General features: G+C 72.7%; 47 protein-coding genes (1 of these 47 running past the window's edge). 26 read left to right on the top strand and 21 right to left on the bottom strand.

Translation table 11 applies throughout. The annotated features are described in order from the left end of the window. On the top strand, nucleotides 1-966 hold the 3' portion of the coding sequence (locus EST92_RS06640; protein WP_129280006.1) for a pyridoxal phosphate-dependent aminotransferase. Its footprint begins 168 nt before the window's first position; the window shows 966 of its 1134 coding nt (coding positions 169-1134); its start codon lies beyond the left edge, outside the window; it ends in the stop codon at nucleotides 964-966. Further along, complete coding sequence (locus EST92_RS06635; RefSeq protein ID WP_129280005.1) at nucleotides 963-1904, top strand: ornithine cyclodeaminase family protein; 942 nt, start codon at nucleotides 963-965, stop codon at nucleotides 1902-1904. Before EST92_RS06640 ends, EST92_RS06635 begins: the two co-directional genes overlap by 4 nt. 8 nt (nucleotides 1905-1912) lie before the next feature. On the opposite strand, the gene EST92_RS06630 is transcribed toward EST92_RS06635, so the two are convergent. Further along, nucleotides 1913-3118, bottom strand: a complete 1206-nt coding sequence (locus EST92_RS06630; protein WP_129280004.1) for a lactonase family protein — start codon at nucleotides 3116-3118, stop codon at nucleotides 1913-1915. Nucleotides 3119-3413: 295 nt separating this feature from the next. Here EST92_RS06630 and EST92_RS06625 point away from each other — a divergent pair, with 295 nt between their 5' ends. Continuing rightward, a complete protein-coding gene (locus EST92_RS06625; protein WP_129280003.1) occupies nucleotides 3414-4502 on the top strand; it encodes a tetratricopeptide repeat protein in 1089 nt (362 codons plus the stop codon). Here EST92_RS06625 and EST92_RS06620 read toward each other — a convergent pair. Next, nucleotides 4396-5820 carry a lipase maturation factor family protein gene (locus tag EST92_RS06620; RefSeq protein WP_129280002.1) on the bottom strand — a complete coding sequence of 475 codons (1425 nt, stop codon included), beginning with the start codon at nucleotides 5818-5820 and terminating at the stop codon, nucleotides 4396-4398. The genes EST92_RS06625 and EST92_RS06620 overlap by 107 nt on opposite strands. A 414-nt stretch (nucleotides 5821-6234) precedes the next feature. Between EST92_RS06620 and EST92_RS31550 the strand changes: the two genes are divergently transcribed. Further along, complete coding sequence (locus tag EST92_RS31550; RefSeq protein ID WP_154073961.1) at nucleotides 6235-6405, top strand: hypothetical protein; 171 nt, start codon at nucleotides 6235-6237, stop codon at nucleotides 6403-6405. Between the two features lie 336 nt (nucleotides 6406-6741). Here EST92_RS31550 and EST92_RS06615 read toward each other — a convergent pair whose 3' ends face one another. Further along, complete coding sequence (locus EST92_RS06615; RefSeq protein WP_129280001.1) at nucleotides 6742-8571, bottom strand: alpha-L-fucosidase; 1830 nt, start codon at nucleotides 8569-8571, stop codon at nucleotides 6742-6744. A 332-nt stretch (nucleotides 8572-8903) separates the two neighbouring features. On the opposite strand from EST92_RS06615, the gene EST92_RS06610 reads away from it, so the two are divergent. Then, entirely contained in the window at nucleotides 8904-10466 is a 1563-nt protein-coding gene (locus tag EST92_RS06610) for an AMP-binding protein (RefSeq protein ID WP_129280000.1), read from the top strand. A 30-nt stretch (nucleotides 10467-10496) separates the two neighbouring features. On the opposite strand, the gene EST92_RS06605 is transcribed toward EST92_RS06610, so the two are convergent. Then, complete coding sequence (locus EST92_RS06605) at nucleotides 10497-11339, bottom strand: nitroreductase/quinone reductase family protein (protein ID WP_129279999.1); 843 nt, start codon at nucleotides 11337-11339, stop codon at nucleotides 10497-10499. Between the two features lie 799 nt (nucleotides 11340-12138). On the opposite strand from EST92_RS06605, the gene EST92_RS06600 reads away from it, so the two are divergent. The 7 genes from EST92_RS06600 to EST92_RS06570 all read left to right on the top strand — a co-directional run bounded on the left by EST92_RS06600 (nucleotide 12139) and on the right by EST92_RS06570 (nucleotide 21067). Beyond that, on the top strand, nucleotides 12139-12483 hold the full coding sequence (locus EST92_RS06600; protein WP_129279998.1) for a DUF1330 domain-containing protein: 345 nt from the start codon (nucleotides 12139-12141) through the stop codon (nucleotides 12481-12483). A 203-nt stretch (nucleotides 12484-12686) separates the two neighbouring features. After that, nucleotides 12687-14747 (top strand): restriction endonuclease, encoded by a 2061-nt coding sequence (locus EST92_RS06595; protein ID WP_254068572.1) that lies wholly within the window; start codon nucleotides 12687-12689, stop codon nucleotides 14745-14747. A gap of 84 nt (nucleotides 14748-14831) precedes the next feature. Then, a complete protein-coding gene (locus EST92_RS06590; protein WP_129279996.1) occupies nucleotides 14832-15266 on the top strand; it encodes a hypothetical protein in 435 nt (144 codons plus the stop codon). Between the two features lie 119 nt (nucleotides 15267-15385). Beyond that, on the top strand, nucleotides 15386-16573 hold the full coding sequence (locus EST92_RS06585; RefSeq protein WP_129279995.1) for a CapA family protein: 1188 nt from the start codon (nucleotides 15386-15388) through the stop codon (nucleotides 16571-16573). A 245-nt stretch (nucleotides 16574-16818) separates the two neighbouring features. Next, nucleotides 16819-18282, top strand: a complete 1464-nt coding sequence (locus tag EST92_RS06580; RefSeq protein WP_129279994.1) for an FAD-dependent oxidoreductase — start codon at nucleotides 16819-16821, stop codon at nucleotides 18280-18282. A gap of 20 nt (nucleotides 18283-18302) precedes the next feature. Next, complete coding sequence (locus EST92_RS06575; protein ID WP_129279993.1) at nucleotides 18303-20771, top strand: excinuclease ABC subunit UvrA; 2469 nt, start codon at nucleotides 18303-18305, stop codon at nucleotides 20769-20771. Nucleotides 20772-20854: 83 nt separating this feature from the next. After that, a complete protein-coding gene (locus EST92_RS06570; RefSeq protein WP_096212030.1) occupies nucleotides 20855-21067 on the top strand; it encodes an EF-hand domain-containing protein in 213 nt (70 codons plus the stop codon). Between the two features lie 18 nt (nucleotides 21068-21085). On the opposite strand, the gene EST92_RS06565 is transcribed toward EST92_RS06570, so the two are convergent. Continuing rightward, the gene (locus tag EST92_RS06565) at nucleotides 21086-22009 is read right to left on the bottom strand and encodes a LysR family transcriptional regulator (protein ID WP_129279992.1); all 924 of its coding nucleotides are present in this window, start codon (nucleotides 22007-22009) and stop codon (nucleotides 21086-21088) included. Between the two features lie 99 nt (nucleotides 22010-22108). On the opposite strand from EST92_RS06565, the gene EST92_RS06560 reads away from it, so the two are divergent. After that, a complete protein-coding gene (locus EST92_RS06560; RefSeq protein ID WP_129279991.1) occupies nucleotides 22109-22747 on the top strand; it encodes a LysE family transporter in 639 nt (212 codons plus the stop codon). On the opposite strand, the gene EST92_RS06555 is transcribed toward EST92_RS06560, so the two are convergent. Next, nucleotides 22712-25093 carry a GH92 family glycosyl hydrolase gene (locus tag EST92_RS06555; RefSeq protein ID WP_129279990.1) on the bottom strand — a complete coding sequence of 794 codons (2382 nt, stop codon included), beginning with the start codon at nucleotides 25091-25093 and terminating at the stop codon, nucleotides 22712-22714. The two genes, EST92_RS06560 and EST92_RS06555, sit on opposite strands and share 36 nt — an antisense overlap. A 462-nt stretch (nucleotides 25094-25555) precedes the next feature. On the opposite strand from EST92_RS06555, the gene EST92_RS06550 reads away from it, so the two are divergent. Next, entirely contained in the window at nucleotides 25556-26032 is a 477-nt protein-coding gene (locus tag EST92_RS06550) for a hypothetical protein (RefSeq protein WP_129279989.1), read from the top strand. 71 nt (nucleotides 26033-26103) lie between these two features. Here the strand turns inward: EST92_RS06550 and EST92_RS06545 are convergent, their stop codons facing one another. The 4 genes from EST92_RS06545 to EST92_RS06530 all read right to left on the bottom strand — a co-directional run bounded on the left by EST92_RS06545 (nucleotide 26104) and on the right by EST92_RS06530 (nucleotide 29263). Continuing rightward, complete coding sequence (locus tag EST92_RS06545) at nucleotides 26104-27558, bottom strand: amino acid permease (RefSeq protein ID WP_129279988.1); 1455 nt, start codon at nucleotides 27556-27558, stop codon at nucleotides 26104-26106. Between the two features lie 135 nt (nucleotides 27559-27693). After that, entirely contained in the window at nucleotides 27694-27909 is a 216-nt protein-coding gene (locus tag EST92_RS06540) for a dodecin (RefSeq protein ID WP_129247736.1), read from the bottom strand. 110 nt (nucleotides 27910-28019) lie between these two features. Next, nucleotides 28020-28481: a universal stress protein gene (locus tag EST92_RS06535; RefSeq protein WP_129279987.1), complete on the bottom strand. Its 462-nt coding sequence runs from the start codon at nucleotides 28479-28481 to the stop codon at nucleotides 28020-28022. A gap of 80 nt (nucleotides 28482-28561) precedes the next feature. Then, complete coding sequence (locus tag EST92_RS06530; protein ID WP_129279986.1) at nucleotides 28562-29263, bottom strand: PAS domain-containing protein; 702 nt, start codon at nucleotides 29261-29263, stop codon at nucleotides 28562-28564. Between the two features lie 105 nt (nucleotides 29264-29368). On the opposite strand from EST92_RS06530, the gene EST92_RS06525 reads away from it, so the two are divergent. From EST92_RS06525 to EST92_RS06515, 3 genes are all read left to right on the top strand, one after another. Further along, nucleotides 29369-32557 (top strand): cytochrome P450, encoded by a 3189-nt coding sequence (locus tag EST92_RS06525; protein WP_129279985.1) that lies wholly within the window; start codon nucleotides 29369-29371, stop codon nucleotides 32555-32557. Between the two features lie 129 nt (nucleotides 32558-32686). Then, entirely contained in the window at nucleotides 32687-33874 is a 1188-nt protein-coding gene (locus tag EST92_RS06520; RefSeq protein ID WP_129279984.1) for an FAD-dependent monooxygenase, read from the top strand. 230 nt (nucleotides 33875-34104) lie between these two features. Then, complete coding sequence (locus EST92_RS06515; protein WP_129279983.1) at nucleotides 34105-35139, top strand: phosphatidylinositol-specific phospholipase C domain-containing protein; 1035 nt, start codon at nucleotides 34105-34107, stop codon at nucleotides 35137-35139. Here EST92_RS06515 and EST92_RS06510 read toward each other — a convergent pair. The 8 genes from EST92_RS06510 to EST92_RS06475 form a co-directional block, all read right to left on the bottom strand. Then, complete coding sequence (locus tag EST92_RS06510) at nucleotides 35111-36235, bottom strand: trypsin-like peptidase domain-containing protein (RefSeq protein WP_129279982.1); 1125 nt, start codon at nucleotides 36233-36235, stop codon at nucleotides 35111-35113. The two genes, EST92_RS06515 and EST92_RS06510, sit on opposite strands and share 29 nt — an antisense overlap. 358 nt (nucleotides 36236-36593) lie before the next feature. Continuing rightward, the gene (locus EST92_RS06505; RefSeq protein ID WP_129279981.1) at nucleotides 36594-37523 is read right to left on the bottom strand and encodes a phosphatidylinositol-specific phospholipase C; all 930 of its coding nucleotides are present in this window, start codon (nucleotides 37521-37523) and stop codon (nucleotides 36594-36596) included. 147 nt (nucleotides 37524-37670) lie between these two features. Beyond that, nucleotides 37671-38633, bottom strand: coding sequence for an L-histidine N(alpha)-methyltransferase (egtD, locus tag EST92_RS06500; protein WP_129279980.1), 963 nt, complete (start codon nucleotides 38631-38633; stop codon nucleotides 37671-37673). Next, on the bottom strand, nucleotides 38630-39385 hold the full coding sequence (gene egtC, locus EST92_RS06495) for an ergothioneine biosynthesis protein EgtC (RefSeq protein ID WP_129279979.1): 756 nt from the start codon (nucleotides 39383-39385) through the stop codon (nucleotides 38630-38632). The genes egtD and egtC overlap by 4 nt, the downstream gene beginning before the upstream one ends. Nucleotides 39386-39422: 37 nt before the next feature. Next, complete coding sequence (egtB, locus tag EST92_RS06490; RefSeq protein ID WP_129279978.1) at nucleotides 39423-40742, bottom strand: ergothioneine biosynthesis protein EgtB; 1320 nt, start codon at nucleotides 40740-40742, stop codon at nucleotides 39423-39425. Next, complete coding sequence (gene egtA / locus EST92_RS06485; RefSeq protein ID WP_129279977.1) at nucleotides 40739-42016, bottom strand: ergothioneine biosynthesis glutamate--cysteine ligase EgtA; 1278 nt, start codon at nucleotides 42014-42016, stop codon at nucleotides 40739-40741. The genes egtB and egtA overlap by 4 nt, the downstream gene beginning before the upstream one ends. Before the next feature lie 319 nt (nucleotides 42017-42335). Further along, nucleotides 42336-42596 carry a hypothetical protein gene (locus EST92_RS06480; RefSeq protein WP_129247725.1) on the bottom strand — a complete coding sequence of 87 codons (261 nt, stop codon included), beginning with the start codon at nucleotides 42594-42596 and terminating at the stop codon, nucleotides 42336-42338. Nucleotides 42597-42641: 45 nt separating this feature from the next. Then, complete coding sequence (locus EST92_RS06475; RefSeq protein ID WP_129279976.1) at nucleotides 42642-42962, bottom strand: hypothetical protein; 321 nt, start codon at nucleotides 42960-42962, stop codon at nucleotides 42642-42644. Between the two features lie 479 nt (nucleotides 42963-43441). Here EST92_RS06475 and EST92_RS06470 point away from each other — a divergent pair, with 479 nt between their 5' ends. After that, the gene (locus EST92_RS06470) at nucleotides 43442-43924 is read left to right on the top strand and encodes a hypothetical protein (protein WP_129280018.1); all 483 of its coding nucleotides are present in this window, start codon (nucleotides 43442-43444) and stop codon (nucleotides 43922-43924) included. Nucleotides 43925-44104: 180 nt separating this feature from the next. Here the strand turns inward: EST92_RS06470 and EST92_RS06465 are convergent, their stop codons facing one another. After that, on the bottom strand, nucleotides 44105-45550 hold the full coding sequence (locus EST92_RS06465) for a glyceraldehyde-3-phosphate dehydrogenase (protein ID WP_129279975.1): 1446 nt from the start codon (nucleotides 45548-45550) through the stop codon (nucleotides 44105-44107). A 264-nt stretch (nucleotides 45551-45814) separates the two neighbouring features. Here EST92_RS06465 and EST92_RS06460 point away from each other — a divergent pair, with 264 nt between their 5' ends. The 3 genes from EST92_RS06460 to EST92_RS06450 are packed head-to-tail and all read left to right on the top strand — an operon-like array spanning nucleotide 45815 to nucleotide 49160. Beyond that, complete coding sequence (locus EST92_RS06460; protein WP_129279974.1) at nucleotides 45815-46813, top strand: NADPH:quinone oxidoreductase family protein; 999 nt, start codon at nucleotides 45815-45817, stop codon at nucleotides 46811-46813. Continuing rightward, a complete protein-coding gene (locus tag EST92_RS06455) occupies nucleotides 46810-47994 on the top strand; it encodes an acyl-CoA dehydrogenase family protein (protein WP_129279973.1) in 1185 nt (394 codons plus the stop codon). The genes EST92_RS06460 and EST92_RS06455 overlap by 4 nt, the downstream gene beginning before the upstream one ends. After that, nucleotides 47991-49160 carry an acyl-CoA dehydrogenase family protein gene (locus tag EST92_RS06450; protein WP_129279972.1) on the top strand — a complete coding sequence of 390 codons (1170 nt, stop codon included), beginning with the start codon at nucleotides 47991-47993 and terminating at the stop codon, nucleotides 49158-49160. The genes EST92_RS06455 and EST92_RS06450 overlap by 4 nt, the downstream gene beginning before the upstream one ends. Nucleotides 49161-49188: 28 nt before the next feature. On the opposite strand, the gene EST92_RS06445 is transcribed toward EST92_RS06450, so the two are convergent. Then, nucleotides 49189-49731 (bottom strand): GPI anchored serine-threonine rich family protein, encoded by a 543-nt coding sequence (locus EST92_RS06445; RefSeq protein ID WP_254068570.1) that lies wholly within the window; start codon nucleotides 49729-49731, stop codon nucleotides 49189-49191. 203 nt (nucleotides 49732-49934) lie between these two features. On the opposite strand from EST92_RS06445, the gene EST92_RS06440 reads away from it, so the two are divergent. Further along, entirely contained in the window at nucleotides 49935-51284 is a 1350-nt protein-coding gene (locus EST92_RS06440; RefSeq protein ID WP_129279971.1) for a hypothetical protein, read from the top strand. A gap of 4 nt (nucleotides 51285-51288) precedes the next feature. On the opposite strand, the gene EST92_RS06435 is transcribed toward EST92_RS06440, so the two are convergent. Further along, entirely contained in the window at nucleotides 51289-51828 is a 540-nt protein-coding gene (locus EST92_RS06435) for a cell wall hydrolase (protein ID WP_129279970.1), read from the bottom strand. A gap of 102 nt (nucleotides 51829-51930) precedes the next feature. Here EST92_RS06435 and EST92_RS06430 point away from each other — a divergent pair, with 102 nt between their 5' ends. From EST92_RS06430 to EST92_RS06415, 4 genes are all read left to right on the top strand, one after another. Next, a complete protein-coding gene (locus EST92_RS06430; protein ID WP_129279969.1) occupies nucleotides 51931-53160 on the top strand; it encodes a S1 family peptidase in 1230 nt (409 codons plus the stop codon). Between the two features lie 172 nt (nucleotides 53161-53332). Beyond that, nucleotides 53333-53803, top strand: coding sequence for an acyl-CoA thioesterase (locus EST92_RS06425; protein WP_254068568.1), 471 nt, complete (start codon nucleotides 53333-53335; stop codon nucleotides 53801-53803). Between the two features lie 246 nt (nucleotides 53804-54049). Then, entirely contained in the window at nucleotides 54050-56071 is a 2022-nt protein-coding gene (locus EST92_RS06420; protein ID WP_129279968.1) for a LodA/GoxA family CTQ-dependent oxidase, read from the top strand. Next, complete coding sequence (locus tag EST92_RS06415) at nucleotides 56068-57237, top strand: FAD-dependent monooxygenase (protein WP_129279967.1); 1170 nt, start codon at nucleotides 56068-56070, stop codon at nucleotides 57235-57237. The genes EST92_RS06420 and EST92_RS06415 overlap by 4 nt, the downstream gene beginning before the upstream one ends. Nucleotides 57238-57671 lie beyond the last annotated feature (434 nt).

Below are 57671 nucleotides of genomic sequence, written 5' to 3'. Positions count from 1 at the left end.
ACCGAGACCTATGGCGATCCGGAGCTGCGCGAGGTGATAGCGCAGACGTATGAGCGGGCGGACGCCGCTGACGTCATCTGCTTCGCGGGCGCCGAGGAGGCCCTGTACCTGGCGATGAACGTCCTGCTGGACGCCGGGGACCACGCGGTGGTGGTGACCCCGAACTACCAGGCGGCCGAGACCGTGCCGATGGCCCTGTGCGAGGTCACCGGCGTCGCTCTCGACCCGGACCGGGACTGGGCCCTGGACCTCGACCGGGTGAAGGCGGCGATCCGGCCGCACACGCGGGTGGTGTCGGTGAACTTCCCCAACAACCCCACCGGCAAGGTCATCAGCGCAGCAGACTTCACCGAGCTGGCGCGGCTGTGCGACGAGCGCGGCATCCACCTGTTCAGCGACGAGGTCTACCGCGGCCTGGAACGCGATCCGGCCCGCACCCTTCCGCAGGCCGCGGACCTGTCCGAGCGCGCCCTGTCGCTGAACGTGACCTCGAAGTCGCTGGGCCTGCCCGGCCTGCGGATCGGCTGGATCACCTGCCGTGACCGGGACCTGCTCACCCGGCTGGAGCGGGCCAAGCACTACACCACCATCTGCAACTCCGCCCCCGGCGAGGTGCTGGCCCGCATCGCGCTCAAGGTCCGGCAGACGATCCTGGACCGCAACCGGGCCCTGATCGAGCGGAATCTGCCGGTCTTCGAAGCGTTCTTCGCCGAGTTCGCGGACGTCTTCGAGTGGCAGGCGCCGGACGGCGGCTGCGTCGCCTACCCCCGCTACCTCGGCTCGGAGGGCGTGGAGGAGTTCTGCACCCGCCTGGTGGCGGAAGCCGGCGTCCTGCTGCTGCCCGCGAGCATCTACCGCTCCGAACTCACCCCCACGCCGGCCGACCGGTTCCGCATCGGCATCGGCCGCCGCAACCCGGAGCAGGGCCTGGCCGCCTTCGCGCAGTGGATGCGGGCACACCGATGACACCGCCCGTCTTCGACGCCGCCGCCATCGAACGGGTTGCCACCACGGACCTGGTCCTCGACGCCGTCCGCGGTGCGCTGATCGCCCACGCCAAGGGCCAGACCACGGTGCCGCCCCCGCTGCACCTGCAGTTCCCCGACGCGGACGGGGACTGCCATGTCAAGGCGGGCCTGGTCACCGGTGCCCACGACTTCACCGTCAAGATCGCCACCGGCTTCTACCGCAACCCCGCAGCCGGACTGTCGTGCCAGCACGGTCTGGTGTGCGTGGTCAGCGCCCGTACGGGCCAGGTGCGCGCGATCCTTGACGACAAGGGTCTGCTGACCTCGTGGCGCACCGCGGCCGCGGGCGCACTGATCACTCATGCCATGGCCCGTCCGAACGCCGCCACCCTGGCCGTCTTCGGCACCGGAGAACAGGCTCGCCTCCAGGTCGAATGGCTGGCCGGACTCCGTCCGATCAGCACGGTGCTCGTCCACGGGCGCCACCCCGGCAGGACCCGGGCGCTGTGCGAGGGGTTCACTGCGCAGGGCCACCGTGCCCGGCCCGCGTCCGCCGAGGAAGCCGCGGGTGCCGACATGGTCCTCACCACGACGCCGGCCACCTCCCCGGTCCTGCGAGCCGTCCATGTCCCACCGGGGACGCACGTGACGGGGATCGGCACCGACATGCCGCACAAGAACGAACTGCCCCCGGACCTCTTCGCCCGCGCGGCACTGATCGCGACGGACGACCACGAACAGTGCCTGGACCACGGCGACTTCGGCCATGCGGTCCGTGCCGGAGCCACGACCGCCACCGGTGACCTCGCCGCCGGTCTCCTGCTCGACGGGCCCTTCGCGCGTCCGGACGAGGCGGTCACGATCGCCGACCTGACCGGCGTCGGCGCACTCGATGCAGCCGTCGCCTCAGCCGTCCTGCGGGAACTGGCCCGGTAGACCCGGCCTCACAGCGGCACCACACACACCGGGACGGGTGCCACGAACGGCGCGCCGGTGCTGCTCAGGGCCCCGGTCCGGGCGTCCACCGAGAACACCGTCACCGACCCGGACTTCTGGTTCGCCGCGAACAGCCACCGCTGATCGGGCGAGAAGGCGAGCTGCCGGGGGAAGTCCCCGCCCACCGGCACGGTGTCCAGCAGCCGCAGCCGTGCCCCGGCCGCCTCCACGGCGTAGCGGGTGAGGCTGTTGTGACCGCGATTGGCGAGATAGGCGAAGCGGCCGTCCCGGGTGACCAGGAACTGCGCCGGAAAGCTGGTGCCCGGGCCGGTCCCCGTGGACTGCGGTGCACCGGGCGTCAGCCGCCCCGTCCGGCAGTCGTAGCGGCAGACCACGACCGTGTTGTCGACCTCGTTCGCCAGATAGGCGAAGGCCCCCGAGGGATGAAAGGTCAGATGCCGGGGGCCGGCGCCGGGCCGCAGCGCCGCCGCCGACACCTGGAGGAGCCGTCCGGCCGGCTCCTCCAGCCGGTAGGTGTAGACGGTGTCGTTGCCGAGGTCGACCGCCAGCACGTACCGGCCGTCCGGGCTGGTGATGATCTGGTGGGCATGCGGCCCGTCCTGGCCGGGACCGGGCGGCGGGCTGGAGTGGGTGACCAGGTCCGTGCGCTCGCCCAGCGCGCCCGTGGCCGGGTCGATCGGGTGCACGGCCACGCTGCCGGAGAGGTAGTTGGCGCTGAGCAGCCGGCGCCCGCCGGGATGCACCGACAGATGACACGGCCCGGCGCCGCCCGTGGACCGGCTCCCCAGCACCGCGGGCGGGCCGTCCGGCCGCAGCGCCATGGCGGTCACCGCGCCCTGCTCCTGCTCATCGACCGCGTAGAGGGTGCGACCGGAGGGCGCCATGGCGAGATACGAGGGATCGGCGACCCCCGCCACGACCCCGGTGGTGGTGATCCGTCCGGTCGTGGTGTCGTACGCGCCGACCCCGACGCCGGTCCCGCCGCCCGGCTGGGAGGTGTACGTCCCGAGGAAGAGCGGCCGGGTGCCGGCGAGCCGGCGGGCGTGGCCGCGGGTGGCGGGTGCGGGCCGGGCGTCGTCTCGCGTCGGCAGCGCCGCCCCCGTCCCGGCGGTCGCGGTCAGTCCGGCCGCGGCGCCCAGGAAACGCCTGCGGCCGATCCCTGCCCCGGCCGTCCCCGTACGTGCTGCTCTCATGCCACACCTCGGTGTTCGGCGGCGGTGGTCGGTGCTCGGGTGTCGTGGCAAGGGTGGCTCGTCCCGCCCCGCGGAGGCAAGCGGGGGACGGCGCGCGGCCGCGGTGCGTCCCCGAGGCGGATGCCGGGCACGCCGGTTGACCCTGACCTGCCCCTACTCCCTCATGATGATCCATCAGCCCATCCGTAGCACTTCAGTCGTACGGCACAACCCATACAGGGACGGACTCGCCGGCCCCCTCCCCGCTCATAGGTTTGTGATCAAGGCTCGGAAATGATCGGGAGGCCACGGATATATGTATGGCAAGGCATTCGCCCCGGAATATCAGGGCGAGTTGGGCGCGGCACTGGGCGTGAACTCCTCCTACGAGGAGGTGTTGGCCACGGCGAGTCGCGTACAGGCTGACGCGGGCACCCCACTGGAGCGGGCCCGGGCCGCGCTCGCGGTCGCCGAGGCCAACCGGCGGCTCGGCCGGGTGAGCGAGGCGGGCCACGCCTGGCGGGAGAGCTACCGCAGCGCCCGCACCGCCGGTGACCCCGGTGCCATGGCCTGGGCGCTGTGGAGCGGCGGCACCCTGGCCCGGCAGTGCGGCACCCTGCCGCTCGCCCGCCGGCTGCTCGCCCATGCCGTCGCTCTGGCCGAGGGCAGCGGCGACCGTCTCGCCCACGGCTACGCACTCGCCGGCCTGGCCGAGACCGGCCGTATTCAGGGCGATTACGCAGCCGTGGCCGAACTCCATGAGCAACTGCTCGCACAGGCCCAACAGCACGGCGAGGCCCGCCACACGGTCTGGGCGATGTCGGGCATCGCCCAGATGCACCGCAACACCGGCGACTACGACAAGGCCCTGGAGCTCTTCGAGGAGTCCGCCCGAATAGCCGACGACGCCGATGACGCCCGCGGGCGCGCCTGGTCGCTGCGCGGCGTCGCCGATGTCCTGTCCGTCCAGGGGGAGACGGACCGGGCGCTGACGCTGCTGTCCGAGGCGGAGGCCATCTGCCGCACCATGGATCTGGCCAGCGCGCTCGCCTACAACCACAAGATGCGCGCCAACGTCTTCTTCCGCGCCGGACGGTACGTGTCCGCCCGCGAGACCTACTCCCTCGCGCTGCGGGAGTTCAGCGAGATGCAGGAGCCGCGCGGGGTGGCCCTCTCCCGCCTCGGCCTGGTCAAGTCCCGCGCCCGCCTGGGCCGCGACCGGGACGAGTCACTGGCCGAACTCGACGTGCTGGAGCGGGACTTCACGAGGATCGGGCTGCGTCACGCCCGCGAGATGGTCATCGCCTTCCGTGCAGAGCTGACCGCCCGACCGGCGCAAGGAACTCCCGCTCCTCGGTCCGGTGCCACCACGCTCCGGTCTCCCGCAGTTCCCGCCACGTCGTGAAGCGGTAGCGGAAGACCCGGGCCCTGATCCGGGCCGGCGGCAGATCGGGGAACGGATTGGTGCGCAGCAGTCGCAGGGTGTCCCGGTCGTTCTCCAGCAGCCGCGCCACGAACGGCACGAACCACGCCCGCGCATAGGCGGGCGACAGCGCGGCGAACCACATCAGCCAGTCCAGTCGCAGGTGGTACGGCGCGAACTGGCGGGGCAGCCGCCGCACGTCGCCCGGCTTGCCGTGGAACTCATACGCACGCCAGATGGTCTGTGGCCCGGTCACCGCGTCCGCCGTCCCCTCCACCACGATCTCCCGGCGCACCCGGGTGATCGTGCCGAAGGCGCCGTACGAATTGACCAGATGCAGCGACTCGTAGGACGTGTTCATCATCTGCTGCCGGGTCAGGAGATTACGTGCCGGCCGGTAGCTGAGCACGAGAACACCGGCGGTGGCGAGCAGGACCAGCACCTCGAACCACACGGGGGGCGCGGCGAGCGGCGCGGACGGCCGGCCCCACAGCGGGGCGGCAGCCGACATGGCGAGCGCGATGGTCACCCAGTTCAGCCAGGCGAAGTTGCCGGACAGCACCAGCCACAGCTGGGTGACGACCATCGCGGCCGCGGCCCAGCCGGCAATCGGCTGCGGAGTGAACAGCAGGACCGGCACCGCGAGTTGGGCGACGTGGTTGGCGGCCGTCTCGACCCGGTGGAGGGGCTGCGGCAGATGATGGAAGAACCAGCTCAGCGGGCCGGGCATCGGCTGGGTCTCGTGGTGGTAGTAGAGGCAGGTCAGGTCCCGCCAGCAGCGGTCGCCGCGCATCTTGATCAGCCCGGCCCCGAACTCCACCCGGAACAGCACCCAGCGCAGCAGCCACATGATCAGCACCGGGGGAGCGGTGTCGTCGTTGCCGAGGAACACCGCCAGCGAGCCCGCCTCCAGCAGCAGCGACTCCCAGCCGAAGCCGTACCAGGTCTGCCCGACGTTCACGATGGACAGGTACAGCCCCCACAGTGCGGCCCACATCAGCATCGCCGCCCACAGCGGGACGGCGTCCGCGGCCCCCGCCACCACGGCCGCGGACAGCGCGACCCCGCACCACGACCAGAGGGCGAAGAAGCGGTCCGAGTAGTGCCAGTGGAAGACCGACGGCGCCGCACGGAACGGCACCCGCGCCACAAAAGCGGGCACCGGCAACAGGCCGCGTGAACCGATGAGCGCGCGGAACTGGCGCACCGCCGCGAGGAACGCGACGAGATAGAGCGCGGCCAGCATCCGCTGGAAGACGAGCCGCCCGAGCCAGTAACCGGAATCCGAGAACCATGCCACCCGCCCATGGGTAGCACTGAGCCGCGCGCTCTGCGGCACGGCGCGCGGCCTCGGCGGACGGTATCCCCCGCTCACTCTCCAGCGTAGGGATCGGGGCGTATGCAGCAACCCGAGGGCCGTTGCGGTGAGTGCGGTGAGGGCCGTTCGGGTGAGTGATGTGCCTCACAAATTCCGCCGGTTTTCCCGCCGCTTATGGGGGGTGGTTTTTCCGCCTAGCTCACGCATTCCGTTCTCGCTGGAAAACGTCGAGCGCGCCGCGTGCGGCGTAGTTACTCTGAGGGTCGACGGACGACCTTTCTGGGAGACGCCAACACCATTGGCCCGTCGCGGGAACGCCACAAACCTTGGCTGACCTCCCGGTTTGTGAACACGGCGCCACCGCGTCAGACCAATACCTCGATGAAGGAGTGCGTGGTGGCTTTGCGCAAGGCTCAACACAAGCAGCCCCGTTTGAAGCAGGGCGAGCGACCAGGCCGGATCAAGGAAGTCCGCAACCTGGAAGCCTGGGATCGCTGTGCCCCGGTCCGTCTGGCCGGCTGCGAGGACGACCCCGCCGAGCCCAATATCTTCCGCGGCATCGACTGATCGGCTGATCCCTGCGCCGGCCCCGACCCCCGGGCCCGTTCCTTCGGGGGGCGGGGCCGGCGCCCGAGCTCGCACGGCACCGGCCGTCGTCGTGCCCGTCCACCGCCGAGACCGAAACGCCGTCCCTTACCAGCGGGGAGCCCCCCACCGCTCGGCCGCCTTGACCCGAACGGCCCAACCGGGGGCGCGGGGCCCCCGCCCACCGGCCGGAGCGTTCGCCGCCGTCGCCCGTCGCCCGTCGCCCGTCGCCCGTCGCCCGTCGCCCGTCGCCGGTCGCCCGTCGCCCGTCGCCGGTCGCCCGTCGCGATCGGCCCGTACGCCCCGGTGCGGTCGCGATCAGTCGGCGTACAGCTGACGCCGCGGCACGATCTGCTGGGACTGGCTGGGGCTGGACCACAGCAGCTTCAGATAGGCCTCGCCGGTCTGTTCCGTGTGGTCGATCCGGATGCGGTGCCGGTGTCCGGCCTTCAGGGTGACCGTTCCCTTGTCGGCCTTCGGGCCGTGCGGGGTGCGGTTGTCGATCACCAAGGTGCCGTCGATCCACAACCGCACCGTGTCGTCGGAGACGGTGGTGAAGGTGTAGGTCTCGTCGAAGCGCGGCTGGATGCTGCCGGTCCAGCGGGTGCTGAAGTGATCGGCGGGGATCGTCGGGTCCGGTGAGCCGTCGAAGCGATAGGACTTGTTCACCGTCGGGTCGACGGTGGTCACCGCGGGCGGACCGGTGAAGGAGTCGTTCGGCCAGCTCTGCGCCGTCAGTCCGGTGCCGGTGCCGGCGGGCGCGGCGGCCGGCGGCCGAATGGTGAGCCTGATGACGCTCGCCAGCGGATCGGGGGCGGGACCGGACGGCGTGAGGTCGAAGCCGTCCCCGGCCGGGGTGACCTTCACCTGCTGCGAACTGCCCAGCACCCGGGCCGCGGTGATCGCGAACGGGCTCCTGGCGGCGAGGTGGAGAGCGGAGCCGGCGGCCGGCCAGGAGGTGACGGAGGCGTACAGCTCGTTGCCGCGGCGGGAGACCGCGCCCCAGGGCGGGGCCGCCACCAGCCCGGTGTGCCCGGCGCCGTGGACCGCGGCGCCCTGGCCGTGCGCGGCCAGCCACCGGCCGGTCGCGCGCAGCCGGTCGACGGCCGGCTGCGGGAGCCGCCCGAGCCGGTCCGGGCCCACGTTGAGCAGGTAGTTGCCGCCGCGGCTCGCCACCTCCAGCAGATTGCGCACCACGATGGCCGGAGACTTCCAATTGCTGTCGTACCTGGCGAAGCCCCAGTGGTCGTTGAGCGTCATACAGCTCTCCCACAGCTGCCCGTCGACCGGCTCCGCGGGGATCTCCTGCTCCGGCGTCCCGAAGTCACCGTCGACCAGCTCGCGCTTGCCGACGCGGTTGTTGACGATCAGGCGAGGGTTCAGGGCGTGCAGATACGCCTGGAGGTCCGCACCGTCCCGGCGTGACCAGTGGTTGGCGGGGTTGTCCGTGTCCCACTCGCCGTCGAACCACAGCAGCGCCGGGTCGTAGTGGTCGATCAGCTCCTTGAGCTGGCCGTACATCCGTTTTTTGTAGCGCGGGAAGGTCTCAGGAGCGGCGAAGTCCGGGTCGTGCCAGTCCCAGATCGAGTAGTAGAAGCCCAGTTTGAGCCCGGCGGCGTCGGCGGCCTTCTTCAGCTCGGCGAGGAGGTCGCGGTGCGGGTCGAAGGCGGAGTGGTCCCGCAGATTCCAGGTGTTCTGCTTCGTCGGCCACATCGCATAGCCGTCGTGGTGCTTGGCCGTGATGACGATATAGCGCTGCCCGGCATCCTTCGCGGCCCGGACGATCGCCTCGGCGTCGAAGGCGGACGGGTCGAAGGTGGCGGCCTGCCGCTCGTACGCCTCGTCGGGGATCCGGCACTCACGCTTGATCCACTCCGCGTTGCGGCACACCGTGCCGTCGGGCCGGGTGTATTCGCCCTCCAGGTTCGAGTACGCGCCGAAGTGGAGGAACAGTCCGAAGCGGCCCTGCCGCCACCACGCGGTGCGCGGTGCGGTGAAGGGGTCGTCGGTCGCGTGGTTGGTGCCGGGGCCGGCGGCGGGCCGGGGCGGGGGCTGCGCCGCGGCCACGGGGCCGCCGACGGGCAGCAGCAGGGCGCCCAGCACCCCCGCGATTCCCAGCAGCCGGAACGGTCTGGTGCGGCTGTGCATCGCTCGCTCCTCGGGTCAGTTGGTCACGTACGTGCCTCCTGTGCCACCCCGCATGGTGCAGGCCCCGGCACCCGACCGGAAGGCCTCGTACGCGACAAACATCGGAGCAACTTGCGAAAAGAGGCAGGGAGTTGGGGGAGTTGTTCCGGGAAGTGCCGTGAGACCTCGGATCTCAGGGGAAGGGCGGTGTGCGTGGCCGGGACAGGCGGAGCCGGTGGCCGGAGAGCTGACCGGAAGTCGGCGTTTGGGCCGCCGGCCCGCCCTCAACACCCTGGCGGACTACGGGACGTGACGGTTCAATGAGCGGCCGGGTCGCACTCATTGGAGGCACCATGGAAGCCGTCGTCCCGTCCGCCGCCGGCACCCCGGCCATCCGCTGTGCCGGCCACGAACGCGACTATCCGGCCTTCCTCGACCGTGCGGCGCGGATCGCCACCGGCCTGCGGGAAGCGGGCGTGGAGCCCGGCGACCGGATCGCCGTCGTGATGCGCAATGAGCCCGCCCATCTGGAGATCACCGCCGCTGCCGCCCTGCTCGGCGTTTCGGCGGTGCCCGTGAACTGGCACTTCCGGCAGCACGAACTGAGCCATGTGCTCAGCGACAGCGGCAGCAAGGTCGTCTTCGCACACACCGACCTGCTGGCCGGGGTGCGCGCGGTGCTCCCAGAGGGCGTACGGATCGTCGAGGCCGCCGTCCCTGCCGGCGTCGCGGCCGCCTGCGGGTTCGAGGCGCCCGCCCCCACCGGGGACCATCCACTGCTCGACCCCTGGCTGGCCGGCCATCCGCCGCTCGAACGGACCGCCGGGGAGCACCCGCCCACCGTCATCTACAGCTCCGGAACCACCGGACGCCCCAAGGGGGTGCTGCGCGAACCGGTCGCCCAGGACCGGCTCGACGAAGCGGTGCAGCGGTTCCTGGAATACTTCGCCGTCGCTCCCGGCGGCCGCACGCTGATCCCCGCCCCGCTCTACCACGCCTCACCCAGTCAGCACGCCGTGCTCGCCCTCGCGGCCGGGCTGGACATCACCCTGATGCCGCGGTTCGACGCCGAGGAGTTCCTGCGGCTGATCGCCCGCCACCGCATCGAGCAGGTGCAGGTCGTCCCCACGATGTTCGTCCGGCTGCTGCGACTGCCCAAGGACGTCCGCGAGCGCTACGACCTGTCCTCGCTCACCTCCGTCGTCCACGCCGCGGCGCCCTGCCCGCCCCATGTCAAACACGCCATGATCGACTGGCTGGGACCGGTCCTTCGGGAGTACTACGGGGGCAGCGAGACCGGCGCCGTGACATGGTGCGACAGCGCGGAGTGGCTGGCCCATCCCGGCACCGTCGGACGGGCCACCGGCACCTGCGCCGTCGCGGTCCTCGGCCCCGACGGAACGCCGCTGCCGGCCGGCGCCACCGGCGACATCTACCTCAAACCGGGCGACGAATGGCCCCGGTTCACCTACCTCGGCGACCCGGACCGGCGGGCCGCCATGGAAGCGCCGGGCCTGCCCGGGTACGTCACCATCGGCGACATCGGCCAACTCGACGCGGACGGCTATCTCTACCTCAGCGACCGCCGCCACGACATGGTCATCTCCGGCGGGGTCAACATCTACCCCGCCGAGATCGAGGGCTGTCTGCTGGCCCTCGACGGGGTCTGTGACGCGGCGGTCTTCGGCATCCCCGACGAGGAGTTCGGCGAAACCCTCGCCGCGCATCTGCAGACCGAACCCGGAGTGGTACTCAGCGCCGAGGAGGTGCGCGCGCATGTCGCCGCGCGGCTCGCCGGGTACAAGGTGCCCCGGGCCGTGGTATTCGAGGAGCGGCTGCCGCGCGACGAATCGGGGAAACTCTTCAAACGGCAACTGCGGGATCCGTACTGGGCGGGCCACGGCGGCGCGATCTGACCGCCGTGAGCCGCCCGGCGGAGCCCGGTCTCAGCAGGAAGGCCCATCAAGGACGGGTATCAACTGCTCCTCCTCGTACGTCAGATGGTTCTCCACCTCCCCGGTCAGCCGCTCGACCTCGGTGAGCACCCGCTGTGGATCCGCGTCCTTCGCGGAGATGACCCCCTGCAATTCGTGGAGAAGCAGGGCGAGTTTCTCGTGTTCCTGCCGCATCCGTTCCAGGGCCGGCGCGAGCTCGGGATGGTGCCGGCCGAGCATCGGAAACATTCCGGCGTCCTCGCCGGTGTGGTGATTGTGCAGCCCCTGGCAGAACGTCAGGCAATTCATCCGGAGCTGGGCGCCGAGCCCGGGACCCGATGCGGCGATTTCCTTGCGGATCAGGTCGAGTTCCCGCCGGAATCCGTCGTGCACGGCCTTGAGCGCGGCACCCGGAGAGGTGGCGGCGATATTCGGCGGCCCCGCGGGGATTTCCTGCAGGGCCACCACAGGGAGTACCCGCTCGGTCCGGGCCTGATAGGCCGACCATCCGGGATCGGCCTCGGCCGCGCGGGCGAAGGCACGGTCGCGTTCGGCCCCCTCCAGGACGACAGCCTGCGCTTCGTAGGTGAAGACGCCGGCTTCGACCGTGACACGGGGGTTGGCCACCAGGTTGTGGAACCACGCCGGGTGCCGGGGCGCTCCGGCGGCCGAGGCGATGACCAGGACGCGTCCGCCGCCGTCGGGAAGATAGCCGAGCGGGGTGGTGTGCGGGGCGCCGGACGGGGCACCGGTAGTGGTCAGCAACAGCAGGCGGCCGCCTTCGAAGGGCCCGCCGACCCGTCCGCCGTGGGCACGGAACTCTTCGATGATCCGCCGGTTGAAATCGTTCGTCATGGTCGGTGTTTTCTCCAGTGGGTTCGGGTGGGCGCGGAATGGGGCCCGGAAGGGGAAAGAGGCGCGACGCAGCGCACGGTGAATGAGCCGCAAAACGACGCCGGTTCAACCGTGAGACAGGTGTGTGGGAAAGAGAGAGGGGGGAAAGAGAAGGGGAAGGGAAGGGCAAGGTGGGGGAATCAGAAAGCGCATGCATGCGGTGCGCGTAGGCCTGCGGAATGCGTACTCTTTTGGCGAACGGCAGGGCCCGCAGACGGAGTTCGTCTACAGGTGAAAAGCGCGGAACGCGCGAACTGTGGAGGAGGGGAGGGGCGGGCCTCTGGGCGCCCGCCTGGCGGTCACGTGGTGACCGGGAACCTCACTCGCTCGTGGCACATGGCCGACCCGGTAGTCACCCGCGCAAGGGTAATGCCACACGGGTTCCCGGGCAAACGTCCGACGGGGGTGGGGCCCGGTTCGGCCCCACCGTGAACTCCTCGGCGCGACAAGGTCGGTGGGGGCTCATGCGCCAACTCCGACGAGCGGCCTGCGACGACCCGGAGGACAGCGAGCGAGCCATGCTGTCGTGGACGCAGAGCACCGTCACCGCCCTGGCTGCCGTGCACACTGCCCGGGGTCCGGCCACGATCTCCAGTGGCGCTGACCTCGGAGGTCATCGGCCCGTGCGGCCGCGATGACCCCGGAGACGATCGGCCCGTGCGGACGCAGATGACCCAGGAGGCCGTCGACCCCGTGAGGCAGCCCATGGAAGCGTGGACCCTGACGCACCATCCGCCCATGGGAAAGGCCACACCACACCATGACCGCATACGCCATCGCCCACCTGCGCCCCACCGACCCGCACCCGGAGATCTTCGAGTACATCGAGAGGATTCAGGCGACGCTGGACCCCTTCGGCGGCCGCTTCCTCGTCCACGGCGAGGAGGTGGAGGTCGAGGAAGGCAACTGGCCCGGAACCGTCGTCGTCCTCGCCTTCCCGGACATGGCGCAGGCCCGGGGCTGGTACGCCTCGCCCGCCTATCAAGAGATCCTGCCGTTGCGCACCAAGCACATCGAGGGCGATGTGGTGTTGGTGCCGGGCGTGCCGGACGGCTACGACCCGGCTCGGACGGCAGCGAAGCTGCGGGCCGCGGCGGCCGAATGACCCCGGGTGCGCGCCGGCCGCGGCGGCGGCCGGCGCGCGCCGTGCACCGTGCGCCCAATGTTGTCCACAAGCCGTGACCGGCTTCTTGCTCCCCCGCTAAAGTCGTATCAACAGCGCAGGTGAAGCCGCTTCCAAAGAGTTCCGGGGGCAGCTGCCCCGGGGGGAGGACGAAGACCAGCATGAGCCGCCGTTCCCATGGATTAATGGCTGTCTGGGCCGAGGCGCAGCGTCAGCAGCAGCGCCAGCTGGAAGCCCAGCGCCGCGCGCGGGCTCAGCAGCAGCGCGACCAGGAGCGGCAGGCCCGGGACGCCGAGCGCGCCATGGCGCGGATGCACCGCGAGCGACAGACGGCCTACCGGCAGCAGCGTGAGGCCGACGCCCGCCGCCGCACCGAGGAACTGGAAAGCCGGGTCGCCGCGCTCTCCGGCCTGCTGACCGACGGCTGCCGCGCCCCCGCCTTCACCGCCGCCGCGCTGCTGCGCCCCGAGCACGTCGAGGAGTTCGCGCCCGGCGCCCTCGCCACCCCGGTGCCGATGCCCGACCCGGCCCGCTATCGGGCACCCACCGGCGGCTGGCAGCTCGGCGCCCGCCGCGACCGCGCCCAGGAAGAGGCCCGCGCCCGCTACGAACAGGACTGGTACGCCGCACAGGCCGCGGAGAGCCGACGGCAGGCCCAACTCACCGCCTACCGCCAGCAGTACGACCAGTGGGCCGCCGGGGCGCTGCAAGAAATCCGGGCGCACAACTCCGGCATCGAGGAACTCCTCACCGGCCTGCGCGACGGCGACGCGGATGCGGCCGTCGAGTACTTCTCGGCCGCGCTGTACTCCTCCACGGCCTGGCCGGAGGGCTTCCCCCGGCAGGTCGCCGCGGCCTACGACCCGAGCGCCCGCCAACTCGTCCTGGACTGGGAACTCCCCGGCTACGACATCGTTCCGCCGACCAGGTCCGTCCGGTACATGCCCACCGCCGACCAGGAGAAGGAGACCGCCCGGCCGGCTGCGCAGTGCCGGGCGCTCTACCGCGATGTGCTGGCCCAGAGCGTGCTGCTGGTGCTGCGTGACCTCTTCGCCGCCGACACCTACGGGACGCTGGATTCGGTGGCACTCAACGGCTTCGTGGACGACGTGGACCCGGCGACCGGCCGCCCGGCCCAGCTGTATCTGGCGACCGTCATGGCGCCCCGCAGCGCCTTCGACCTGCTCCACCTCGAACAGGTCAGTGCGGTGGAGTGCCTGACCGAGGGGCTGCGCGGCCAGCTCTCCGCCCGCCCCGACCAGCGGACCGCGGTGCGCCCCGGACGGCTGCCCAGCGAGGTCGGCGGCGGCGACGCGGTCGTCACACACGGCACCGACGGCGAGCCCGATCTGTATGAGATGGACCCGATGGCCTTCGAGAATCTGATCGCCGAGCTGTTCCGGGCCATGGGCATGCAGGCCGTCACCACCCAGCGGTCCGGCGACGGCGGGGTCGATGTGGACGCGCTGGATCCCGACCCGGTCCGCGGCGGCAAGATCGTGGTGCAGGTCAAGCGCTACCGCCACACCGTCCCGCCCACTGCCGTCCGAGATCTCTACGGCACCGTCCAGTCGGAGGGCGCCAACAAAGGCGTGCTGGTGACGACCTCCCGGTTCGGTCCCGGCGCCCACACCTTCGCCAACGGCAAACCGCTCGGCCTCATCGCCGGCCCCGAACTCGTCGATCTGCTCAGCCGGTACGGGCTGCGCGGCCGGCTGGGTGCGGCCGCCCCGGCCGGCCCCGACTCCGCCGAGGAGCCGGCGGACCACAACATCCTCGGCATGAACTGGTCCGGAGAGGTAGCCCTCGATGTCTGTGCCCTGGTGTGCAAGGGGGGCAGCGTCCTCGGCGACGACCAGTTCGTCTTCTACAACAACCCGCGCAATCCCGATGGTTCGGTACGGATGCTGCCCGGCTTCGCCCCCGACCGGGCCGCGATGCAGGTGCGGTTCGAGGGGCTGCCGTCGGACGCCGACCGGCTGGTCCTGGTCGCCGCGATCGACCCCCAGATCAACCCTGATGCCGATCTCTCCGGTTTCACCGATGCACAGATACGTCTGCTGGACGCCTCGGGGGAGGAGCTGGGGCAACTGGAGGTCTCGGACGGGCGGCCCGGGGAGACCGCCCTGGTACTCGGCTCGTTCCGCCAACGAGCGGGCGGGGACTGGGACTTCGTGATCGGCGGCAAGGGCTTCTCCGGAGGTCTGGAGGCCTTGGTGCAGGAGTACGGCATCGAGGTCGCCTAGTACGGCATCGAGGTCGCCTGAGGCCGGGGCGGGGCCGGGGCCCGGGCGACGCCCGTGCGCCGGACGGCCATAAGCTCTCGCCCTATGCGGGAGCTCTTCGACGCGGCCGCAATGGCCGGGCTCTGCGGAGGGGACGCGCTGATCCGCTGGGCGGCCCAGGGCCTGCCCGCGGCGCGGGGGATACGGGCCTTCGGGGCGCCGGACGGTTCGGCGGTGGCGGTGGCCTCCCCGGCGCTCTCGGGCCACGACCGGCTTGCCGTGCACGGCGAGCCCCGGACCGCCGCGCCGCTGGTCCGTGACGTACTGCGGGCGGTGGGCCGCAGCCACCGGCCGATCGGCGGCCCGAAGCTGGGGCGTGCGGTGTGCAAGGTCTCGGTCGAGGACGCGTTGGCCCGCTACGGCACGGTGGCGCTGATGGTGGCCGATGCGAACCGGGCCGCCCTGGACCTGTACCGCTCGCTCGGCCTGGTCCACCGTCCGCTGGCGGCGGCCTTCTTCGGCACTGCCACGGCAGGGTGAGCAGCGCGTAAGGCAGAGGGAGGCCCGCCGTGGGAAACCGTGGGTCCGTATGGGGGAGAGCGCCGGGCTCCGGGGGACGGGACCATTTTCCGCCATAAATCTGCTGATATGTGTCGAGCATGAGCGCGTACACCCGGTCTGCCGCCGTTGCCGCCCTCGTCGCGCTGGCCGTGGGGTGCGCAGGCCCGCCCCTCGTCCTGCCCCCGATCCCGCGCTCCGTCCCGCGGCCGGCGCCGCGGCCCACCCCGGACCCCTCGCCGCGCGCCCACGCCGGTGCCCCTGTCATCGCCGGCCGGCGGCCCTTCACGCTGGTCGCCGCGGGAGCGGTGCTCCCCTCCCAGCCCGAGGTCCTCACCACGGCACGGCGCGACGCCGCGTACGACGGCTACGACTACCGGCCGATGCTCAAGGGCGTGCGGCCGGTCATCTCCTCCGCCGACCTGGCGCTGTGTCAGCTGAGCGCTCCGCTGGGTCCGCTGAGCGGCCCCTTCGCCGGGTACCCCGTCCTCCAGGCGCCACCGCAGATCGCCACTGCCCTGAAGGCGACCGGCTACGACTCCTGCGCCACCGCCTCCCGCCATGCCCTCGATCACGGCGTCCCGGGCGTGCGGCGCACCCTGGAAGCGCTGGACACCGTCGGGCTGCGGCACGCCGGCTCGGCGCGCGACGCGGCCGAGCGCGGCAGCCCGGCGCTGTTGCGGGCTCCCGGCGGCGCACGGGTGGCCCAGCTGTCGTACACCGACGGTGCCGGGGGCGCCCGCCGCCCGGCGTCCGCGCCCTGGGCGGTCGAACCGCTCGACGAGAGACGGATCATCGGCGATGCCCGGGCGGCCCGCCGGGCCGGCGCCGATGTCGTGGTCGTCAGCCTGTACTGGGGCGCGGCACACCGGACGGCCCCCGACGGCCGGCAGCTCGCGCTCGCCCGTGCGCTCACCGCCTCGACGACCCACGGGCGGCCCGACATCGACCTGATGGTCGGCACCCGGGCGCACACCCCGCAGCCGTACGAGAAGGTCCATGGCACCTGGGTCGTCTACGGCCTCGGTGACCAGATCACCGGCGCCCCGAAGAAGCCGCGCGCCACCTGGGGCAGCATCGCCCGCTTCCGGTTCGCCCCGCCGCACCGGGCCGGCGGGCGATGGCGGGTCGTCAGCGCCGAGTACATCCCGCAGCTCGCCGAGCAGGGAGCACGGGTGCGGGTGCGCAATCTCGCCCGGACCGGCGGCCATGGACAGGCCCGCAAGGAGATCGCCGAGGCCGTGCTGAGCCGCGGCGCGGCGGCCGACGGGCTGAGAAGTGGGAACTGACCCGGTCCCGGATGATCGGGAAGTGACCTGCTGCGGGAAGGGTGGGAGATGACCCGGGGCGGGATGAGTGGGAAAAGACCTGGTGACACCGGACCCGCCGACGGGTGATCGTAGTGGTGGACCGGTTCGCCCGGCCCCGCACACCCCGACAGCGCTATGGAGCCTTCCGTCATGAAGACAACCGTTGATGCCGACATGGGCCGCGCGGCCGTCGGCTGCCCCGCCGCCGTGGGCGAGGGCCACGCATGACCGCCCGGCCGATCGCCGTCGTCGGCGCCTCGGCGGCCGGGCTCGCCGCGGCCGAGGCGCTGCGGCGCTTCGGCTGGCGCGGCCCGCTCACCCTCATCGGCGACGAACCCCACCTCCCGTACGACCGGCCGCCGTTGTCCAAGCAGCTGCTGCACGGCGCCTGGGAGCCGGAGAAGCTGCTGCTGCGGACCGCGGACCAGCTCGCCCCGCTCGACCTGGACCTGCGGCTCGGCACCCGGGCCACCGGCCTCGATGTGGCGACCCGCACCCTCACCGTCGACGGCGGAGTGGGGGTCCCCGCGCGTGAGCAAGGCCGAGAGCGGGAGACGCTCGTCTGTGCCGGCGTGATCATTGCGACCGGTGTCGCGGCCCGTTCGCTGCCCGGCGCCGAGGGCATCGCCGGTGTGCACACGCTGCGTACCCTGGACGACGCGCTGACCCTGCGCGGCCTGCTGGCCAATGGGGGTGCCCCCGGCAGTGGGGGCGTAGCCGCCGGGGGAGGCGGGCGGCGCGTGGTGATCGTCGGAAACGGCGTACTGGGGTGTGAAGCGGCCGCGGTGGCACGGGAGTTGGGGCACGAGGTCACCCTCGTGGGCCTCGCGGAAACGCCGATGGTCGAGGCCGTCGGCGCGGAGGTCGGCGCGTTGCTCGCCGAGGAGCACCGCGCCCGAGGCGTCCAGCTGCGCACCGGGGAGGTGGACGGGTTCGAGACGGCCCCCGCGGACCCGGCGGGAACGGGCCGCGGGCAGGTCACCGCCGTCCGCCTGGCCAACGGGGGTTCCCCCGCCAGTGAGGGCATAGCCCACGGGAGTCCCCCCGGCAGTGCGGGCGCAGCCGCCGGGGGAGGGGGAGAGGGAGGCACCCTGCTGCCCGCCGACCTCGTGCTGCTGGCGATCGGCTCCCGGCCCGCCGTGGAGTGGCTGACCGACCCGGCGCTGGACACCACCGACGGGCTGCGCTGCGACGCGTACTGCGCCGCCGCCCCCGGCATCTACGCGGCGGGGGACGTGGCGCGCTGGGACCATCCGCAGCACGGCCGTCCGCTGCGCTTCGAGCACCGGATGAACGCCACCGAACAGGGCATGGCCGCCGCCCGCAACCTCCTGGCCGAACTCGCCGCCGAGGCCCCCGCCGCCGCGGACGGGGACGCCACCCCGGCGCAGGAACGCCGCCCCTTCGCCCCCGTGCCGTACTTCTGGTCCGACCAGTACGACCTCAAGATCCAGGCGTACGGACTCACCGCGGGGGCCGACCGCGTCGAGACCACCGTCCTGGACCGGGCGCGGCGACGGGCCGTCGCGCTCTACGGCCGGGACGGCAGCGCCGTCGGCGTGCTCGCCGTCGGACTCCCGCCCCGCCTGCTCCGCGCCCTGCGCGCGGTCGTCGCCACACCGCTCGCCTGGGACGAGGCCCGCGAACGGGTCCGCGACGCCCTCGCGTCCGGCCGGGACACGCCCTGACGGTGCCCGATCATGGAGGGATGACCGACTCGTACGTACGGGTGCGCGGCGCCCGTGAGCACAACCTCCGCAGCGTCGATGTGGACATCCCGAGGGACGCGCTGGTCGCGTTCACCGGGGTGTCCGGATCGGGCAAGTCCTCCCTCGCCTTCGGGACCCTCTACGCCGAGGCACAGCGCCGCTACTTCGAGTCGGTGGCCCCCTACGCCCGGCGGCTGATCCACCAGGTCGGTGCGCCCAAGGTCGAGGACATCACCGGACTGCCGCCCGCCGTCGCGCTGGAACAGCGCCGCTCCGCGCCCACCTCCCGCTCCTCGGTCGGCACCGTCACCACCCTGTCCAACACCCTGCGCATGCTCTTCTCCCGCGCCGGCGACTACCCGCGGGGCGCACCACGGCTCGACTCCGACGCCTTCTCGCCCAACACCGCGGCCGGCGCCTGCCCGGAGTGCCACGGTCTGGGCACCGTCCACCGCGTCACCGAGGAGTCCCTGGTCCCCGACCCGTCGCTCTCCGTCCGCGAGGGCGCCATCGCCGCCTGGCCGGGCGCCTGGCAGGGCAAGAACCTCCGCGACATCCTCGCCGCGCTCGGGTACGACATCGAGCGGCCCTGGCGGGAGCTGCCGCAGGCGGACCGCGACTGGATCCTGTTCACCGACGAACAGCCCGTCGTCACCGTGCACCCGGTCCGCGACGCCGGCCGGATCCAACGCCCCTACAAGGGCCAGTACATGAGCGCCCGTCGCTATGTGCTGCACACCTTCGCCGACTCCAAGAGCGAGACGCTGCGCGGGCGCGTCCAGGGATTCATGGTCGCCGAGCCCTGCCCGGTGTGCCACGGGCGGCGGCTGCGCCCCGAGTCCCTGGCCGTCACCTTCGAGGGGCACGACATCGCCACCCTCGCCGGGCGCCCGCTGAACGCGCTGGCCGCGCTGCTGCGGCCCACCGCCGGGCGGGCGGACGACGAGGTGGCCCCGACCCTGGCCCGCGACCTGGTGGCCCGGATCGAGGTGCTCACCGAACTCGGCCTGGGCTACCTCAGCATGGACCGGCCCGCCCCCACCCTGTCGGCCGGTGAGCTCCAGCGGCTGCGGCTGGCCACCCAGCTGCGCTCCGGCCTCTTCGGCGTGGTCTACGTCCTGGACGAACCCTCCGCCGGACTGCACCCCGCCGACACCGAGTCACTGCTCACGGTGCTGGGCCGGCTCAAGGAAGCGGGCAACTCCCTGTTCGTCGTCGAGCACGACATGGCGGTCGTGCGCCATGCCGACTGGATCGTGGACGTCGGGCCGCGCGCCGGGGAACACGGCGGACAGGTGCTGCACAGTGGCCCCGTCGCCGGGCTCGCCCACGCCGCCGCGTCCGCCACCCGCCGGTTCCTCTTCGCCACCGAACCGCCCCCCGCGCGCACGGTGCGCCGCCCCGCGGGCGCACTGGCGCTGCGCGGCATCACCCTGCACAATCTGCGCGGTCTGGACGCCACCTTCCCGCTCGGCGTCTTCACCGCCGTCACCGGCGTCTCCGGCTCGGGCAAGTCGACGCTGGTCACCCGCGTCCTCGCGGACGCCGTACGCGATCACCTCGGCACCGGGGAGGACCGGCAGACCGCGGCCGGCGGGGACGAAACCGAGGCCGCCGGCGCCGGCACGCCGGCCCGCGCGGAACTCACCGGCGCCGAGGGGCTGGAGGCGATCGACCGGCTGGTGCGCGTCGACCAGAAGCCGATCGGCCGGACGCCGCGTTCCAACCTCGCCACCTACACCGGGCTGTTCGACGCGGTCCGCAAGGTCTTCGCCGCCACCGACGAGGCCCGCGCCCGCGGCTACACCGCCGGCCGGTTCTCCTTCAACGTCGCCGCCGGCCGCTGCGGCACCTGCCAGGGCGAGGGCTTCGTCGCCGTCGAACTGCTCTTCCTGCCCGGCACCTACGCGCCCTGCACCACCTGCCACGGCGCCCGCTACCAGCCCGAGACGCTCCAGATCACCTACCGCGACCGCACCATTGCCGACGTCCTGGAGATGACCGTGGACGACGCCGCCGGCTTCCTGGACGACGTCCCCGCGGCCGCCCGCAGCCTGCGCACCCTCCAGGACGTGGGCCTGGGTTACCTGCGGCTCGGCCAGCCCGCGACGGAACTGTCCGGCGGCGAGGCCCAGCGCATCAAGCTCGCCTCCGAACTCCAGCGGACCCGCCGCGGCCACACCCTCTACCTGCTCGACGAGCCCACCACCGGACTGCACCCCGCCGACACCGAGGTGCTGCTGCGCCAGCTGCACGGCCTGGTCGACGCCGGGCACACCGTCGTGGTCGTCGAGCACGACATGGGGGTGGTCGCCGGCGCCGACCACGTCATCGACCTCGGTCCCGGCGGCGGCGCGGACGGCGGCCGGATCGTGGCCACGGGAACGCCGGCCGAGGTGGCGGCCGCGCCGGGCAGCCGTACCGCGCCCTATCTGGCCCGGCAGAGGGCGCGGCCGGACACCTTGTGACGGTCGGCTAATGTACGCAGGTCAGATCACCAGGCAACAGCACCGCGCAGCACTGCGCAGCATCACGAAGGGGGCACCTTCTCATGGCAGACATCGAGCAGGCCCGGGCGGCGTTCGACCGGTTCGACGCGGACGGCGACGGCCAGGTCACACCGGACGAGTTCAAGCACGCGATGGCCGAGATGGGCGACCCGTACGTCACCGGCCCGATGGCCGAGGCCGTCATCAAGGCCAAGGACACCGACCACGACGGCACGATGTCCTTCGACGAGTTCTGGCAGGCCCTGCAGGGCTGACGCCCGCCCCGACCGGGCTCACACCCGCTTCACCTCCCGGTCGTCCGCGGCCGCGCGCAGCGCCGCCATCGCGCGGGCGATCGGGGGCTGTTGTTCACTTCCGCGCCGGACGGCCGCCACGAACCGCCTTACGGGGAGCGGCTCCCCGCGCAGCGGCACCCGCACGACCGGGTACTGCTCCGGCACCGGCGCCAGCCGCGGCACCAGAGCGATCCCGAAGCCGTGCGCGACCAGGGCCGCGACCGCGTACCAGTCCAGCGCGTGATGGCGCACTCGGGGGGTGAAGCCCGCGCTGGCGCAGGCGGACAGCAGCAGTTGATGCTGATCGGCCGGGTCACCGGCGCGGATCCAGCTCTCCGTGCCTGCTTCTGCCAGCGCCACCCCCTGTCGCGTACACCAGGCGAACCGGTGCCCCGCCGGCACCAGCAGGTCCTGCGGCTCCTCCAGCACCGGCCGCTGGACGAAGCGCGCATCGTCCGGCGCAGGGCCGTCCGGCGCCGGAATGACCACGGCGAGGTCCGCCCGGCCGGAGAGCAGCAGCTCGAAGCGGTTCTCGTCCGGGTCTTCACCGATCTCCACCGCGAGCCGCGGCAGCTCGTCACGCAGCCGCGCGGCCGCCGGCGCGATCACCGCCGTGATCGCCGTCGCCACCCCCGTGACCCGCAACCGCCCCGCGACCCCGTCCGCGTACCCCGCGAGATCCGCGCGGGCCTCCTCCCAGCGCAGGAACAGCGCATCGGCGTGCTCGACCAGCGCCAACGCCGCCGGCGTCAGGCGCACCTTGCGGCCCGCCGGCTCCAGGAGTCCGAGCCCGAGCCCGGCCGACAGCTGACGCAGCTGCTGGGAGACCGTCGACGGGGTCAGATGCAGGGCCTCGGCGGTCGCGGTGACGGTGCCCAGCTCGTGCAGGACACGCAGGGTCTGGAGCCGGGGATCGATCATGCACGGAGCATAGGCGGTCCATCGTGTGGCGCTGTCGCACGGTGTCGTGCGGAAAATTCCGATGGACCCGCACGATGGTCCCGCCCGACGCTGAACGGCATGACCGAGATACTGACCGATGCCTTTCTGCCGGGGCTGTGGGCGGGTTATGCCCTGGCCGTTCCCGTCGGCGCGATGGCCGTGCTGCTGGTGAGCCTGACCGCCCGGACGTCGTTTCGGACCGGCGCCGCGGCGGCGCTCGGGGTGGCGAGTGCCGATGGGCTCTATGCGCTCGCCGCGGTGGCCGGCGGCGCCGCTCTCTCCCGCGCCGTCGCCCCGGTAGCGGGGCCGCTGCGGTCGGTCGGCGCCGCCCTCCTGCTCGGCATGGCGGTACGGATCGCCGTGCGGGCACTGCGCCACCGCGGCACGCCGGACGGCTCGGTGCGGGACGTCCTGGGACGCCCCGCCCGGGCCTACGCCGCCTTCCTGGGGCTGACGTTGATCAACCCGTGGACGGTGGTCTACTTCTCCGCGCTGGTGCTCGCGGGCGGCGCGGGCACCCTGCGCACCGGTGTCGCCGGACCGGCCGCCTTCGTGGCGGCCGTGCTCACCGCCTCCGCGAGTTGGCAGCTGTTCCTGGCCGCCGGAGGAGCCGTGCTCGGCCGGGCGCTGACCGGCCCGCGGGGGCAGGTCGTCACCGCGCTGGTCTCGGCCGTGGTGATCTCAGCGCCGGCGACCGTGCTGATGCTGGGCGGCTGAGCTGCCCACGGGCGGCGGCGCGGCATGATCGCCGGTGCCCCAGCCGGACGGCTTCGGCCCCACGGTGAAGGCCAGTTCACGGCCCGAGCGCAGCTCACCGGTGGTGAGGTAGGTCCGGTCGCGTTCGGCGCCGTCCAGCCGGACGGACTGCACATAGCGGTTGGCGGCGGACGTACCGGGAGCGGTGACGGTGAAGTGTCCGGACGGGTAGTAGCGCCGGTCCAGCGTCAGGTCCACCCGGTCGAAGACCGGGGTGCTCAGCCCCCAGCTGTCGGTGCCGGGCTGGACCGGGAAGATCCCCATCGAGGAGAGCACCATCCACGCCGACATCGTCCCCAGGTCGTCGTTCCCGGTCATCCCGGTGGGGGCGTCGGTGAACAGGGTCAGCGCCGCATGCACCACATCCGTCGTCTTCCAGGGGCGGCCGGTGGCGAGATAGGTGTACGGCGCGATCAGATCGGGCTCGTTCTGCGGGTTGTACTTGTCCGCGTTGTAGTAGTCGTACGGGCCGTTGACCCACACCTCGCGCGCCGTCTTCTCCGGGTCCGCCAGCAGCTTCGGGTAGGCGAAGAACGAGTCGAGGCGCGCATCGGCCGTGTCCTTGCCGCCGATCAGCTCCAGCATCCCCGGCAGGTCCTGCGGCACCAGCCACTGGTACTGCCAGGCCGTGCCCTCGTGGAAGCCCTCGCTCTTGGCCGGGTCGGCGGGTCCGGTGAAGGCGCCCTGCCCGTCGCGGGCCCGGAAGAAGCCGGTCGAACCGTCGAAGAGAGTGCGGTAGTTCCGGCCGCGGGCCGCATAGCGGTCGGCGTCCGCGCCGTGTCCCAGATCGCGCGCCATCTGGGACAGCATGGCGTCCGACAGCGCGTATTCGAGGGTCGCCGAGGCGCCCTGGGCGAAGTCGGAGTCGCCCGACTTGGGCGGTTGGTGGCCCTTGAGGTACGGCACGAAGCCGTTTTTCAGATACTGCGCATTGGCCTCCCGCCCGACGGCCGGGGAGTCGGCCGGCGGCACCCCGTCGGCGTTCTTCTTCAGCGCCGCGTACGCCTCCTCCTCATGGCCCCGCAACAGCCCCTGCTGGTAGGCGTTGGTGAGGAACGGCGTGACCGGATCGCCGGTCATGACGTTGGTTTCGACCGTGCCGTAGCCCCACTTGGGCAGCCAGCCGCCCTCCTTGTCGATCCGCAGCACCGACAGCGCCATGTCGCGGGACTCACCCGGCGCCAGCAGCGCCAGCAGCTGTGCCTGGGTGCGATAGGTGTCCCACAGCGACCAGTTCTGGTAGTACGTGAAGCCGTCGGCCCGATGGACGCGCTGGTCCCAGCCGGTGTAACGGCCGTCCACGTCACTGCCGATGTTCGGCGCGAGGAAGGACCGGTAGAGCGAGGAGTAGAAGGTGCGGCGCAGTGCCGTGCCGCCGCCCCGCGCCTGCACCAGCGCCAGTCGCTGCTCCCATGCGGAGTCGGCCGCGGCCCTCGTCCGGTCGAAGGAAGGGCCGCCCTCGGCACGCAGATTGCGGGCCGCGCCCGCCGCGTCCACATAGCTGATCGCGGTGGTCGCCTCGACGGTCCGGTCCGTGCGGGTGTCGAAGCGGGCGTACGCCCCGTGCCGGCCGGTGGCGGTGGACCCCGTGGAGCCGGCCGTCACCTTGTCGCCGTCCCAGGTCCCGTACGACGCGAAGGGCCGGTTGAAGCGGGTGAGGGTGTAGACGGTGTACGGCTTGCTGTCCTGGCAGAAGCCGCGGCCCGTGAGGGTCGTGCGGATGGTGCGGGAGTCGAGCACCTCGACCCGCGTCGAGACCGTCCGGTGCAGCGACTGGCCCGCGTTGAGCAGCACATTGGCCCGGTCGGTGGCCGGGAAGGTGTAGCGCTGCCTGCCGGTGTGTGCGGTGGCCGTCAGTTCGGCGGTGATCCCGCCGTAGGACTTCAGGCCGACGCGGTAGTAGCCGGGGCGGGCGGACTCGTCGTCATGGCCGTAAGCGGCCGCGTACTTCGCATTGTCCGTTTCGGTGAGGTCGCCCGTGGTGGGCAGCACCGGCAGATCACCGCCGATCCCGCAGCCGACACCGGAGAGGTGCACCGCGCTGAAGCCACGGATGTGGTCGTCGTCGTAGCCGTAGCCGGCGTAGTGCCCGGTGTCGGGGGAGAGTTGCACCATGCCGAAGGGGACGGCGGCGCCCGGGTAGGTGTTGCCGTCGTTCCGGGTGCCGATGAACGGGTTGACCAGGTCGGTGAGCGGGCCGGCGGCCGGCTCGGCCTGCGCGGCGGGGGCGGTGAGCGCACCCGCGAGGAGCGCGGCCGCCAGCACCGCGCCCGCGGTACGCAGCCGGGTACGACTGAGCCATGGCATGGATGGGGACCTCCGGGTCGGGTCGTCGCCGTACGGCGGCCGGGCGTGCCGGGAAGGCTTCCGTACGCGGCGGTCGACAACGTTGTCAGAGTGCGCTCATTCTTGGTGCCGGTCAGGTGCGCGTCAAGAGGTGGTGGCGGAGTAACTCCGGTGCGCCCAGGGCCCGTACGAGGTGTCGGCACAGCTCCGGGGGTGGCGTGGCGCGAGGGGTGAGGAGTGGCGCGCCGGCCGGATATGCAGGCCCGCGCAGCCGAAAATCATGCGGTGCCTGCCTTGCTCTCTTCGGGGGCGCGTGCCTCAATGGGCAGCGAAATACGGGTTGCTGACTGAGCGTCAGTTCATGGCGCCCGGTCAGCGGCGGGGTCCGGCCGCGGCCCCCGCGTGGCTGCCTGCCGTTCCCTGGCGTACCCCTCGACGGCCGGTGCCATGGACCCGCACCCCCCTCACGAAGGCGGTACCCCCATGAGACACCTCAGACCCGGCAGACTCGGCTTCGGTACGGCGCTCGGCGTCGCGCTCGCCACCGCGGGTACGCTCGCGATGGCGCCCGCCGCCACCGCGGTGACACCCGGCACCGCGACCCTCTCGTTCGACTGCGGTTGGTACGGCTCCGGCACGGCGACGCTCACCGCGACCCAGAACGGCACGGCCGCGACGATCAGCCTGGCCACCAAAGCGATCAGCTCACCGATAAACATCGGCGCGAACTCGGTCACCTCCACCCTCACGCTCACCAAGAACGGCTCGGGAACCACGCAGTTCAAGGGCAGTTCCAACCCGGCGATCCCGGCCGGCAGCGAGGTCTCCACCGGCCCCCTCACCGGCACGGTCGCCCCCGGGGACAGTCTGGAAGCCACCTCCCTGAAGGTCGTGGTGCTGGGCATCACGGCCACCTGCAAGGCCACCTCCCGGCAGTCGCCGGGGCCGTTCGTCTTCTGACCTTGCGCGGGGACCGGCGGCAGGTGGCGCCGGTCCCCGTCGTGTGCCGGCGCCCGGTCAGCGGCGGTGGTTCACTGCGGTGTCCCGCCGTCCTGCGGACCGGAGGCGGTCTGCCCCTCGCTCCGCGCCAGGTTCGAACGGCGGTAGGAGTACGAGAAGTAGATGACCATGCCGACCAGGAACCACACCGCGAAGCGGACCCAGGTCTGCCATGCCAGGAACGTGATCAGCCAGATCGAGAAGCACACCCCGATCGCCGGCACCACCGGCATCCCGGGCGTACGGAACGTCCGGGGCAGTTCGGGGTGCCGGTAGCGGAGCACGATGACCGCGATGCAGACGACCACGAACGCGAGCAGAATGCCGATGTTCGTCAGCTCGGCGGCCTCCCCGATCGGCAGGAAGCCCGCGATGGCCGCGGAGGCGAAGCCGACGATCCAGGTCACCCGGGTCGGCACATGGTGCTGGGGGCTGGTCTTGGCGAACCACTTCGGCAGCAGCCCGTCCCGGCTCATCGAGAACCACACCCGGGTCACCCCGAGCATGAAGGTGAACATGACGGTCAGGATGCCGATGATCGCGCCGACCGCGATGATGTCCGCCAGGCCGCTCAGACCCACCGCCTTGAAGGCCGAGGAGAACCCGCTCTCCGGGTCGATGTGCTGGTAGTTCTGCATCCCCGTCAGCACCAGGCAGGCCAGGACGTACAGCACCATGGAGATGGCCAGCGAGTACAGGATCGCCTTCGGCATGTGGCGCTGGGCGTCCTTGGACTCCTCGGCCGCCGTGCTCATCGCGTCATAGCCGAAGACCGCGAAGAAGACGGTGGCCGCGCCGGTGAAGGCGCCGGTCACCCCGAACGGGAAGAACGGCGTGTAGTTCGCGGTGTTGATGTGGAAGAAGCCGACCACGATCACCACGATGACCACCAGGACCTTCAGGCCCACCACGATCGTCTCGAAGCGCGCGGCGTTCTTGATGCCCAGGGTCAGCAGATAGGCGATCAGCAGACACAGCACCGCCGCGAAGAGGTCCACCCGGTGCCCCGGACCGGTGCCCGGCGCCCCCAGCATCCAGGAGGGCAGATCGAGGCCCAGCTCACCGAGCAGGAACCCGAAATAGCCGGAGATGCCGATCGCGACCACCGCCACGATCGCGGTGTACTCCAGCAGCAGGTCCCAGCCGATGAACCAGCCCGCCACCTCGCCGAGGACCGCATAGCCGTAGGTGTAGGCCGAGCCCGCCTTCGGGATCAGCCCGGCGAACTCGGCGTAGGAGAAGGCCGCCGCGGCGCTCGCGACGCCCGCGATCAGGAAGGAGATCACCACGGCCGGGCCGGCCTTGCCGTTCGCGACGGTGCCGGCCAGGGTGAAGATGCCCGCGCCGATGATGCCGCCGACTCCGATGGCCGTCAGCTGCCACAGGCCGAGCGCCCGGGTGAGCTGCTGACTTGCGCTGCCTTCCGCCTCTTCGATGTGTTCGATCGGTTTACGGCGCAGTACGCCCTGTCCCGCGCGCAAGCCCATGCCTCATCCCTCCGTCGCTCCGTTGTGGTCCGACGGCGGCTCATCATGGACCCTCGGGGGCGTCTTAGGAAGGCGACTCCACCGGATGGCGCCCAGTGCTGCGGGACTCGCCGGGAGACGTACCCGGCAGGTGTGTCATTCGGCCTCCTCCAGACGGAAGCCGACCTTCAGACCGACCTGGTAGTGATCGATCGCGCCGTCGACGATGTGCCCGCGGACCTGGGTGACCTCGAACCAGTCGAGGTTGCGCAGGGTCTCCGAGGCGCGCTTGATGCCATTTTTGACCGCGGCGTCCATGCTCTGCTGGGACGTTCCGACGATCTCGGTCACGCGATACGTGCGGTCGGTCACGGTGATCTCCCTCGCCGGGGCGGCGCTCCGCCCGTCCACTGTCCACCGTGCCTCAGGGCGCCCGGGCCCACCAGCGGAGCGGGGGCCGGGCGGGAGGTTGCGGGCCTGTCCTAGGGAACGACGGTGACCGGCCAGCGTCCGGCCTTGACCAGGCGTACCGCGACCGAGCCCATGATGCGGTGCCCGGCCGACTCCGAGGCGCCGACCACCACCGCGTCGGCCGTGAGCTCGTCGGCCATCTGCACCATGCCGTTGTACGGGTCGCCACGCAGCGTGTGGAACTCCCAGCGCAGGTGGTACAGCCCCGCCAGCCGCTCGGTCGCCCGGCGGATCTCGGTCATCAGCTCCTCGGTCACCTCGTCCGTGGCATCGGCGACCGGCGCCCCCATCGCCGCCCCGACGGGCAGCACCGGCTGGACGTAGACCATGGCGAGCTTCGAGGACTGACGCCGGGCCAGTCCCGCCGCGTAGGCGGCGGCGCGCCACGACGAATCGGAGCCGTCGATGCCCACGACGATGACCTTCGGGCCGTCCGTTCCGCGCTCGAACCGCGCGGGTGCGTTCTCGTCCACACGACGGAGGTTATCCGCACAGGTGTGCTGCCGGGGCGGCGGGCCGGGCCGTCGGCCCCGTGGCCCGCCGCCCCGGCCGGTCAGGCGGGCGCCGGGGGCCAGCTGTCCGGCGACAGCACGCCCAGCACGTACGCCCTGGCGACCAGCGCGGTACGTCCCTGGACCCGCCAACGGCGGGCCAGCCGGGTGAGGTGATAGTTGACCCCGTCGACGGTCAGCCCCAGCGCCGTCCCGATCGACGCCGTGGTCGCGCCGCCCGCGGCCAGCGCCAGGATCTGCGTCTCCACGGGGCTGGCCGAGCCGCGCGGCGCGGGCGGCGGGGCGGTCTCGCGCACCCGCAGCAGCGCCAGCAGCGCGGGCGGGTTCACCGAGGGATCGCCGACCGGGTCCACCGTCAATTCCCCTTCCCGCTCGGTGCCGTCGGGGCCGACGGACCAGCGCACCTCGATCGGATAGCGTGACCGGCGCCCCAGCCGCAGGGCCTCGGTGAGCCGGTCGAGCTGTGCCTTCGCCCGGGGCTCGAAGAGGTCCAGCAGATTGCGGCCGCGCAGTTGTCCCGGGGCCGCGCCCCACTCGGTGGCCATGGCCGGATTGGCGATGAGCACCTCGCCGTGGGCCGTGCAGACCGCGATCGGCGTGGGGATGCGGTACAGCAGGATCAGTAAGTAATTGCGCCAGGGGCCGGCCGCGTAGGGGCCGGCCGGATCCAGAGGGCCGTGTGCGGAGGGCGGTGTGCCGGTGTCCCCGGTGTCCGGCGTCCCGTCGGCAGTCCCGTTGTCCATTGCCTCTTCTCCGGTCCGTGCGCAAGAGCCAGCGGCGAAAAACCACTGCACAATCATGCAGTGGCCCGGGCCCGTCCGGAGCGCGGGGCCCGGCACGCTGGAGTCATGACCGACACCATCGCGCTCCACAGTGACCCACACGCCGCCGATGACGGCATTCCGGTGGCCGACCTCACCGAGGCCGGGCTCACGCATACGCCCCTCCAGCAGTCCATGGACCTCGCCCGGATCCACGGCCCGGTCTTCGCGCGCAAATTCGGCGCCCACCGGACGCTGTTCGTCTCCTCGCTCGACCTGGTCACCGAGGTCGCCGACGAATCCCGCTTCCGCAAGGGGGTGTCGGTCGTGCTGGAGAACGTCCGGGAGTTCGCCGGTGACGGTCTGTTCACCGCGTACAACGACGAGCCGAACTGGGCCAAGGCGCACGAGGTCCTGATGCCGGCGTTCGCGCTCGGCTCGATGCGGACCTACCACCCGGCGATGCTCAAGGTGGCCCGCCGGGTCATGGCGTCCTGGGACCGCCGGGTGGCCGACGGCACGCCCGTCCAGGTCGCCGAGGACATGACCCGGATGACGCTGGACACCATCGGGCTGGCCGGCTTCGGCTTCGACTTCGAGTCGTTCTCCCGCGGCGACACCCCGCATCCGTTCGTCGAGGCGATGGTGCGCTGCCTGGAGTGGAGCATGACGAAGTTCTCCCGGGACCCCGCTGCCGACCACTCGGCGGCGGACGCGGCGTTCCAGGCCGACGCGGACTACCTCGCGTCCGTCGTCGACGAGGTCATCGCCGCCCGGACGGCGGGCGGCGCGTCCGGTGACGACGACCTGCTGGGCCTGATGCTCGGCGCCCGGGACCAGGGGGACGAGGCGGCGGCGAACCGCCCCACCCTCGATCTCGCCAATATCCGCAACCAGGTCATCACCTTCCTGATCGCGGGCCACGAGACCACCTCGGGCGCGCTCTCGTTCGCCCTCTACCACCTGCTCAAGGACCCACTCGCGCTGCGCATGGTCCAGCGCGAGGCCGACGAACTGTGGGGCGACCAGGCCGACCCCGCCCCGTCGTTCGAGGACATCGGCCGGCTGCCGTTCACCCGTCAGGTGCTCAACGAGGCGCTGCGGCTGTGGCCCACCGCCGCCGCCTTCACCCGCCAGGCCCGCGCGGACACCCTGCTCGGCGGCCGCTACCCGGTGCGGGCGGGGGAGCTGGTCACCGTGCTCACCCCGATGCTGCACCGCGACCCGGCCTGGGGCGACAACCCCGAGCTGTTCGACCCCTCCCGCTTCAGCCCGGAGGCCGAGGCGGCCCGCTCCCCGCACGCGTACAAGCCGTTCGGGACGGGTGAACGCGCCTGCATCGGGCGGCAGTTCGCGCTGCACGAGGCGACCATGCTGCTCGCCCTGCTCGCGCACCGCTACCGGCTGCTCGACCACACCGGCTACCAGCTGCGCATCAAGGAGACGCTCACCCTCAAGCCGGACGGGTTCACGCTGACCCTGGCCGCCCGAACGCCCGCCGACCGGGCCGCGGTCCGCGCCGCGCTGGCCGTCCTGCCGGGCGGCGGCACCGGCACGGAGGACGGCGCCGCGACCGACGACGGGCTGCCGACCCGCGTCCCCCAGGGCACCGGCCTGCTGGTGCTGCACGGCAGCAACTACGGCACCTGCCGCGAATTCGCCGAGCGGCTCGCCGACGAGGCCACCGGACTGGGCTTCGCCCCCGACGTGGCGCCGCTGGACGCCGCCGTCGGTGCGCTGCCCGCCGACCGGCCCGTCGTCATCGTGGCCGCCTCCTACAACGGCCGGCCCACCGATGACGCGGCGGCCTTCGTGGAGTGGCTGAACACGGCGCGGGACGGCGCCGCGGCCGACGTCCCGTTCGCCGTCCTCGGCGTCGGTGACCGCAACTGGGCCGCCACCTACCAGCACATACCGACCCTCATCGACGACCGGCTGGACGCCCTCGGCGCCCACCGGGTGCTGCCGCGCGCCGAGGCCGACGCCTCCGGCGACCTGGGCGGCACCGTCAAGGAGTTCACCGCGGCGCTGCGCACCCAGTTGCTGGCCCGGTACGGCGACCCGGCCTCCGTCGGCGCCGCCCGGCCCGCGGCGGAGGACACCGGCTACACCGTCACCGAGGTCACCGGCGGCCCGCTGGACGCGCTCGCCGCCCGCCACGACCTCGTCCCGATGACCGTCACCGAGGCATACGACCTGACCGCCGAGGACTGGCCCCGGCCCAAGCGCTTCCTGCGGATCGCGCTGCCGGACGGCGTCGGCTACCGCACCGCGGACCACCTCGCCGTGCTGCCGGCCAACGCCCCGGCCGCCGTCGAGCGCGCCGCCCGGGCCCTCGGCGCCGACCCGGAGACCGTTCTCGCACTGCACCGGGCCGGCGGGCCCGCCCGGGACGCCCTGCCCGTCGACCGTCCCGTCACGGTGCGTCAACTTCTCACGCACCACCTGGAACTGGGGCTGCGGCCGACCCCCGCGCAGGTCGCCGTGCTCGCCGCGCACAACCCGTGCCCGCCCGAGCGGCTCGCCCTGGAGTCCCTCGCCGCGGACGACCCGCGCACCCTGATCGAGCTGATCGAGGCGCACCCCGCGCTGCGCGGGGCCCTGCCCTGGCCGACGGTGCTGGAGCTGCTGCCGCCGCTGCGCATCCGGCACTACTCGCTGTCGTCCTCGCCCGCCACCGACGCCCGGCACGCCGACCTGATGGTGTCGCTGCTGCCCGGCGGCACCGGCTCCACCCATCTGCACTCCCTGCGGCCCGGCGACACCGTCCTGGCCCGCGTCCAGCCCTGCCGCGAGGCCTTCCGCCTCGATCCGGCCGAGGACACCCCGGTGATTCTGGTCGCGGCGGGCACCGGCCTCGCGCCCTTCCGCGGCGCCGTCGCCGACCGGGTCGCCGCCGGTCGAACGGCGCCCGCCCGGCTCTACTTCGGCTGTGACGACCCGGCCGGCGACTTCCTGCACGCCGCGGAGTTCGCCGCCGCCGAAGCCGCCGGGGTGATCTCCGTGCGGCCCGTCTTCAGCGCCCGCCCGGAGCACGGCCACCGGTTCGTCCAGCACCGGATCGCCGCCGAGGCCGCCGAGGTGTGGGAGCTGCTCCAGGCCGGCGCGCGGGTGTACGTCTGCGGCGACGGCAGCCGGATGGCGCCCGGTGTCCGGGCGGCCTTCCGCGAGCTGCACGCTGCGCAAACCGGCGCCTCCCCGCAGGAGTCCGAGGCCTGGCTGCGCGAACTGACCGCCTCCGGCCGCTACATCGAGGACGTGTACGCGGCGGGCTGACGCGGCGTCCCTCCCGGCGGGCTGGATCTCCGGGCCCGCCGGGGCCAAGGTGGGTGGGTGCGGCCAACCGGGGCCGCACCGCTCGCCGTCCGCGACCGGGGCGGCGACCCGACCCGGGGGGATGACGACATGACCAAAGCCCTGATCATCGGCGGTGGCATCGCGGGGGCGGTGACCGCGATGGCGCTGCGGAAGGCAGGCATCGACGCCGAGATCTTCGAGGCCTATCCGACCGGCGCCGACGACGTGGGTGCCTTCCTCGTGCTCTTCGCCAACGGGCTCGAAGCGCTCCGGGTGATCGACGCACACGGCCCCGTCGCCGCGCACTCCTTCCCGGCGCAGCGGGTGGAGTTCCTCGACGGGAGCGGGGAGCGGCTGGGGGAGCGGCCCATCGCCGGCGCCGCCCAGGGCACCGACCTCGGCCCGCGCACCCTGCGGCGGGCCACGCTCTATCAGGTGCTGCACGCCGAGGCGGCCCGCCGCCAGATCGCCGTACGACACGGCAAGCGGCTGGTCGGCGCCGAGACCGTGCGCACCGCGGACGGCACGCGGGTGATCGCCTCCTTCGCCGACGGCAGCCGCGCCGAGGGTGACCTCCTCATCGGCGCCGACGGCCTGCACTCCGTCACCCGCACCCTGATCGACCCGGCCGCGCCCCGCCCCCGTTACACCGGCCAGAACACCGTCTGCGGCTACGTCCGCGAGACCGAGGTGCCGCTCCCGCCGGACACCTACACCATGATCCGCGGCAAGCGGGCCTTCTTCGGCTGCACCCGCGCCCCCGACGGCGCCGTCTGGTGGTTCGCCAACATCCCCGGCACGGAACTGGACCGGACCGGCCCGCCGGACACCGCCCCCGGTGCCTGGCGCGAGCGGGTGGCCGAACTCTTCGCGGACGACGACACCCCGGCCGCCGCCCTCGTCCGCGCCAGTGGCGACCGCCTCATCGCCTCCAGCGCCTACGACCTCGCCACCATTCCGACCTGGCACACCGACACCATGGTCGTGCTCGGCGACGCCGCACACGCCGCCGCCCCCAACGCCGCCCAGGGCGCCTCGATGGCCATCGAGGACGGCATCGTGCTCGCCAGGTGCCTGCGCGACCGGCCCGACCCGCACAGCGCCTTCGCCGCGTACGAAGAGCTGCGCAGGGAGCGGGTGGAGAAGGTCGTCGCCGCGAGCGCGGGGATGGCCAAGCTCACCGCGACGGGCGCCACCCAGGGTCCCGTGCCCCGGTACGGAGCGCCCCGGGACGGCGCGGCGCGCGACAGGGCGGCCGCCGACGACTGGCTGACGGGGTACCGGATCGAGTGGTGAGGCGCCCGGGAGGCGCCGGCCGCACGCAAGAGGGCATCGGCACCGGATCTCCCCGTTGCCCGGCCGCTGCCGCTGCGCCGGCACCGACCGTTCCTCCGCTTTCCCCCCTTTCCGGGGTCCCTTCCGTCCCCAACTCCCGTACGCTGCTGCCCGATCGTCCGGATGACCGACCGGACGAGCGGCCTCCGGACCGGTGCCGGACGGCCGATGACCTCAGGAAAGCGGGGAACATGAACGGGAAGCGGCGTGTGGGAACGGTCGCCGTCGCGGCGGCGGCGGTGCTCACGATGACCGGTCCGGCCGGTGCCGAGCCGGCCGGTGAGACCTACGGCACCAGTACGTCCGTGGGCGTGCACAACGCCTACGACAAGGAGAAGTACCCCTACTTCGCGGACGCCCTGGACTCCGGCGCGGCGCTGCTCGAACTCGACCTCTGGACGAACGGCCTGGGCAGGTCCTGGCGGGTCTCGCACACCAACCCGCTCGGGAACAACAACAACTGCGCGGGCGCCGCCGACGCCGCGCAGCTGCGCACCAAGAGCCGCAACCAGGACTTCGCCGGCTGCCTCGCCGACATGAAGGCCTGGCACGACGCCCACCCCGGCCACCGTCCGATCCTGCTCAAGGTCGAGATGAAGGACGGCTTCAACGCCAAGGGCGGCCGCGGCCCCGCCGAGTTCGACGCGCTGGTGCGGCAGAAGCTGGGCGATGCGGTCTACGGACCCGGCGACCTCACCGCCGGGCACGCCACCCCGGACGAGGCGGTGCGGGCCGGCGGCTGGCCCGCCCGCGCCGACCTGGCCGGCAAGTTCCTGTTCGAGCTGATACCGGGCACGGTCGAGGAGAAGAACCCGTTCGACAAGCTGTGGACGGACGTGGAGTACGCCGGACACCTCAAGGACCTTGCGGCGCAGGGGAAGCTGGCGCGGTCCACGGCGTTCCCCGCCGTGCACGGCGCGGCCGCCGGCGACCCCCGCGAGCGCTACGCCGACCGGTCACTGCGCCCCTGGTTCGTGGCCTTCGACGGGGACGCCGCGACCTATCTGAACGGCAGTATCGACACCGCCTGGTACGACACCCGCCACTACCTGCTCATCATGACCGACGCCCACAACGTGCCGCCGGTCATCGATGGCACCCGCCCGACCGAGGCGCAGGCCCTGGCCCGGGTCCGTCAGCTCGCCTCGGCGCACGCGAGCATCGCCACCGACGACTGGTATCCGCTGCCGTCCGTCCTCAAGACCGTGGTGCCGCGCGGGGCGTGAGGGCGAGGGCCTCGGTCCCGGAGCCGGGCCGGGCCGCCTTCGTGGCCGGCCCGGCGGTCGCCCGCCGGTAGAGCGCGGCCACCTCCGCACCGAACCGGCTGCTGTACGAGACGAGGTCGTCACCGCCCTCGTCGAGACCGCCTATCACGCCGATCAGCGATCCGGTGCCGGTGGCCGGGTCGAGGTCGGTGAGCATCGGTCCGCCGCTCGTCCCGTTCGGGAACCCCGGGCAGGCGAACCGGAGTTGGGTCGCGCTCTGCAGGTCCGCCGTGTGCCGGCAGCTGACCGGTCTGTCCCGGTCCTCGGGATAGCCGGTCAGCTGCGCCGGGCGCCCGGGCAGTGCGTCGAAGCGGAGCCGTTCGGCACCCGTGACGTCCTCGATCCGGCCGCCGCCCCGGCCCGCCCTGCGCACCCGCAGGAACGCCACGTCGTGGTCCGGGTCCCGGTTGCTGATCCAGCGCGGGTCGACATCGATCCGGCTGGGCACCCACAGCCCGTACGGCGCCACCCCGTCGTGCAGACCGGGCGCGAACACCAGCCGGGTACGGAAGCCGTCGTCGTGCACACAGTGCGCCGCGGTGACGACCAGGTCACCCGCCGGGGAGTGCACCACGCTGGCCGTGCAGTGGTGGACCGGACTGCCGTCCTCGTCGGGGGAGAAGAGCGCGCCGACCGCCGGAGCGGGTTCCGTCGGGGCCGCCATCAGCGGCCGGGACACCGACGAGGTGGCCGCCGTGGCACGGTTGCTCCGGGCCGGTACCAGCGGCCCCGGCCGCTCCACGTAGGGCCCGGCGAGCACGGCCGCGGCGGCCCGGTCCCCCTCGGCCGAAGGGGCGAGATAGGTACCGGTGGCGGGGTCCCCGTCGGCCAGGTACGGATCGCGCGACGAGGAGCCCAGCACCAGTGCGGTGCTGCCCACCACGATCGCCACCACCCCGAGCGCCAGGGTCGTCCGCAGCGGAACGCCGGGCCGGCCGCGCCCCGTGCACGGCAGCCCGCCGGGACCCGGGCAGTCGGGGGCCGCCGGTGCTCCGGCGCTCTCGTCCGCCCGCCCGGCGCTGTCCGCCGGCGCGGTCCCGCGTTCGCTCGTCGCCACCAGCCGCCGCCTCCCCACATCAGCCGGTGTCACCCCGTCGGACGCGGGGGCGGCACCGGAACCAGACATTTCACCCAGTCTGATGCAGGGCGGGGTGACACGGTTGGCTCACCTGGGCGAATCCCTGAGGTCGCGGGCGGACATCACGCACACACCGCATCGGAACACCCGTCACCTCCGGGGCCCGGTGGGCCAGATGGCCGGGCCGTGCCACGGGGGATGACGGCGCGGTACGGACCGGTCCCGTTAGGCCGGTCGGGTGAACTCGTGGCGGTCCCCCGCACCGATGCCCGGTGTCGCTCCTCGCGGGGCTGCGCACCCCGCCCGACAAGCGCACCGCGTGGCCCACGCGACCCGCTCAGCGGACGAGCCGTACCCCCTGCCCGGCGAGGTTGTGCGCGATCAGCGTCCCGGCCAGCCCGACCTCGTTCGGGAAGTCCATCGGGACGATGCCCAGGCCGGTCCAGCGGCTGCCCTCCGAGCCCGTCAGCAGCCTTTGGACCTGCGGGTTGAGGCGGTCCGCGTTGGAGCGGGGCGGGAGCCAGGCGGAGGTGCTGACGTAGTTGACGAAGAGCTTGCCCGGCTGGGTGACGGCCTTGCGGAACTGCGCCTCGATCTTCGGGTACTTCCCGAACGGCTCCGCCATGTAGTCGTCCTGGATGTCGAAGAGCGCCGGATCGGCGTACCGGACGCCGCCGAGGCCGTCGGAGTCCGCCAGCAGGACGACCCTGCCGCGGGCCCCGCCCAGCGTCGGCAGATCGCCGTCCAGCCGGAACAGCGGACGGTAGCCCTTGTCGTCCAGGTAGCTGACGAAGATCCGGCGGAACTCGTCGGCGGAGACCTCCGAGTACTCCTGCTTGACCCGCATCAACACCGTCTCGGAGGGGTGCGCCCGGAGGAACGCCCGGCAGGCGTTGAGCACATCGCCGAACATCAGCTGTTGGTAGAACGCGCCGTGATGAATGGCGAAGACGCCGTCGACGGCCCGGCAGCGGACGTCCAGAAAGCGGATGCCGGAGGCGAGTTGGGCGTCGACGGGAGTGTTCTGGCAGGCGACCCAGGGGCCGCCGATCCGGGCGCCGGAGTCATGGGTGCCGGGGATCGTCAGCCGCTGGACGGGGGTGCCGTCGCCGAGCGCCGACATCCAGTCCTGTGCGGACAGCGCACGGGCCCGCCGCGGGGCCGCGCCGGCCGTGAACTGCCCGCTGCCGATGCCCGCCAGCACCCCGGCGGCCGACAGCCCGGCCGCGCCCCTGAGGAAACCCCGCCGATCCAGTCCCAGCCCCATGCCGCGTCCCCTGTCCGTCGAGTCTGCGTGCCCCCGCACCGGACGCTCCGGTGCGAAGCGCGATCGGGGCATCGAACCACATCGACCGTGGACATGACACCCGGCCGGCGGACCCGTTCGGTCGCGCCGGCCGGGCAGGGACGGGGCTCAGACGCGGAAGGCCAGCGACAGCGCGAAGCGGTCCGCGCTGTCCGTCCACCAGCTGTTCAACTCCAGCCCGGCCGCGGAGAGTTCCTTGCGCACACCCTCCTGGCGGAACTTGGCCGAGACCTCGGTCCGCAGCTCCTCGCCCGCGGCGAAGGTCACCGCGAGGTCCACACCGGGGATCTTCACGGTCAGGTCCTTGCGGGCCCGCAGCCGCATCTCGATCCACTCCTGCCGGGCGTCCCACACGGCGACATGGTCGAAGTCCGCGGGATCGAAGTCGCCGCCCAGCTCGCGGTTGATGACCTCCAGGACGTTCTTGTTGAACGCGGCCGTCACCCGCTGCGGATCGTCGTAGGCGGCCACCAGGGTGGCCTCGTCCTTGACCAGGTCGGTGCCGAGCAGCAGGGCATCGCCCGGGGACAGCATGGCGTGCACCGAGCGCAGGAAGGCCGCGCGCTCGTCCGGCAGCAGATTCCCGAGGGTGCCGCCGAGGAAGGCGAGCAGCCGCGGGCCGGGAGTGGCGGGGAGCTCGATGCCCCGCTGGAAGTCGGCGACCAGCGCGTGCACGGTGAGCCCGGGATACTCGCCCAGCAGCGCCTCGCCCGCCGCGGCCAGCGCGGATTCGCTGACGTCGATGGGCACATAGGTGTGCAGCGAGCCGAGCGCACCGATGAGGTGGCGCGTCTTGTCGGACGAGCCGGAGCCCAGCTCGACCAGCGTGCGGGCCTGGGTGGCGGCGGCGATGTGGTCGGCGCGGGTGAGCAGGATCTCCCGCTCGGCCCGGGTCGGGTAGTAGTCGGGCAGCTTGGTGATGTCCTCGAACAGCTCGCTGCCGCGGGCGTCGTAGAACCACTTGGGCGGCAGCTGCTTGGGCGTGCGGGACAGCCCCTGCGTGACATCGGTGCGCAGCGCGGCCGCGCTGGCGTCGGCAGGGAGGGTGCGGGTGATGCTGAGCGGGCTCACGTCACGGGCTCCTTGAGCGGGGTGAGGTGGACCTCGGTCCGGGTGGCGCGCAGCAGGGTGCGGTCCGGGACCTCGGTCCAGTGGGGGGAATCGTCGTACGGTTCGGAGGCGACGGCCGTGCCGCCTCCGGGGACGGCCAGGTGGTAGAGCGTGTCGCCCCAGGTGGTGGCGGCGATGGTGGTGCCGTCGGTGAGCAGCAGATTGAGGCGGGAGCCCGGGGCGGCCCCGGCGACGGCCGTGACGGTGCCGGCCAGCGCCTCGCCGAGCTCGTCACCGCGCTCCAGCCGGTGCCGGACCAGCGCCCAGAGGAACGCCGCGTCGCAGCGGGCCGGCAGCCGCAACAGCTCCGCGGCCGGCAGCTCCGCGGCCAGCGGGGCGAGCGAGTCCGGCCAGCCGGTCACCGCGCCGTTGTGGCTGAACAGATGGCGTCCGGCGGCGTACGGCGCGGCCGCGGCCTCGGCGTCCGCACCGGCGACCGTGGCGTCCCGGACGGCGGCGAGCAGCGCGCCGGTACGCACCACTCGGCCCAGGTCCGGCAGCAGCTCGTCGCCCCAGATCGGCCCGGCCCGCCGGTAGCGGGCGGGCACCGGGTCGTCCGGCGCGTACCAGCCGACGCCGAAGCCGTCCGCGTTGACCGTGCCGTGCCGCTGGTGGCGCGGCGCCCACGACTGCCGGAAGAGGCTGTGCGGCGGAGCCAGTACCAGCTGTCCGAAGGGTATCTCCGGGCCCAGGTACGCAAGATGACGGCACATCAGGCGACGACCTCCCGGGCCGGACGGGCCGCGGGCCTCATATGCCCGCCTCCGGGTCGGCGTCCCGGGCGGTACGGAACCCGGAGAAGATCTGCCGGCGGACCGGCAGGTCCCAGTTGCGGAAGGTGCCCCGACAGGCCACCGGGTCGACCGCGAACGACCCGCCGCGCAGCACCTTGTACTCGTCGCCGAAGAACACCTCCGAGTACTCCCGGTAGGGGAAGGCGGCGAAGCCCGGGTACGGCAGGAAGTCGCTCGCCGTCCACTCCCACACATCGCCGATCAGCTGCCGTACGCCCAGCGGTGACTGCCCGTCCGGGTAGCTGCCGATGGGGGCGGGCCGCAGATGCCGTTGGCCGAGGTTGGCGTGGGCCGGCGTGGGGTCCTCGTCGCCCCAGGGGTAGCGCATGGCCCGGCCGGTCGCCGGGTCGTACCGGGCGGCCTTCTCCCACTCGACCTCGGACGGCAGCCGCCGCCCCGCCCAGCGGGCGTAGGCATCCGCCTCGTACCAGCTGACGTGCAGCACCGGCTCGTCCGGCGGCACCGGCTCGGTCACCCCGAACCTCCGGCGCAGCCACTGGCCGCCGTCCCGCTGCCAGAACAGCGGGGCGTGCAGCGCGTGTTCCTGTACCTGGGCCCAGCCCGCGGGGTCCCACCAGCGCGGGTCCTCGTAGCCGCCGGCGTCGATGAAGCGCTGGTAGGCGCCGTTGCTGACCGGGGTGGTGTCGATGAGGAAGGCGGGGACCAAGCGGTGGTGGGCGGGCCGCTCGTTGTCCAGCGCCCAGGGCTCGGTGGAGGTGCCCATGGTGAACGGGCCGCCGGGGACCAGGACTTCGGCCGGAATGATCTCGTCGGTGGCGGGCGACGGCTCGGGCGCGGTGAGCACGGCCGCACCGCGGCGGAGTTGGTGTGTGATGAGCATGGTCTCGTCGTGCTGCTGCTCGTGCTGGGCGATCATGCCGAAGGCGAAGCCGGAGTCCAGCAGCGGACCGCCGTGCAGCGGGGTGCGCTCCAGGATGTCCAGCACCCGGCCGCGGACCTCGGCGACATAGCCGTGCGCTTCGTCCGGTGCCAACAGCGGCAGCGAGGGACGGGTCGCCCGGGGGTGCTCGAAGGCGTCGTAGACGGAGTCGATGTCGGGGCGCAGCGCGTCACGGCCGCCGACGGTGCGCAGCAGCCACTGCTCCTCCTGGTTGCCGATGTGGGCCAGGTCCCACACCAGCGGGGACATCAGCGGGGAGTGCTGGGCGACGAGATCGGGATGCTCGACGCAGGTGGTCAGCAGGCGGGTGCGGTCGCGGGCGGCCAGCAGCGCCGAGGCCGCCCGCTCACGAAGGAGCTCGGGGTCGATGGTCACTGGCTGTCCTTCCCAACGGTGAGATCGCCCTCCACCGCGTACAGGGCGTCGAGATGGTCGTCCGCGGGGCAGCGGCCGCGCGCCACATAGCGCGTGGTGAACTCCGCGACCGCCGCGCACACCTCGGCCGAGGCGCCGAGCCGCGGCAGCGCCTCCTGCGCGGCGGCGAAACAGGCCGTCGCCGCGGCGTGCAGCTCCGGATCGGTCAGTGCCCCGCGGGCGGCCCGCCGCCACAGCGGATTGCGCGGCGCCGGCCGTGACCCGGCGGTCTCCGCAAGGGGCTTGACGATGCGGTAGGCACTCTCCGTGGCCTCCGGGTCGTCGAACAGCGCGGCCGTGACGGCGAGCGGCACGATCCACCCGGCCTCGCCCGACTGCGCGTCGATCATGCGCAGCTCCAGATGGCCGCGCGGCCGTACGGGCGGGAAGAGCGTGGTGACGTGGTAGTCCAGATCCTCCTGGGTGGGCGGCCGGGGCACGCCGGTACGGACCCACTCCCGGAACGAGAGCCCTTCCGGTGCGTCCCACGGGCCGTCCTCGGAGCGCAGGCACATCACCGGGGCGTCCATGACGTAGCGCACCCAGGCGGCGCGCGGGTCCGGGCCCTGCGGCGGGGCGAGCGTACGGGCCGGGTCGAGCTGGGACCAGACGACCTGGCGGGTGGTGCGGTACCCGGTGGGGCAGCCCTCGCTGGTCGGTGAATTGGCGAAGGCCGCGGCCAGTACGGCACCCAGCAGATGCGCCAGCAGCCAGCGCCGGCCGTGCCCGAGCGGGCCGGGCTCCTCGTACCCGGCATCCACACACACCTGCACGGAGGCGGTGGCGCACATCATCGACCGCCCGGCGGAGCCCCAGCGGTCGAAGTACGCCTCCATGGCGTCGTAGCGCGGTTCGGTCAGCACCCGCTGCGGGCGGTGCCAGGGATTGTGGCCGTGGCCGGCCATGCCCAGCCCCATCGCCCGCATGGCGGGGCGGACCAGGGCGAGATCGGCGGTGACGGCCTCGATGCAGCCGGTGAGGGAGGTGGCGGCGGGTGAGCTGAGTTCCAGCTGGCCGCCCGGTTCGAAGGTCAGCAGGGAGCGGAGGGGGAGTGCGCGCAGGGTCGTGACCGCGCTGCGCAGCCGGGCCGGATCGACCGGACATCGGGGGTTGCGCGCGTCGTGCACCAGCCACTCGATCTCGACCCCGATACGACGCGGCGGCCCCGTTTTGAAGCATATTCCGCGCAGGTGAGCTTCCAGCTCCGCTTCCGTGACAGCAGGCCGTACGGGCATGGAATCCCTCTCCCTTGTGGGGTGGCGGCAGGATTGCCGCCCTCCACCTAATCTGTTGCGGGCGATGCGCTCAAGGGCGCATCCGCCGCCGGGACGGCGACGGAGGGGCTCTCACGGGGCCGACGGGCCGTCCGGACCGGGAGACTTCCGAATGGTGCCGCGGCGCCTCCTCGGCGCCAGGACGGCCGCTCCACTCGCCAGGGGGCCCGCCGTGGGGCCCGGCGGCCCGCCGGGCGAGCGGTGGACAGGGGCGAGTGGAACGTACGGCTGTTCGAGTGAGTGTGGGGCGGGGCGCGCTGTGACCGGGGGCGGGGCCCGGCTATGTCGTGAAGTAGTCGTTCCAGGCGTCGATGAGCATCTGCCGGACCGACTGGTCGGCGTGTTGGGCCGCCTGATTGAACGTGCCGGTCACGCCGTAGTAGTAGAAGGCTCCGTCATTCGTCGCCATATGGTCTTCGGCGGGGTTGTCGACGTGCCGACTGAAATGGAGATTCGCAAAGCTCGCCACGGCGGTGCAAATGTAGTACACCCAGTTTCCCGTCGCGTTCTCCATGGCGTTCGTGATACGCCAGTTGTCCATGGGCATGGCGATCCGCGTCCCCCTTTTCGCTGCTGATTTCGCGGATCAGACCGCGGACAGAGTGATGTCACCCGTGCTGGCGACCGTCATGCGGTAGTCCTGCGGGCTGCTCTCGACCTTGGCGAGGACGAACTCCCCCTTGCCGTCGTCCCACTGCCCTTTGACCTTCCAGTCGTCGTCCCAGATGATGCACCTGCCCCGACCGGTCTGTACGCTCAGCGGCTTGTCCTTGTGCTGCGAGATCCAGGCGTACGCGTCGCTGTACGACCTCGGGTTCACGGACTCGCTGTCCCCGGCGTGCTCTTCGTTGACGAAGGACACGAACGAGTTCGACTGGTTGTCGCAGCCTCTGATTCCAGTGGTCATGCGGATCCCCTTTCCTTCACCGGGTCATGGCGCTTTCGGCTCGCCGGCAGTAGCCCGCACGCATCCGAATGCCGCGCTTCCGGGCCGGCCGGCTTCGTCGCGATGCAGCACAAAAGTTACCGATTCGCCGGGCCTTTTGCGGACGAACGAGGGGAATCGGCTGGAAAATTGATCCTGGCCGGTTGGGTGCTCTTGCGGAGAATAGCCATGGACGAATGTGAGCTGCCGGGACTGCAGAGGTTTATGTGCCGCAATTCGCCGTCCGGGGCGCCCTCTCCAGCGCCCCGGACACGCCGCCCTGTGCCGAAATCGCGTACGATCGCCTCTCCCTCGCACAGGGAAGCGATACCGGCCGGATCGCGGTCACCCCGCCGGGCCGTCCGGCGATGTCGACGCCCGAAGACGACAGCAGACGACAGCAGACGACCCAAGATGACCGACGACAGACGACAAAGACGACGGAAGAGGACGACGACGGCATGACGGCACGCCCCTTGGCGGTCTTCGACCTGGACGGCACGCTCGCCGACGCCGGTCACCGGCAGCATCTGCTGGAGCGCACCCCACGGGACTGGAAGGCCTTCTTCGCGGCGGCCACCGAGGACCCGCCGCTCGCCGAGGGGGTGGCCCTGGCCCTCCGCAGCACCGAGGACTGCGAGGTGGTCTACCTCACCGGCCGCCCGGAGCGCTGCCGCCGCGACACGCTCGCCTGGCTCGCCCAACACGGCCTTCCTGAGGGACGGTTGTGGATGCGTCCCGACCACGACCGGCGCCCGGCCCGGCTCACCAAGCTGGAGATCCTGTGCCGGATCGCCCGCGACCGTCAGGTCCGTCATGTGGTCGATGACGACGAACTCGTCTGTGACGCCTGCGAGAAGGCCGGCTTCCCGGTGATCCGGGCCCGCTGGGCCACCCCGTCCGACACCCTGCGGGACGCCCAGCAGCGGGCCGGACGCACGTAGACATCGGGAGCGCCGCCCGTGTCCGGCCGGCCCGGCGGCCCGGCAGCGCAGCCGGGCCGTTCCGCAGCAGATCGGCCGGCGGGTGGCAGCGGGCGAGCCAAGGGATGCCGATGTGCGGGATCCCTTGACCGCGCCCTACCGCCACCCGCCGGCCGGTACGCGTCGGACGGTCCGCCGAGGTCAGACCACCGGCGCCGGGTAGGTCGGGTACTCCACCCCGGAGACGTGCTGGACGACGCGGATGACCTGGCAGGAGTAGCCGAACTCGTTGTCGTACCAGAGGTAGAGGATGGCGTTGTCGCCCTCGACCTTGGTGGCTCCGGCGTCGACGATCGAGGCGTGGCGCGAGCCGATGAAGTCGTTCGAGACCGCGTCGGGGGCGCTGGTGAAGTCGATCTGGCGCATGAGCGGCGAGGTCAGCGACACATTGCGGAGGTAGTCGAGGACCTCCTCACGGCTGGTCTCGCGCGCGAGCTGAAGATTGAGGATCGCGATCGAGACGTCCGGCACCGGGACGCGGATCGAGCTGCCGGTGATCTTCGCCTGGAGGTCCGGCAGCGCCTTGGCGACGGCGGAAGCGGCACCGGTCTCGGTGATGACCATGTTGAGCGGCGCCGAGCGGCCGCGGCGGTCGGAGTTGTGGTAGTTGTCCAGCAGGTTCTGGTCGTTGGTGAACGAGTGGACGGTCTCCACGTGACCGCGCAGGACGCCGTACTCGTCCGCCATCGCCTTCAGCGGCGGGACGATCGCGTTGGTGGTGCAGGACGCGCAGGACAGGATCTGCTCGTCCGGCTTGATGGTGTCGTGGTTGACGCCATGGACGATGTTGGGGACGTCACCCTTGCCCGGCGCGGTCAGGACGACCTTGTCGATGCCGGGGCGCAGGTGCTTCGAGAGGCCCTCGCGGTCGCGCCACTTGCCGGTGTTGTCGATGAGGATGGCGTCCTTGATGCCGTACGCCGTGTAGTCGACCTCCGACGGGTCGCCGGCGTAGATCACCTTGATCTCGTTGCCGTTGGCGATGATCTTGCTGTTCGCCTCGTCAACGGTGATCGTGCCCTGGAACTGGCCGTGGATGGAGTCCCGGCGCAGCAGCGAGGCGCGCTTGACGATGTCCTGCTCGCCTCCCTGGCGGACGACGACGGCGCGCAGCCGCAGACCGTTGCCGGAGCCGGCCTTCTCGATGAGCAGGCGGGCGACGAGGCGGCCGATGCGGCCGAACCCGTAGAGGACGACGTCGCGCGGCTCGCGGCGCTCGATCTTGCCGTCGCCCGTGGCCCCGGCGACGGCCTCGGCGGTGAACTCCGCCACCGACAGACCGCGGTCGTCGCTCCGGTACGTCTCGGCGAGCATGGCGATGTCGATCTGGGACGGGCCGAGATCGAGCGTGGTGAGCGCCTGCAGGAACGGCAGCGTCTCGGTGACCGAGAGTTCCTCGCCGGCGATCTGCCGGGCGAACCGGTGCGTCTTGAGGATGCTGACCACCGACTTGTTCACCAAGGAGCGGCTGTGCAGCAGGACCGTGACGTCCCGCTCGCGGTGCAGCTTCCCGATGATCGGGATCATCGACTCCGCGATCTCTTCGCGGTTTTTCCAGTTGGTGAACGAGTCGTCATTGACAGTCACAGGTTTATCTTTCGAGCTAGGCGGTGCTCATATGCTAACCCGCCCCCCATTTGGTCGGTTCAAGGGGTGCCCCTGGGTGGGCGTGCCGTGAGGGGGCCGCGTCCGTGAAGCCGCCGCCCACCGCCTGCTGCGTCCGGGCACCCGCCGCCCGTCGCGTGTGGCGCAGACTGTTCCCTCAGTGATACCGACCGCTTAGTATGTCGCTGGCGAGGGGGTCGATGTGCCCTTCGCCCCACCGCGTATCCGAGTCTGTGGAGGCACCACGTGAAGGCATGGCGCGTACACGCGAACGGCGAGCCGCGTGAAGTGATGCGGCTGGAGGAGGTGCCGGATCCGCAGCCGGGCCCCGGTCAGCTGCTGCTGCGGGTGCGGGCCGCCAACGTCAACTTCCCGGACGCGCTGCTGTGCCGCGGGCTCTACCAGGCGCGGCCGCCGCTGCCGTTCACCCCGGGCGTGGAGATCTGCGGCGAGATCCTCGCCGTGGGGGAGGGGGCCGCCGGGGACGTCGGCGCGCGGGTGCTCGCCCAGCCGCCGCTGCCCGACGGGGGCCTGGCCGAACTCGCGGTCGTCGACGCGGCGACCGTCCGTCCGGCGCCCGAGGTCCTGGACGACGCCGAGGCCGCGGCGCTGCACATCGGCTACCAGACCGGCTGGTTCGGACTGCACCGCCGGGCCCGCCTCCAGCCGGGCGAGACCCTGCTGGTGCACGCCGCCGCGGGCGGCGTCGGCAGTGCCGCGGTCCAGCTCGGCAAGGCCGCCGGGGCGCGGGTCATCGGCGTCGCGGGCGGCGCGGACAAGGCCCGGGTCGCCCGCGAGCTGGGCTGTGACCTCGTCCTCGACCGGTGTCGTGACGACATCGTCGCCGCCGTCAAGGAAGCCACCGGCGGCCGCGGCGCCGATGTCGTCTACGACCCGGTGGGCGGCGACGCGTACGCCAAGTCCGTCAAGTGCATCGCCTTCGAGGGCCGGATCGTCGTCGTCGGCTTCGCCGGCGGAGCCGTCCCCACCCCGGCCCTCAACCACGCCCTGGTGAAGAACTACACGATCCTGGGCCTGCATTGGGGTCTCTACCAGACCAAGGACCCGGCCGCGATCGACGCCTGCCACGACGAACTGACCAAGCTCGCCGCGCAGGGCACCGTCAAGCCGCTCATCGGCGGACGGGTCCCGTTGGCCGCGGCCGCCGACGCCGTCCAGCGGGTGGCCGACGGGACGTCCGTCGGCCGGCTCGTGGTGCTGCCCGGAGCGAAGGAGGAGCGATGACCGACGCCGCCGACCTGCGACGGCGCACCGCCGCACTGCTCGCCGCGCACCCTCCCGCCGCCACCGGGCGGCTGGAGTTCCTGCGGGCCCGCTTCGACGCCGGGCTCGCCTGGGTCCACTTCCCCGAGGGCCTCGGCGGGCTGGACGCGCCCCGCTCCCTGCAGTCCGTCGTGGACGCCGAACTCACCGCCGCCGGCGCCCCCGACAACGACCCGGGACGGATCGGTATCGGTCTCGGCATGGCCGCGCCGACCATCCTGCGCTTCGGCTCCGACGAGCAGAAGCAGCGCTGGCTGCGTCCCCTGTGGACCGGCGAGGAAGTGTGGTGCCAGCTGTTCAGCGAGCCCGGAGCCGGCTCCGACCTGGCGGCGCTGGCGACCCGCGCGGTACCGGACGAGGAGGGCGGCTGGGTCGTGGACGGCCAGAAGGTCTGGACGTCCAGCGCGCACCTGGCCCGCTGGGCGATCCTGATCGCCCGCACCGACCCCGAGGTGCCCAAACACCGCGGCATCAGCTACTTCGTGTGCGACATGACCGACCCCGGTGTCGAGGTGCGGCCGCTGCGGCAGATCACCGGCGAGGCCGAGTTCAACGAGGTCTTCCTCACCGGTGTGCGGATCCCCGACGCCCATCGCCTCGGCGGGATCGGCGACGGCTGGAAGGTCGCCCAGACCACGCTGATGAACGAGCGGGTCGCCATCGGTGGCTCCCGGATCCCCCGCGAGGGCGGCATGATCGGCGTCGCCGCCGACGACTGGCGCGCCCGCCCCGAACTGCGCACCCATGACCTGCACCAGCGGCTGCTGTCGCTGTGGGTGGAGGCCGAGGTCGCCCGGCTGACCGGTGAGCGGCTGCGCCAGCAGTTGTCCCAGGGCCAGCCCGGTCCCGAAGGCAGCGGGATGAAGCTGGCGTTCGCCCGGCTCGCCCAGGAGATCAGCGGCTGGGAGGTGGAGTTCCTCGCCGAGGACGGGCTGACCTACGACGACTGGACGATGCGGCGGCCCGACGGCGTCGACTTCACCGGCCGCGAGGCCGGCTACCGCTACCTGCGCGCCAAGGGGAACTCCATCGAAGGAGGCACCTCGGAAGTGCTGCTCAACATCGTCGCCGAACGTGTGCTGGGGCTGCCGCCCGAGCCGCGCACCGACAAGGACGTCGCGTGGAAGGACCTCCCCCGATGACCGACGGGACACCCCGCCCCGGCGCCCCGGCGCCCGACCCCGACCTCCTCTACTCCGAAGAGGAGGAGGCGCTGCGCGCCGCCGTACGGTCGCTGCTCGCCGACCGCAGCGATCCGGCCACCGTGCTCGCCGGCCTGGAGTCCGACGTCGCCCACGACACCGGCCTGTGGCGGGCGCTCGCCACGGAGATCGGCACCGCGGGGCTGCTGGTCCCCGAGAAGCTCGGCGGGGCGGGTGCGAGCGCCCGCGAGGCCGCCGTGGTCCTGGAGGAGCTGGGCCGCTCGGTCGCGCCCGTGCCCTACCTGACCAGCGCCGTCATCGCGGTGACCGCACTGCTCGGCTGCGGTGCCGACAGCGCCGACAGTGCGGAAGCCGCCGCGCCGCTCGCCGCCGTCGCCGCCGGCCGCACCGTCGCCGTGCTGGCCCTCCCGCTGCCCACCGCTCCGGGCGCGGTGCCGGACCCGGCCGTACGGGCCGCGGCGGACGGCACGCTCACCGGCCGGGTGACCTCCGTCGCCGACGCCGCGTCCGCCGAGCTGCTGCTCGTCCCGGCCCGGCGCCCCGACGGACCGGCGCTGTACGCGGTCGCGGCCGCGGCCGACGGCGTCCGCACGGAGACCGTCACGCCCCTCGACCTCACCCGCCCCCTCGGCCATCTCACCCTCGACGGCGCCCGCGGCCGCCTCCTGGCCACCGGGGACCGCGCCCGTGCCGCCGTGGACCGCGCCCTGCTCACCGGCGCCGGGCTGCTCGCCTCGGAACAGCTGGGCGTCGCCGAGTGGTGCCTGACCGAGACCGTGCGCCACACCGCCGAGCGCACCCAGTTCGGCCGCCCCGTCGGCTCGTTCCAGGCGCTCAAGCACCGGATGGCCGCGCTCTGGCTGGAGGTCGCCTCGGCCCGGGCCGCCGCCCGCTACGCCGCCGACGCCCTGGCCGCCGACAGCCCCGATGCCCCGGTGGCGGTGGCCGTCGCCCAGGCGTACTGCGCGCCGGTGGCGGTCCGGGCCGCCGAGGAGTGCGTCCAGCTGCACGGCGGCATCGGCATGACCTGGGAGCATCCGGCCCATCTGTTCCTCAAGCGGGCCAAGAGCGATGAGCTCGCCCTCGGCTCGCCGGGGCGGCACCGGGACGCCCTGGCCGGGCTGGTCGGCATCGACGCACCGTAGAGCGGTCCCTCGCGGCCGGTGGTGGCGGTCACGCGGTGATGGCGAAGGTCCGGCTGACACCGCGGACCGCGCCGTCACCGGCGGTGGCCACCTCCAGGAAGTAGCGGGGGCCCGGCGGCACGTTGGGCAGCGTCACCAGCACCTCGCCGGTCCGCCCGTCGCCGGCCCGGGACGCCACCACCGCCACCCGCTGCGCATCGCCCTGGCCGGTCTCCGCGTACAGCCAGACGTCCACCTGCTCACCCGTGGTGTTCGTCCAGGCCACCGTGAAGCTGCCGTTGGCCTTGTAGTCGATGCCGGGCGCGGGGGCGGTCACCACGATCCGCCCCGTCGGGGGCGTGGCGAACCGCTCCTCCTCCGGGCCGGCGGCGGTCGCACCCAGGGCCGAGGTGGCGGCCCGGGCGGCCGAGCCCGCGTGGCCGGACGTGGCGGCCACCGCGTTGCCGTCCGGCGGCCGGCTCTTCCCGGAATCGGGGTGCGACGGCGCAAGCGAGATCACCAGCATGCAGCCGACGGCGGTGGTGGCGACGGCGACGGCCAGATTGGTGGCCATCGAGGTGGCCCTAGACATCGTCTCCTCGTTTCCTGTGGGGAGGCACGAGCGGGTACATCCCCGGCACTTCGATCATCAAAAACGACGCGCTGAGCGATCACCTGGATGGACATCTCCGGCGCGACAGCCTCCCGGGGGTGCGGGAGAATCCCCCGATGTGCATGGAGCCGAGGGCTACATCGGTGATGTCTGGAAAGTGCGGTTCGGGTAGCGTCGAACACATGAAGACCGCAACTCGTCGTGCGCTGATCGGACCCGTTCTCCTGCTGGTGGCCGCCTTGCTGGCGGTGGCCGCCGCGATGGCCCCGGGAGCCCGTGCCGCCGGTGGTCTCGACGATGCCGCGGCCCACCTGAAGAAGGGCCCGGTCTACGTCGATCCGCGCGCCTCCGGCCAGTTCACCTCCGCCCAGGCGGACGCGCTGGCCAAGAAGATCAAGGACGCGGACAAGCCGGTCTTCGTCGCCGTGCTGCCGCGGACCGCCGACTACCCGCCCAGCACGCTGCTGCGGGACCTGCGCACCAAGGTCGGCATCAGCGGCGTCTACGCCGTCGAACTCGGCGACGGCTTCAACGCCGGAGCCGACCCGCGGGTGATGTCGCACAGTTCGGTGCAGAACCTCGTCGGATCGGTCAAGCGCTCCCATTACCCGACGGTCAGCGCCCGGCTGAACAGCTTCGTCGACACCGCGAACCAGTCGGCCAACGGCCAGGCCCCGTCCTCCTGGGGCGGCTCCGCGGGCTCCGGCTTCGACACCGGCACGGCGATCGGGCTCGGTGTGCTGGTGGTCGTCGGCGGTGGCGGCGCGTACGCCATCGCCCGCCGCAACCGCAAGCGGCGGGCCGAGGAGGAGCGGGCCGCGCTGGAGGAGCTGCGGGTCGTCGTCGACGAGGACATCACCGCCTTCGGCGAGGAGCTGGACCGGCTCGACTTCCACCCCGGTGAGGCCGGCGCCGACGATGCGATGCGCGCGGACTACAGCCGTGCGCTGGACTCGTACGAGAACGCCAAGTCGTCGATGGCGGCGGCCCAGCACCCCGGCGAGGTGCAGGCCGTGACCCAGGCCCTGGAGGACGGCCGGTTCTCGCTGGCCACCCTCGCCGCGCGCCGGGAGGGCAGGCCGCTGCCCGAGCGTCGGCTGCCCTGCTTCTTCGACCCGCGCCACGGCCCGTCCGTCACCGACGTCACCTGGGCGCCGGCGGGCGGTGCCGAGCGCACCGTGCCGGTCTGCGCCGCGGACAAGAGCCGCCTGGACGACGGCCGGGAACCGCTGGCCCGCACGGTCCGCACGGCGAGCGGCGACCGCCCCTACTGGGACGCGGGACCGGCCTACGCCCCCTGGGCCGGCGGCTACTTCGGCGGCGGTCTGCTGCCCGGGCTCCTGGTGGGCACGCTGCTCGGCAACATGATGATGTCGTCGAACGCCTACGGCGCCGACTTCGGCGGCACGGGTGCCGACGGCGGTGACTTCTCCGGATCCGACTTCAACCCGGACGACTTCGGCGGGGGCTTCGGTGACGGCGGCGGGTTCGGCGACGGCGGCGGCTTCGGCGGTGACGGCGGCGGCTTCTGAGCCGTCAGCGGCCGGTCGCGCGCACCACCCGCTTGGCACCGAGGAACCGCCGGTAACGCGGCCGCGCCGCGAAGTCCGCATAGCGCCAGACGGCGGGCCGGCCGGCCTCCCGGCACAGGTGCAGCACCTGGTCGGGCCCCAGATGGACGCCCATGTGCGCGCCGTACCCCGGTGGCCGGCCGGCGGCCGGGCCGGCGTCGAACAGCACCAGGTCCAGCGGTTGCGGACGGCCGGCCCGCCGGGTCGTCCGGTCGTCCGCCCACAGCTCCGCCGAGCGCAACGGCGGTACCAGCAGCCCGAAGTGGCGCAACACGGCATAGGCGTAGCGCTGGCAGTTGGCGCCGTCGGCCAGGTCGGCGAAGGCGTCGGGGGCCGGGACGGTGGCACCGGCGGCCTTCCGCGGCAGGTGTGACGGGCATTCAGGTGCCCCGGCTCCCGGATGGCGGGCACCCGAGTAGGTCACCTTGCGCAGCACCTCCGGCAACCGCGCGAACGCTACCGCGCCGTCGGCGGCGGGGATTTCGTGCCGGTGCTCGTCGGTCATCCGGACATGGTGCACCCGGTCTCCCTCGTGCCGCACCTCGCGGGGTCGCGCAGGCTCGCTCCATCGGATCCGACGTGCACTCGACACCGCGAGGAGACCCCGATGGAACGCCGCTCTCGCAAGGCAGCTCTCTGGGGCGCGGCCGTGGCCGCCGTCCTGGCGGCAGCCGGCCCGCTCAGCCCGGCACACGCCGGGATCCGGCCCGACCCGTCGCCCTCGCCGGCGCCGCGCGGCATGCTCGATGCGATGCGGCGGGACCTCGGGCTGACGGCGGCCCAGGTGCGGACCCGGCTCGCGCAGGAGGCCGACGCACATCGTTCGGTGGCCGCCGTGCGCCGGGCGCTGAGCGCGCCGCCCGCCGGCATGTGGTTCGACAAGTCGACCGGCCGGCTCGTCGTCGCGGTCACCGGCGCCGCCGACGCACAGCGGGTACGGGACGTCGGGGCGGTGGCCAGGACGGTGCCGCACAGCCGTGCCGCGCTCACCGGCCTGCTGCGCCGGATCAGCGGCCGGGCCGGCGACGGAGTGCCGGGCGTCACCGGGTGGGGGGTGGACGAGCGCGCCAACGGCGTCGTGCTCCGGGTCGCCCGCACCCGGCGCGGCCCGCGGACCGACGCCTTCGAGCGCACCGTCCGCGGCCTCGGGGCGCGCGCGAGGATCCCGGTCACCGTCGAGCGCAGCGACCAGACGCCGCGGCAGCAGGGCGGATCGGTGGTGGGCGGGGAGCGGTGGCTGCCCGGCAGCGAGGGCATCTGCTCCATCGGCTTCACGGTGACCGGACCCGGAGATTTCCAGGGCTTCCTGACGGCCGGTCACTGCACCCTCACCGCCGATCAGGCCGCCTACGGCAAGGACGGCAGCCGCATGGGGACCTCCAACCAGGGCGGCGGGCACAGCATCAACGGACGCGAGGGCGACTTCGGACTGGTCCGGGTCGACCGGCCGGGCTGGACCGTCAGCGCGAACGTGGCGGGCCAGGGCGGTACGCCGGTCGCCGTCACCGGCTCCCAGGAGGGGCTGGTCGGGATGTCGATGTGCCGCTCCGGCCAGAGCAGCGGCTGGCACTGCGGGGAGATCACCCGGGTCGACCAGACCGTGGACTACGGAAACACGGTCATCGAGGGCCTGTCGTTCACCAACGCCTGCTCGGCGCCCGGCGATTCGGGCGGCTCGTACGTCACCCAGCCCAACGCCCCGATGGCGCTCGGCATGCACTCCGGAGGAGGCCCCGCGACCTGCGGCAACTTCGGCGGCCCCACCCTGACCATCTTCCAGCCGGTCGGCGAGGCCCTGGCCAGGTGGAATCTGAAGCTGAAGACGGGCAGTCCCTGACGCACGCCGCTGCCTGCCGCGGCTCTCACGGGTCGGCGCCCGTCGGCATGCCCTCCGATCGCCGGGAGACGCTTCTGCCCCGGCAACCCGGCGCGTACGGTGTGAAGCCAGTGGCTGATGAGGCCTGGTGTGCCCCTGTGGCGTGCCGGGCCCCGAGGGGAGCGGAGCGCTCGTGACGGAAGTGGCGGACACGGCAGTGGGCACCCACGCGGCGGCGGAGCCGTTCGCCGTCGGGATCACGGTGCGCGGCTACGAGACGGACACCCAGGGGCATCTCAACCAGAGCGTCTATCTCCAGTACGCCGAGCACGCCCGCTGGTCGCTGTTGCAGGCGAGCGGGATCCGCCAGAGCACCATGGTGGACCGGCGCATCGGCCCGGTGACGGTCGAGACCACCATCCGCTACCGGCGGGAGCTGCGGGCCGGTGACGAGGTCGAGGTGAGCTGTGCGTTCGTCTGGGGCGAGGGGAAGACCTTCCGGATCGAACAGACCGTCCGCACGACGGACGGCGCGGTGGCGGCCGAGGTGAGCGCCGTCTGCGGACTGCTCGACCTCACCGCGCGCAAGCTGCTGGCCGACCCGCGGGCGGCCTTCCGCGAACTGGCCGACGACCCCTCGCTGCTGGGCCTCACGGCGGGCTGACGGGCGCGCCGTGCGGCGCCGCTCCGGTCCGCGGGCGCTCCGGGCCTGCCGGTGGGGCACCCGCCCCCGGCCCGGTGGCCACCGTCACGGTTCGTGCGCGGGCCCCGAGCGGCTCCCCGCACCGGCCGTCCCGAAGGGGTGAATCCGTGCACCCATTGCGACGCCTCGATGTCCTCCCCTGAGCGGCGCCGATCCTACGTTTGAAGCCTTCGGGGGCATCCACGCCCGCCCAGTGAGAGGCCTTCGATGGACACCCAGATCGCACAGGTGAAGATCCATCCCGCCATCGGCATAGCCCGGGTCGGCAACAGTGGTCAGCCGCCCTTCCTCGGCCCGGAGTCACCGGACCAGCCGCCGCCGCCCGCCGGCTCGTACAAGGACAGCTCGGGGAAGATCATCCGGCAGGCCGCCCGCTTCCGGATCTACGGCTACAACCAGGCGGGCGAGGTCGTCCGGGAGCTCAAGCTGGGCGACGAGGAGGTCACCGAGATCACGTGGTCGGTGCACCTGGCCAACAAGAAGGCCGCCTGGTACCAGTTCCACCTCCCGCTCGACATCCCCGAAGCCACCGCCCTGCCGGACGCCCAGCGGCGCCGGCGGAACTTCGGCGTCCGGGGAGCGGAGCGCAAGAAGCTCGTCAACGATCCCGGCCGGCAGACCATCCGCGCCTCCGTGCACGAGACCGCCACCTTCGCCGGGAAGATCATGAACCGGCCGGCCCCCCTGGGCTCGATCTCCACCCAGTCCGACGGCCGCCTGCTGGTCGTCGGCGGCGCCGGCACGTCGGCGTCCTACACCACGCCCGAGACGCCGATCTCCGGCGTCGCCAACAACGACACCTGGTACGACGATGTCTCCGACGGCCCGGTCACCGCGGAGGTCACCCTCAGGGGCGGCACGAAGACCGCGACCCCCGCCTGGGTCGTGGTCGCCCCGCCGCACTTCGCACCCGGCGTGAAGACCGTCCGCACCCTCTACGACCTGCTCTACGACGTGTTCGTCACCGAGCACACGCTGCCCGGCGTGCAGCAGGTCTCGTACCCGGACCACATCGAACCGCTCTTGCGGAGGTTCTGCGATCTGCAGTGGGTCAACCACGGCTTCGCCACCCAGTTCGGCCGGGGCGGCCCGCACGACTTCCGCGAACCGGCCCTGCGCAAGCGGCTCGCCGACCCGGGCGAGGCCAGCCGGGAACTCCGCCGCCAGATCTACGTGCAGATGCGCGACTACGAGCGGGACGGGACGTCCCCGGTGCCCTGGCCCTGGCTCTACGGCGACGCCATGGCCAGTGGCAATCCCACGTCCGTACGGCAGCACATCACGCTCTCCGCGACCCAGGACCGGATGCTGGCCCAGTGGGCCGACGGCCACTTCACCACCGGCCCGCCCCGCACGGGCCACCCGGTCGTGGACGAGGCGCCGCCCGCCGAACAGCCGCACCTGCTGGACCGGGCCGCGCTGGAGAACTGCGCCGCCGACGCCTTCCACCCCGGCATCGAGGTCACCTGGCCGATGCGGCACAAGACCCTGTACGCCGAGCCCTTCCGCATCCTGCACCGCACGCCGGAGAACCCGGAACGCGACTACGGCGACGTCCTCACGGTCCAGGACGCCCTGGGCAAGAACGGCCCGCTGTACGCGCAGGGCCCGGGTGACCTCACCCGCTGGATGGCCGCCCCCTGGCAGTGCGACGCGGCGAGCTGCCGCTCGGGCTACCAGGTGCGGTCCGGGCTCGGTCCCCGCTACAGCCCCTATCTGCCCACCTTCTGGCCCGCCCAGATCCCCAACCACGTGCTCACCCAGTCGGACTTCGCCACCGTCAACACCCCGCCGGCCGGCTCCGACGACAGCGCCAGGGAGCAGGCCTTCGAGAAGCGGGCGGTGTGGCTGCGGGGCCTGCGGGGCGCCGACTTCAACAAGCAGCGCCGGCAGATGATCGACGACTGGTTCAGGTTCGGCATCGTCGAGACCCGCGAATACACCGTGGGCGACGCGAAGTTCCCCCGCTACCTGCACGTGGAGTCCGAGCCCGGCTATCCGCCGGCTCCCGACCACGCCAACCTCATCAACGTCCAGGTACCCGAGGCGGGCGTGCCCCAACTGGCAGGGGTGGCAGGTACCTGGACCGGGGAGGTCCCGGCCGAGACCGTGGAGTCCATGCTCGTGCAGCAGGCGGTCCTGGAGGTCAAGGAGGCGACCGGTCAGGACGAGTCGGCGATCGCCGCCGGATACCTGGAGAAGCTCGACCCCTTCCACGGCGCCCCGTGACCCCCGCACCCGGCTACGACGTCGTGGTCGCGGGCGGTGGGCCGGCCGGCTGCGCCGCCGCGCTCGCCCTCGTACGGGCCGGGCGCAGCGTCCTGCTCGCCGACGCCGGCACCGGCCCGCCCAAGACCGGCGAGGCGCTGGTGTCCGTGGGGCGGCTGCTCCTGGCCGACCTCGGCGTGGCGGGACCGGTCCTGGGCAGCGGCCATCTGCCCTGTCACGGCACCCTGTCGGCCTGGGGCTCGGCCGCACTGCACGCCGTGGACTCCCTCCACGACCCGTACGGTCACGGCTGGCACCTCGACCGTTCGCTCTTCGACCGGCGGCTGCGCGCCGCCGCCCGTGCGGCGGGCGCCGACATCGCCGAGCACACCGGCGTACGGCGCCCCGCCCGGCAGCCGGACGGCACCTGGCGGCTCACCCTGGGCGACCGCACCGGCGGCGGGGAGCGTACGGTCCGCTGCCGCTGGGTGGTGGACGCCACCGGGCGGCGTGCCGCGCTCGCCGTCCGCTCCGGTGCCCGGCGGTGCACGGGAGACCGGCTCACCGCCCTCCACCTCCTCCTCGACCCGGCCCCGCAGACCCCCACCGACGGCCGTTCGCTGGTCGAGTCCGACGAGGACGGCTGGTGGTACACCGCGCTGCTGCCCTCCCGGCACCGCCTGGTCGCCTACTTCACCGACCCCGATCTCCTTGCCGCCGTCCGCGGGCCCGAGCGGTTCCGCGACCGGCTGCTGGCCACCCGGCACCTCTCCGGCCGGGCCCTTCCGCACGGCCTGGGCACCGTGCGGCCACCCCGCCGGGCCCCCGCGCACAGCGCACATCTGGACCGGGTGCACGGCGCCGGCTGGACGGCCGCCGGAGACGCGGCGGCCGCCTTCGACCCGCTCAGCTCCCAGGGCATCCTCACCGCCCTCTACACCGGGCTGAGCGCGGGCCGGGCGGTCGACGCCCGGCTGCACGGCGACCGGACGGCCCTGGCCGACTACGCCGCGAAGGTCGCCGCGGCCCGGGTCGCCTATCACCACGGCCACCGTGCCGTGCACGCCCAGGAAACCCGCTGGGCCGACCGCCCCTTCTGGGCCCGGCGGCAGCGGACCACCGGACCGGGATGCGGGGCATGCCGGGGCAAGCAGTTATCGGCCACCCCTGGGGCCGGTGGGCGATAACGGGCCGGTGGGGAGTGAGGGGCCCGGGGCCGCCGGTGTGACGGCGTGTGGACAGCGGGCTTCCGCCGCACGGCGGCGGGAGCGGAACGAGGCGCGTGGGGACCGGCCCTGCGCCACCGGACGGTGCACCCGGCCCGGTCCCGCCGGGCGGCCGGTGCGGGACTGCACCTCGGAGCGGGCAGGGCGGCCGAAACACCCGGGCGCACGGCGGCGCGCGTGACCTTGGCGGAATCAACTACCGCCTGGCGCAGATGCGTTGACAGTGCAAGGGGTCGGCCCCACGATGCAACGCGGCAATCAGCGGGCTACCACTGGGTAGCGCAGGTGGCAGTGGTCAGCGTGTTCGCCCCCCTCCGGCAGAAGGAGCGCCCGTGGTCTCGCTGCCGTCCATGGCCCGGATCGCGGCGGCGACCGCCCGGGGCAGCCGGTCCGCG

The sequence above is a fragment of the Streptomyces sp. TM32 genome (genome assembly GCF_004122755.1).
In the GTDB taxonomy this organism is placed as follows: Bacteria; Actinomycetota; Actinomycetes; order Streptomycetales; family Streptomycetaceae; genus Streptomyces; species Streptomyces sioyaensis.
This window is presented reverse-complemented; position numbering and strand designations above follow the sequence as displayed.

Bases quoted from the DNA above. Each gene is read 5' to 3' on its own strand.
- EST92_RS06635 (WP_129280005.1), top strand. From the start codon at position 963: ATGACACCGCCCGTCTTCGACGCCGCCGCCATCGAACGGGTTGCCACC.
- EST92_RS06630 (WP_129280004.1), bottom strand. From the start codon at position 3,118: ATGAGAGCAGCACGTACGGGGACGGCCGGGGCAGGGATCGGCCGCAGG.
- EST92_RS06625 (WP_129280003.1), top strand. From the start codon at position 3,414: ATGTATGGCAAGGCATTCGCCCCGGAATATCAGGGCGAGTTGGGCGCG.
- EST92_RS06615 (WP_129280001.1), bottom strand. From the start codon at position 8,571: ATGCACAGCCGCACCAGACCGTTCCGGCTGCTGGGAATCGCGGGGGTG.
- EST92_RS06610 (WP_129280000.1), top strand. From the start codon at position 8,904: ATGGAAGCCGTCGTCCCGTCCGCCGCCGGCACCCCGGCCATCCGCTGT.
- EST92_RS06605 (WP_129279999.1), bottom strand. From the start codon at position 11,339: ATGACGAACGATTTCAACCGGCGGATCATCGAAGAGTTCCGTGCCCAC.
- EST92_RS06600 (WP_129279998.1), top strand. From the start codon at position 12,139: ATGACCGCATACGCCATCGCCCACCTGCGCCCCACCGACCCGCACCCG.
- EST92_RS06595 (WP_254068572.1), top strand. From the start codon at position 12,687: ATGGCTGTCTGGGCCGAGGCGCAGCGTCAGCAGCAGCGCCAGCTGGAA.
- EST92_RS06590 (WP_129279996.1), top strand. From the start codon at position 14,832: ATGCGGGAGCTCTTCGACGCGGCCGCAATGGCCGGGCTCTGCGGAGGG.
- EST92_RS06585 (WP_129279995.1), top strand. From the start codon at position 15,386: ATGAGCGCGTACACCCGGTCTGCCGCCGTTGCCGCCCTCGTCGCGCTG.
- EST92_RS06580 (WP_129279994.1), top strand. From the start codon at position 16,819: ATGACCGCCCGGCCGATCGCCGTCGTCGGCGCCTCGGCGGCCGGGCTC.
- EST92_RS06575 (WP_129279993.1), top strand. From the start codon at position 18,303: ATGACCGACTCGTACGTACGGGTGCGCGGCGCCCGTGAGCACAACCTC.
- EST92_RS06570 (WP_096212030.1), top strand. From the start codon at position 20,855: ATGGCAGACATCGAGCAGGCCCGGGCGGCGTTCGACCGGTTCGACGCG.
- EST92_RS06565 (WP_129279992.1), bottom strand. From the start codon at position 22,009: ATGATCGATCCCCGGCTCCAGACCCTGCGTGTCCTGCACGAGCTGGGC.
- EST92_RS06560 (WP_129279991.1), top strand. From the start codon at position 22,109: ATGACCGAGATACTGACCGATGCCTTTCTGCCGGGGCTGTGGGCGGGT.
- EST92_RS06555 (WP_129279990.1), bottom strand. From the start codon at position 25,093: ATGCCATGGCTCAGTCGTACCCGGCTGCGTACCGCGGGCGCGGTGCTG.
- EST92_RS06550 (WP_129279989.1), top strand. From the start codon at position 25,556: ATGAGACACCTCAGACCCGGCAGACTCGGCTTCGGTACGGCGCTCGGC.
- EST92_RS06545 (WP_129279988.1), bottom strand. From the start codon at position 27,558: ATGGGCTTGCGCGCGGGACAGGGCGTACTGCGCCGTAAACCGATCGAA.
- EST92_RS06530 (WP_129279986.1), bottom strand. From the start codon at position 29,263: ATGGACAACGGGACTGCCGACGGGACGCCGGACACCGGGGACACCGGC.
- EST92_RS06525 (WP_129279985.1), top strand. From the start codon at position 29,369: ATGACCGACACCATCGCGCTCCACAGTGACCCACACGCCGCCGATGAC.
- EST92_RS06520 (WP_129279984.1), top strand. From the start codon at position 32,687: ATGACCAAAGCCCTGATCATCGGCGGTGGCATCGCGGGGGCGGTGACC.
- EST92_RS06515 (WP_129279983.1), top strand. From the start codon at position 34,105: ATGAACGGGAAGCGGCGTGTGGGAACGGTCGCCGTCGCGGCGGCGGCG.
- EST92_RS06505 (WP_129279981.1), bottom strand. From the start codon at position 37,523: ATGGGGCTGGGACTGGATCGGCGGGGTTTCCTCAGGGGCGCGGCCGGG.
- egtC (WP_129279979.1), bottom strand. From the start codon at position 39,385: ATGTGCCGTCATCTTGCGTACCTGGGCCCGGAGATACCCTTCGGACAG.
- egtA (WP_129279977.1), bottom strand. From the start codon at position 42,016: ATGCCCGTACGGCCTGCTGTCACGGAAGCGGAGCTGGAAGCTCACCTG.
- EST92_RS06480 (WP_129247725.1), bottom strand. From the start codon at position 42,596: ATGGACAACTGGCGTATCACGAACGCCATGGAGAACGCGACGGGAAAC.
- EST92_RS06475 (WP_129279976.1), bottom strand. From the start codon at position 42,962: ATGACCACTGGAATCAGAGGCTGCGACAACCAGTCGAACTCGTTCGTG.
- EST92_RS06470 (WP_129280018.1), top strand. From the start codon at position 43,442: ATGACGGCACGCCCCTTGGCGGTCTTCGACCTGGACGGCACGCTCGCC.
- EST92_RS06455 (WP_129279973.1), top strand. From the start codon at position 46,810: ATGACCGACGCCGCCGACCTGCGACGGCGCACCGCCGCACTGCTCGCC.
- EST92_RS06450 (WP_129279972.1), top strand. From the start codon at position 47,991: ATGACCGACGGGACACCCCGCCCCGGCGCCCCGGCGCCCGACCCCGAC.
- EST92_RS06445 (WP_254068570.1), bottom strand. From the start codon at position 49,731: ATGTCTAGGGCCACCTCGATGGCCACCAATCTGGCCGTCGCCGTCGCC.
- EST92_RS06440 (WP_129279971.1), top strand. From the start codon at position 49,935: ATGAAGACCGCAACTCGTCGTGCGCTGATCGGACCCGTTCTCCTGCTG.
- EST92_RS06435 (WP_129279970.1), bottom strand. From the start codon at position 51,828: ATGACCGACGAGCACCGGCACGAAATCCCCGCCGCCGACGGCGCGGTA.
- EST92_RS06430 (WP_129279969.1), top strand. From the start codon at position 51,931: ATGGAACGCCGCTCTCGCAAGGCAGCTCTCTGGGGCGCGGCCGTGGCC.
- EST92_RS06420 (WP_129279968.1), top strand. From the start codon at position 54,050: ATGGACACCCAGATCGCACAGGTGAAGATCCATCCCGCCATCGGCATA.